The organism is Immundisolibacter sp. (genome assembly GCF_050250495.1).
Classification (GTDB): domain Bacteria; phylum Pseudomonadota; class Gammaproteobacteria; order Immundisolibacterales; family Immundisolibacteraceae; genus Immundisolibacter.
The window spans coordinates 55,437-109,723 of sequence record NZ_JBFWOM010000005.1; the positions used below are offsets into that span (position 1 = coordinate 55,437).

Below are 54,287 nucleotides of genomic sequence, written 5' to 3' on the forward strand. Positions count from 1 at the left end.
CATCAGCGACGAGGACTCCGTCAGCACGCTGCTGATGGGCTGAATCGGCTGCGCCGCCAAGCTGTAGTACCATTTCGCGTTTCGTTTTTTCCGCGCAGCCGTGGCCGGCCCCGCCCGCCACGCACGATCCGCGACTGCGCGGGTTTTACCGTCCCCCGGGAGTGTGTCGGCCATGGACAACCAGTTTCAGATCACCGCCGAGGCGCGCAGCGACCTTGGCACCGCCTTCTCGCGCCGCGTGCGTCGCGCCGGCCGCGTGCCGGCCGTCATCTACGGCGCCGGCCAGCCGAACGCCGACATCACGCTGGACCACAACGACACCATCCACCATCTGGAAAAGGAAGCCTTCCATTCCCACGTGCTGACGGTGGACGTGGGCGGCCGCAACGAGCAGGTGGTGCTGCGCGACGTGCAGATGCACCCCTACAAGCGGCAGGTGATGCACCTCGACTTCCTGCGCGTGAGCGCCGACCGCAAGCTGCGCATGGTGGTGCCGCTGCACTTCATCGGCGAGGCCGTGGCGCCGGGCGTGAAGCAGGGCGGCGGCATCGTGTCCCACCTGATGCCGGAAGTCGAAATCGAGTGCCTGGCCAAGGACTTGCCGGAGTTCATCGCGGTCGACATCAGCAAGCTGGAGATTGACCAGTCGGTGCATCTGTCCGGCCTCGTGCTGCCGGCTGGCGTGACCATTCCGGCGCTGGCGCTGGGGCATGACCACGACCTGTCGGTCGTGTCGATCCACGCCCCGCGCAAGGCCGAGTCCGACGCGCCGGAAGCCGGCGAAAAACCTGCCGGCTGATCCAGCCCCAACCGGGGGCGACGACGTGGTCGAACTCATCGTCGGCCTCGGCAACCCAGGCCCGCGTTATGCCGACACCCGGCACAACGCGGGCTTTTGGTTTGTGGAGCGCCTCGCGGCCGCCGAGCGCCTCACGCTGAAGGCCGAGACGCGCTTTCACGGCGAAGTGGCCACGTGGTCCCGGCCGACTGGCGACGTGCGCCTGCTGAAGCCGCTCACCTTCATGAACGAGAGCGGTCGCTCGGTGCAGGCACTGGCGGCGTACTACCGCATCCCGGTCGAGCACATTCTGGTGGTGCACGACGAGCTCGATCTTGCGCCCGGCGACGTGCGCCTGAAGTCCGGCGGCGGCCACGGCGGGCACAACGGCCTGCGCAGCACCATCGGTGCGCTGAACTCGCCGGCCTTTCTGCGTCTTCGGGTCGGCATCGGCCACCCCGGCGCGGCGCCGCTGGTCACGCCCTACGTGCTCGGCAAGCCGCCGGCCGATCAGGCACGGCTGATCGAAGACGCCCTCGACGGCGCGCTCGGGCTGCTGCCGCGCCTGCTGGCCGGCGAGACAGCGCCCGTGATGCAAGCCCTCAACACCCGTCCGGCGCGCTAGCGCCCGGTCACTCAACGCTCAGGAATCGCCATGGGTTTTCGCTGCGGCATCGTCGGCCTGCCAAACGTAGGCAAATCGACGCTCTTCAACGCCCTCACGCAGGCCGGCATCGCGGCCGAGAACTACCCGTTCTGCACCATCGACCCGCACGTCGGCATCGTCGCCATGCCGGACCCGCGCCTGGACCGGCTGGCCGAGATTGTCAAGCCGCAAAAGGTGGTGCCGACCAGCATGACCTTCGTCGACATCGCGGGTCTGGTGGCCGGCGCGTCGAAGGGCGAGGGCCTCGGCAACCAGTTCCTCGCCAACATCCGCGAGACCGAGGCCATCGCGCACGTGGTGCGCTGCTTCGAGAACGACGACGTGGTGCACGTGGCGGGCGGCGTGGACCCGCTGCGCGACATCGACGTCATCGACACCGAGCTCGCGCTGGCCGATCTTGAAACCGTCGAGCGCGCGCTGCAGCGCGTCGGCAAGCGCACCAAGACCGGCGACAAGGCGGCGCTGGCCGAACAGGCGCTGCTCGAAAAAGTGCGCGCGTGTCTGGATCAGGCCAAACCGGTACGCAGCCTGCGCCTAGCGTCCGATGAAGCCGCGCCACTCACCGAACTGCACCTGCTCACCGCAAAGCCCGTCGTCTACATCGCCAACGTGGCCGAGGACGGTTTCACCGACAACCCGCTACTGGCGGCCGTGCAGCAGCGCGCGGCCGAGGAAGGCGCCGAGGTGGTGGCGGTGAGCGCGGCCATCGAAGCGGAATTGGCCCAGCTCGACGCCGATGCACGCGCCGAATTCCTGGCCGAACTGGGTCTTGAAGAACCCGGCCTCGACCGCGTGATCCGCGCCGGCTACCGCCTGCTCGGGCTACAGACCTACTTCACCGCCGGCGAGAAGGAAGTCCGCGCCTGGACCATCGCCATCGGCGCCACCGCGCCGCAGGCGGCAGGCGTCATCCACACCGACTTCGAGCGCGGCTTCATCCGCGCCGAGGTCATCGCCTACGACGACTTCATCGCCCACAAGGGCGAGGCCGGCGCCCGCGAGGCCGGCAAGTGGCGCCTGGAAGGTAAGGAGTACACCGTCCACGACGGCGACGTGGTGCATTTCCGCTTCAACGTGTGACCGGCACAGTGCCCCTTGTCTTGGGCGCGGCCTGCCGCGCGAAAAAAAATCGCCCCGCCCTTCAGGTGGACGGGGAACTTGCCGATAAAGGCAGATGAACCGTCCTCCACCCAGCCTTCAAGGGAGGCTTCAAGGTGCCAGAAGCAGCATCCGGTGCCGTGCTTCCTTTGGTTGATGGGGTTCTGAAGTCGCTGCGCGGGGCCGTGGCCGACCTGGCTGGTTGGCACTTTGGAGCGAGCCGAAAGGGGGTGTCGGCACGTACTGTCTCGCCGCGTGCTGCCGAAGGGGCGGAAGGCTCACCGGCAAGGACGTCGGCGTCGGCATGCAACCGACGGTACCGAGTGCATGGAGGGAGGCATTAAACGTGCACGTTGCACTTAACGGAGCTGGCCTGCGGGCCATGCGCGCCAAGCGTTCGTTCGTCTGCAGGCACGTCGAGTTCGATCAGGTCGTCGACCTGTCGAAAGCCTTGTGGCCGAGCACCGGCGATGTCGTGCTCGCCGCCGTCAACGAACTCGGGCATCACGTTCGCCTCGAATCACCGGAAGGCCGGCGCGTGCAGCTGTATGTCGGCGACGAGGTGTTGGTCGCTTACGGCGCACGGTACGCGCCGGATCAATTCGAGTCGGTGGTTCCGTCGGATATGGGTGCCTGCGATCTTGTCGCCGCCGGCGGCATCGCCTCCCGCGTCATCGCGCGTCACGCCAATGTGAAGCGGCCGACCGTCATCACGCCGTTGGGCATCCTGACGGATGCCGCCGGATGTGCCATCAACCTGCGCCGCTTCGTGGACATGCCGTTGCGCAAACCGGCCGTGGCGCATCAGGTCGTGGCGGTGGTCGGCACGTCAATGAACGCCGGCAAGACCACGGCGGCGGCCAACCTCATTCGCGGGCTGAGCCAAGGCGGATTGCGCGTTGGCGCCTGCAAGCTGACGGGCACCGGTTCGGGTGGCGATCTTTGGGCGATGCGGGATGCAGGCGCTGTGCTGGCGCTCGACTTCACCGACGAGGGTTTCGCCACGACGGCGGGTGCGGATTTGGCGGAGCTCGAACAGGCGGCGCGACGGTTGCTGGACCGCGTGGAGTCGGCCGATCTGGACGTCGTGGTGGTCGAAATTGCCGACGGTTTGCTGCAGCGCGAAACGGCTGCGCTGCTGAATACGGCGTCCTTCGTGGATCGTCTTGATGCGGTCTTGCTGGCGGCCGCCGATTCGCTGGGGGCGCTGATGGGAGCAGCCTGGCTGCGCGAGCGCCATCTGCCGCTACGCGCTGTGACGGGCTTGCTGACCTCTTCGCCGCTTGCCGCCAGGGAGGCGCAGCAGCACCTCGATGTCGACGTCGTGCACACCGCGATGCTGCTCGATTCGACCTACGTCACACGGCTGTGTTTTCAAGGGGCGCGCCGTTCCCTCAGCGCGGTTCGATGATCAGTCTGTGGCGGGGGCGGCGCGTGTTGTTCGCAGGGCTTGTCGCGGCGAGCCTTGGGCTCGCCGGCCTGGCGGCAACGGTGGCGTATTGCGTGCAAGTGGGCGTCGATGCGCTGGTGCGAGGCAAGCCGCTGCCGGGCCAGGCGCTCGCTTTGGGCGCCGTGTTTCTGGGCATGGCCGGCCTCGGCGTGGTGCTGGAAATCTTCCGCACGCGCGCCGCGGAACGCATCGGCCTGGGCTATGTCGCGCAGCTGCGCGCAGCGCTATTCGAACGTGTCCTTCGTGCCTCGCCGGAGCTGCTTGCGCAGCGCGGGCAGGGCGGGCTGCTGCTGCCGTTCGTGGGTGATCTCACCGCCATCAAGAAATGGGTAAGCGATGGCTTGGTTCGCCTCATCTCGGCGGTCGTGAGCAGTGTGTTGCTGCTCGGTGTTCTGACGGGGAAATCCCCGCTCCTGGGCCTGGCTGCCGGCGCGGTGCTGTTGTGTGCGATGCTCGCCGTGCTGGCCTTGGCGGCACCGCTGAACAGCGCCATCCGGGAAACACGGCATAGGCGTGGCGCGATAGCCGCCTTCGTGTCGCGTTCGATTCGCGGGGCCGGAACGATAAGGGCGTTTCATCGGTTCGATCGGGAACGCAAACGCCTGGCGCGCCGCAATGCGGCCCTGATGACGGCCGGATTGCGCCTGGCCGGCATATCGGGTGCCATGACCGCGACCGTGCATGTGGCGGCCTTGATGCTGATGGCCGTGACCTTGCTGGTGGGCGCCGCGCAGGTGCGCACCGGCGCAGTGAGCATCGGCGTTGTCGCGGCAGCCCTGTCGATCAGCGGCCTGCTCGCGGGTGCGGTACGGGACTTGGGCGTCGCGTTCGAGTTGTGGCGCCGCGCCAAGGTGTCCCTGGGCAAGATCAAGAATGCGCTGGCCATCGAGGCGGCGGTGACGCCGGCACGTTCAAGGCGCGGGCCACTGGACGGGCATGCCGCGGCGGTTGCACTGCGTGGCGTCGCGATAGACGGGCTGATCGCGAATTTCAGCGCCGACCTCACGTGCGGCGACGTCATCAACGTGGCCGGCGCGAGCGGTGCGGGCAAGTCCGCGCTGCTTGCCAGCATTGCCCGTTTGCGGGATGCCGATCATGGCCGGGTGCGGATTGCCGGCCGCAATGTGCGGGACATGCACGAGAGGACCTTGCGCAGCCTGATCGGCTATGCCGGCCCCGCCGCGCCGCTGCTGCCAGGATCGATCGGCATGAATCTGCGGTACCGGGCGCCAGGCGCTGCCCAGGACGAGATCACACACGTCATGGCGTGTTGCAACATCGCCCCGATCCTTGCGCGCCTGCCGCGGGGGCTCGACACCCGGCTTCGCGAAGGCGCGCCCGAGCTGTCGAGCAATGAGCGCCAGCGGCTCGAAATTGCGCGCGCCATGCTCGGCAAGCCGCCGGTGTTGATCCTGGACGGTGTGGACACACACCTGGATGAGGACAGCGCGTCGCGACTTGCGGTGGCTCTGGCCGACTATGACGGCGTGGTTCTGCTGGCTGCCACCGCGCCGGTGTTGCAGCGGATCGCCACGATGACCTGGCGTATCGACAACGGCACCGTGCGGGCCACTGCCGGCCCCGGGCGGCGGCTCGAACTGGTGCGACATGAATCAATCGAGGGTTACCGGTGAAGCAGGACGCGACGCGGGTTAAGCGGCCATCGGGTCGGGGGGCGGTGCCGGCTCGCAAAGTGGCCTACTACGAGTTGGCGGGGCCCGTGAGCCGGCGATTTTTCTTTTATCGGGCAAACAACGAGACACCTGGCGCGCCGCTGTTGGTATCGGTGCACGGCATTGCCCGCAACGCCGCCGCACACGTCTACAAGCTGATCGACGAGGCGGAACGTCTTGGGCTCAGTATCGTCGCGCCGCTGTTCGAGAAGGATCTGTACGGGCAGTATCAGCAGCTTGTGGATACGCGCTCCAGCGTGCGCGCGGATCTGGCATTGGCGGACATTCTCGATGCCTGTGCGCGGCTGTCGGCCGCCAGCGTGGAGCGCGTGCTCCTGTTCGGCTTCTCGGGCGGCGCGCAATTTGCTCACCGATTCACGCTCGCTCATCCCGGCCGGGTGGCCAGTGCCGTTCTGGTCAGTGCCGGCTGGTATACCTTCCCGGACAAATCGCTTGCCTATCCCTTCGGTCTTGGCGATGAGGGGAAGATGGCGCCGCCGGGGCTGGACCTCGAACGGGCACTGCGCGTGCCGCAGCACGTGATGGTCGGAGAACTCGACATCGAGCGCGACAAGTCGTTACGGCAGGGCGATTGGCTCGATCATGTGCAAGGCGCCACGCGCCTGGAGCGCGCGCGCCGCTGGGTCGAGGCGATGAGCCGTGCGTCGACGCCATTGCCGGGAGCGGTGGCGCCGACGTTTGAGATTCTGCCGGGCGTCGCCCACAGTTTTGTCGATGCGGTGGAAACCGCTTTTTTACCCCGTCGGGTGTGCGATCGGTTTGCGGCCGACGCCGACCTGGCGATCATCTGAAACGGAGAGGCGAATGCCCAAGCCGATATCTACGTTGCTGAGTGCTACCGCTGTCGTGTGCGCCCTGGGGGGCGCGCCGGTTCACGCCCGGGAAGGTTTCTCGGCAGGGACCAATGGCCTGACCTACCGGACCGACGACGTCAAGGTCAATCTTGGCGGTCGCTTGCACTGGGATGCGGTGCAGATCGACGACGACGGGGTCGATTCGAGTGACCAGGACATTCGGCGTGCCCGTCTTGAGTTGAGCATGCGCTTTCTGGATGACTGGCGCCTGCGGGTGGATCGCGAGTTCACCAACGATGGCGCCTGGCGGAACGTCTGGCTCAGCTATGACGTCAACAGGCGCATCAGGCTCAAGGGCGGCAACTTCATCGCTCCGTTCAGCATGGAGGATCTGGGCGGCTCCAACGACTCGATGTTCATAGAGCGATCCCTGGCGCATGCGCTGGCGCCCGGTTACGGCAAGGGTGTCAGCGCCAGCTACGAGGGGCGACACTTCGGCGTCTCGGGCGGTTATTTCACCGACGCGATCGACGACGAGGACAGCATTCAGGCAGAGAAAGGGAACGGTGTGTCGATGCGTGCCACCTGGAACCCGATCGAGCGGCGCCGGCAGAAGGTGCACCTTGGCATCGGCTTCGATCGCCGCGTTTTCGACAACGACGAGTCGCGGCTGATCAGCTCGCGCCCGGAGGCCTATTTCGCGCCGACCGTGCTGACGACGGGCGCGCTGACCAATCTCGACAAATCGACCAGCTACAACCTCGAAGCGGCGTATTCACTGGGTCCGGTGCTCGTGCAAGGCCAGTACATCTCGACCGACTTGGATGGCTCCGGCGGCGGCGACCTGAAGCTCGACGGCTACTACGTGCAGGCGGGTTGGGTGCTGACGGGCGAACGGCATCTTTACAGTGATTCGGCGGGCACATTCGTCGGCATAAAGCCGCGTCATGAGTGGGGCGCCGTCGAACTGGCGGTGCGTCTGAGCGCGCTCGACCTGGGCGAGGCGGGTGCCTCGCGCAGCGGCGATGCCGACGACTGGTCCGCCGGCGTGAACTGGTACCTCGGGCGAAACTTCCGTCTGATGGCCAACCTGGTTCATGCCGATGTTGACGCGGTCAACCCGGCCCGGGATCGCGACATGGACATCCTGCAAACCCGGGCACAGCTGAATTTCTGAGTCGGCCTTCGCCACAGGGCCTTCGAGCCCTGTGGCGAAGGGGCGGGCGGGCTATCAATTGCCGGTACCGACAGGCCGGGCTGTTCACCCCCCGTAGAACACCTTCTCGCCGAGATCCTTCAGCCACAGCGTGGCGTCGTCTGCGCGCGCGGCGGGTTCCTGGCGTATCACCGCTTCGGTGACTTCACCCACGAACACGCTGTGATCGCCGCGTTCGACGGTGTCGATGAGCGTGCATTCGATGTACGCCGGCACGGCGTCCAGCACCGGTGCACCGTTGGCGCCGTCCCGGTAGGGCTGGCCGGACAGCAGACCCGGCGCGGCGTCGACGGGTTTGAAGAACGCAAAGGCAATGCCGCCCTGGTTCTTGCCGAGGATGTTCAGAGCGAACTTGCCGCTCGCCTTGATGACCGCGTGCGCGCCGGAGTCGGTCTTGACGCCTAGCGCCACCAGCGGCGGCGCGAATGACGCCTGCGTTACCCAGTTGACGGTGGCGGCGGCCACCTGGCCGTCCGGCGCCTTGCCGGTGAGCACGTACAGGCCGTACGGGATCATGCGCAGCGCGGTTTTCTTGTGTTTCTCGTCCATCCTCAGGGCTCCTTTTTTCTGACGGTCGGGTTTTGCAACTCCGTGCGCACCCAGTCGGCCATGCGCCGGGCCCGGGCAAGCCAGATGTCGGCGTCGTCCGGCGGCAGGTGATCGCGCAGCGTCGCCTCGAACAGGCGCAGCCACGGGTCCACCTGCTCGGGCCGCACGCCGAAGTGGCGGTGCACGGTGTGCGGATTGTAGGTGTCGCCCCGGTAGCGCTCGCCGCCGAGATCAAGCCACCAGAAATGCGCGATGCGCGCCTTGACCGCGTCCCAGTCGCGCACCTGCGCGAACGTGGGGCCAAGGTCGGGATCGCGCCGCGCGCGGCCGTAGAAGTCGGCGATCACAGCGGCGATGGTGTCGCGGCCCAGGCGCGCGGCCAGCGCGCGATGCGGATGCGCCGTGCTCACAGGCCGAGCGTGTCCCGGTACACCTGCCAGAAGGCGCGGATGTTGCCCTCCGACAGCAGGCTGCCGGTGGGCTCGACGCCGCGGCCTTCCATCTCGATGACTTCGGTGGCGCCGGCCTCGGCGGCCTCGGCCGCGCGCTGCACGAGCTCCGTGGCCTCGCCATCCTCCATCGAGATGAGGCCCGCCGGGCCGATCAGGTTGAACTGCTTGAGGCGAATCGCGGTGAGTTCCGCGTCGTCGTCGGCGTAGCCGAAGTGCGTCCACACGAGTTCGAAGTGCCCGACGCCCTTGGGCAGCACCTGGCGCACGGCGAGCGTGTTGGCGATCTGCTGGATCACGAGGTTCGGGAACAGCGTCTGGATCACCGCCGACTTGCCGTCGGCGAACTCCGGCCGGCCGGCCAGCAGCGTGGGGTCGGCCAGCGTGTAGGTTTCGTCGTAGGTGCGCAGCTTGTCGTCCACGTAACCGTCGCGACCGGATTCCGGCGCCTTGTTTTTCGACGTGAGCACGCTGTGCCGCAGCGTCGGGTCGAGCTCGATGCCGCCCTCCTGCGTCGATCGGTACAGGCCGAAGGTGCAGTGGAACAGGTGCAGCAGGCTCGCGTGATACGGATCGCGCAGGTTCTCGGCGTATACCTTCCAGTTGGCGTTCATGTACTGGCGGGTGGTGCCGAGCAGGCGCAGCGGGCGGTTGAAGATGCGCTGCACGTAGTGCGCGGCGGTGGCACCGATGTGCGCTTCCACCGCCGGCAGGCCGGCATCGAAGGTGCCGAACACGAGGCCGTGGTAGTCCTCGACGCGCAGCGTTTGCAAACCGTGATCGGCCAGCTCGAAGTCGGCCGGGTAGCCGCCCTTGCCACCCAAGCCCCGGCGAAACGGCACGCCGACCAGATTGCCGCCTGCGTCATACGCCCATTGGTGATAGACGCAGGTGTGCGTGCCGCTGGCGCCGACGTTGCCACGCAGCTCGCGACACACCAGCGCGCCGCGGTGGGCGCAGCGGTTCACCCAGGCGTGGATGGCGCCCTGCCCGTCCCGCGTCATCACTACCGGCGTGTCGCCGACGAAGGTGGCCTTGAAGTCGCCGGCGTTCGGGATCTCGGCGGCCAGTCCGAGGAAATTCCAGGCCGGGCCGCGGAAGATGCGTTCCTGCTCCAGCGCGTACAGGTCCGGGTCGGTGTACACCCGGTACGGCACGCGGGCGACGCCCTCGGCCGGCCAGTCCAGTTTCGGCGTGATGACAGGGGCGGCAGGCGCATTCATGGCCGTCTCCTCCGGCGGCGGGCTGGGGCGACAAATCTACGCCCGTGTGGCGCGCCGCGGGAAGCCGAGCGCCCGGCTCGGCAGACGCCCGGGGCCGGCTTTGAATGTGCGCCACAAGCGGCCATCATTGACGCTCGCCGCCCCCACCCGCCCGAGCACGCCATGACCGACCGCTTCACCGGCACCGACCGCTACGTCGCCACCGACGACCTGACGCTGGCGGTGAACGCCGCCATCACGCTGCAGCGCCCGCTGCTGATCAAGGGCGAGCCCGGCACCGGCAAGTCCATGCTGGCGGTGGAGGTGGCGCGCGCGCTCGGCAAGCCGCTGCTTGAGTGGCACGTGAAGTCCACCACCAAGGCGCAGCAGGGCCTGTACGAGTACGACGCCGTCGCGCGCTTGCGCGACTCGCAGCTCGGTGACGCGCGCGTGCACGACATCGGCAACTACATCATCCGCGGCAAGCTGTGGCAGGCCTTCGAGGCCGAAGAGGCGCCGGTGCTGCTGATCGACGAGATCGACAAGGCCGACATCGAGTTCCCGAACGACCTGCTGCTGGAGCTCGACCGCATGGAGTTCCACGTCTACGAGACGCGCGAAACCATCCGCGCCCGCCAGCGGCCGATCGTCATCATCACGTCCAACAACGAAAAGGACCTGCCGGACGCCTTCCTGCGGCGGTGCTTTTTCCACTACATCCGCTTCCCGGACGCGGACACCATGGCCCGCATCGTGGACACGCACTTCCCGGGGCTGAAGCGGGATCTGCTGGCCGCGGCGCTCGGCACGTTCTTTGAACTCCGCGACACGCCGGGCCTGACCAAGCGGCCGTCGACGTCCGAACTGCTCGACTGGATCAAGCTGCTGCTGGCAGAGGACATCCCGGCCGACGCGCTGCGCGCGGCCGACCTCAAGACCAGCCTGCCGCCGCTGTACGGCGCGCTGCTCAAGAACGAGCAGGACCTGCACCTGTTCGAGAAGCTGGTGTTCCTGCACCGGCGCGAGGGGCGCTGAGGCCGGGCCATGTTCGGCTCGTTTCTGGAACACCTGCGCGGCACCGGCATCCCGGTGAGCGTGCGCGAGTACCTCACGTTTCTGGAGGCGCTCGCCGCCGACGTGCCGCCGCACAGCGCGGACGGGCTCTACCACCTCGCCCGCTGCGCGCTGGTGAAGGACGAGAAGTTCTACGACCGCTTCGACACGGTGTTCGCGGCCTATTTTCGCGGCGCCGAACTGGCCTTCGGGGAGCTCGGCGGCGCGATTCCCGACGACTGGCTGCGCAAGGAAATCGAGAAGCTGCTGTCCGACGAGGACAAGGCCAAGCTCCAGTCGCTCGGCAGTCTCGACGCGCTATTGGAGACGCTGCGTCAGCGTCTTGCCGAGCAGCAGGGCCGCCACCAGGGCGGCAGCAAGTGGATCGGCACCGGCGGCACCTCGCCGTTTGGCCACGGCGGCTACCACCCGGAAGGCGTGCGCATCGGCGGCGAGGGCCGCCAGCGGCGCGCTGCCAAGGTGTGGGAGCAGCGGCAGTTTCGGGATCTCGACGACCAGGTCGAGCTCGGCACGCGCAACATCAAGGTGGCGCTGAAGGGCCTGCGGCGCCTGGCGCGCGAGGGTCTGCCCGAGGAACTCGACCTCGACGGCACCATCCGCGGCACGGCCCGGCGCGGGTATCTCGACCTTCACCTGCGCCCGGAGCTGAAAAACCGCGTCAAGGTGCTGCTGTTCCTGGACGTCGGCGGCTCCATGGACCCGCACGTGCGCCTGTGCGAGCGTCTGTTCTCGGCCGCGCGCGGCGAGTTCAGGCACCTCGAATATTTCTACTTCCACAACTGCGTCTACGAGCGCCTGTGGCGCAGCAACGCACGCCGGCACGCCGAGCGTTTCTCGACCTGGGACGTGCTGCGCAAGTACGGGCGTGACTGGAAGGTGATCTTCGTCGGCGACGCGTCGATGGCGCCGTACGAGATCACGCACGTCGGCGGCTCCGTCGAGCACCGCAACGACGAGGCCGGCGCCGTGTGGCTGCGCCGGCTGGTGGACGCCTGGCCGTCCGCGGCGTGGCTGAACCCCGAGCGCGAGGCGGACTGGGGCTATATTCCGTCGATCGGTCTGGTGCGCGAGCTGATGCAGGACCGCATGTACCCACTCACCGTGGGCGGGCTGGAGCGCGCCGTGCAGGCATTACGACGTTGACGCGGCGGACCATCACGCAGCCGCCGCGCGAGGGGAAAGCATGAAAAAACGCTTGATCGTCGGCGTCAGCGGCGCCACCGGGGCCGTGTACGCCTACGAGCTGCTGCGGCAGCTGCGCGCCATGGGCGGCATCGAAACGCACCTGGTGATGTCGTCCGCGGCGGTGCTCACAGCCCGCCAGGAGCTGCGCCGCGAGCGGGCCGATTTCGAGGCCGTCGCGGACGTGATCCACAACGTCAAGGACATCGGGGCCAGCATCGCGTCCGGCTCGTTCATCACCGAGGGCATGGTGATCGTGCCGTGCTCGATGAAGACGCTGGCCTCGGTGGCACACGGTTACTCGGACAACCTCATCTCGCGCGCCGCGGACGTGATCCTGAAGCAGCGCCGGCGCCTCGTGCTGGTCACGCGCGAGACGCCGCTGAACCTCGCCCACATCCGCAACATGGAGGCGGTGACGCTGATGGGCGGCATCATCTTCCCGCCGGTGCCGGCGTTCTACGCCGATCTCACCACGCTCGACGACATGGTCACGCACACCGTCGGGCGCATCCTGGATCTGTTCGGCATGGAGCACACGCTGGTCAACCGCTGGCGCGGGCTCGGTGACACGCTTAAGGATTGAGGGGCAGGGAGGCTGCGTTTCCCGTCCGGGACAGGGAGCCCCGGCGCGGATCAAGAACCTCAGTTCTTGATCCGCGGAGCGCGCCGCGGGCATGTACCGCGGCGCAGCGAGTAGAAAAATTCCACGGACGGAATTTTTCTACTTCAAATAGCGGTCCCGCCGCTCACCGGCAGCACGTAGCCGGTCAGATACGACGCCTCCGGCGACGCCAGAAAGCAGATCGCCGCCGCCTGTTCCTCGGGTTTGGCAAAGCGCTTGATGAAGGCGTCCTGCAGGGTCTGGTCCATCACGCCGCGCATCCATTGCTGGTCGCGCTCGGTGGGCGGCGTCGGCGTGCGCGGGATGGCGCGCTGGCCGACATCCGTGCCGCCGGGGGCGATGCAGTTCACACGCACGCCGAACTCGGCAAGCTCGTACGCCAGCGACACCGTGATGGCATGCACGCCGCCCTTGCAGGCGGTGTACGGCACCCGGTAGACGCCGCGCGTGGCGGTGGAGCCGACGTTGACGATGGCGCCGGCGCGCCGCTCCACCATGTGCGGAATCACCGCCCGGCAGGTCCACAGCGTCGGCCACAGCGAGCGCTGCACCTCTTTTTCGATTTCCTCGGGTGCGTATTCCCAGTACGGGCGCGCCCAGATGGTGCCGCCGACGTTGTTGACCAGCACGTCGATGCGGCCATACGCCGCCAGTGCCGCGGCCGTGATCTGCTGCGCGCCTGCCCAGGTTTCAAGATCGCCGAGCGCGATTTCCGCCTGCCCGCCGGCGGCGCGGATCTCGTCCCGCACCGCCTCCGCCTGCGGCGCGGCGCGATCGGCGACGATGACCTGCGCGCCCTCGGCAGCGAGCCGCAGCGCCGTGGCGCGGCCGATGCCCTGTGCGGCGCCGGTGACGACGGCGACGTGGTTGTCGAAGCGGCGGCAGTGGTAGGCGTTGTCGGTCATGAGGCTTGTCCTTCGGGTGTCAACGAGTGAGCGCCTTGTGCAGCTTGCCGACCACGCGCAGCGTCAGATCAGCATCCGCAAACGTGCGGCAGGCCAGCGCGTAACCCTGCTGTTCTTCCTCGGCCGTCACCTGGTCACGGCTCATCTTGCGCGTGTGGTACCGGCCGCTCAGCACCTGAATCTTGCACACGCCGCAGCCGCCGCCATAGCAGCCTTGCGGAATGCCCTTGCGGCCGAGGCGGCTCATGCCGTGCAACACGGACTGTTCCTCGGCGCAGGGAAAGCTCTCGCCGCTGTCGGTGATGAGGATGCTGTGCTGGGTCATGGGCGGGCGCGGTCGGGTTGGCAGGCTTGTCGCTTAAAATGGCCTTTTTCCGCAACAGGCAGGCGAGGCCATGGCTTACGACAAAATCATTGTACCGACCGACGGCACGCGCATTACCGCCAAGGCCGACAACTCGCTGAACGTGCCGGACCGGCCGATCATCCCGTTCATCGAGGGTGACGGCATCGGCATCGACGTGACGCCGCCGATGATCGAGGTGCTCGACGCCGCCGTCGCCAAGGCCTACGGCGGCAAGCGCTCGATCGCCTGGATGGAAATTTACGCCGGCGCCAAGGCGGCCGCGCTGTACGGCAACGACACCTACCTGCCGGCCGAGACGCTGACCGCGATGCGCGAGTTCCTGGTCGGCATCAAGGGCCCGCTGGAGACGCCGGTCGGCGGCGGCATCCGCTCGCTGAACGTGGCGCTGCGCCAGGAACTGGATCTGTACGTGTGCCTGCGCCCGGTGCGCTACTACACCGGCACGCCGAGCCCCATCAAGCGCCCGGAGGACACCGACATGGTGATCTTCCGCGAGAACTCCGAGGACATCTACGCCGGCATCGAGTGGGCGGCGAAAACCCCCGACGCGCGCAAGGTCATCGATTTCCTGATCAAGGAAATGGGCGTCAAGAAGATCCGCTTCCCGGAAAGCTCCGGCATCGGCATCAAGCCCGTGTCCGAGGAAGGCACCCAGCGCCTGGTGCGCAAGGCCATCCAGTACGCCATCGACAACGACCGCCCGTCGGTCACGCTGGTGCACAAGGGCAACATCATGAAGTTCACCGAGGGTGGCTTCCGCGACTGGGGCTACGCACTCGCCAAGGGCGAGTTCGGCGCGGTCGAGATCGACGGCGGCCCGTGGTGCAGCTTCAAGAACCCGCGCACCGGCAACGACATCGTGGTCAAGGACGCGATCGCGGACGCCTTCCTGCAGCAGATCCTGACCCGCCCGCGCGACTACAGCGTGATCGCCACGCTGAACCTCAACGGCGACTACATCTCGGACGCACTCGCCGCGCAGGTCGGCGGCATCGGCATCGCGCCCGGCGCCAACATGTCGGACACCGTGGCGCTGTTCGAGGCCACGCACGGCACCGCGCCCAAGTACGCCGGCAAGAACATGTCGAACCCGGGCTCGATCATCCTGTCCGGCGAGATGATGCTGCGGCACCTCGGCTGGACCGAAGCGGCGGACCTGGTGGTCAAGGGCATCTCGGGCGCCATCCAGGCCAAGACCGTGACCTACGACTTCGAGCGCCTGATGGACGGCGCCACCAAGCTCGGCAGCCGCGAGTTCGGGCGAGCGATCGTCGCCAACATGTGAGGTAAACACGCCCGGCGACGCTTGGTCGCCGGGCCGTTTTCGGGACACAAAAAAAGCGGGTGGACCATCAGGCCCACCCGCTTTTTTGTTGCGTTGAACGCCGGCGCGTCTGTTACAGCGCCTTGCTCACGCTGAACACGGCGCGACCGTCGCACCAGTCGCCGAACGGCTCGGCACCGCCGAAGCAGTCGCTGCCGCTGAGGTCGGTGTCGGTGTAGGCCAGCTTGAGGCCAATGCCCGCCACCGTGGTCGAGGCGTACAGCGACCAGTTGTTGTAGTCCGGCGCGCCGAACTTGAGGTTGCGCGAAATGTCCTGGTGGCCGAAGGTGGCACCCACGGTGAAGGAGCCGACCGGCGCGGACAGGCCGAGTTCGGAGTACAGGCCCTTGCCGGTCTCGTTGTAGAAGTTGGGGCTCCACATCACCATCAGGCTGGCGGTGGCCGGGCCGACCGGGTAGGTCAGCGTCGGGCCGAATTCCCAGTAGTCGTACTTGAGGCCGGAGTTGTCCGACACGCCGGGGTAGGCGTAGTAGATGCCGCCGAACTTCCAGCCCAGGTCACCGACCTTGCCGGTCATGCCCGCGTACAGGTCGACTTCAATGTGCGCCTCGTCGGTGGCGCCGAAGTCGCTCTCGCTGAAATCGACGTTCGAGGCCCACACGCCGGCGTATGCGCCGCTGCTGTGAGCGTAGTCCAGACCGCCCTGGATGGCCGGCTTCTCGTCGGTCTGGCTCAGGCCGCGGAACACGTAGTCGCTGGTCAGGCCGATGTTGCCGGTGATGTCGGCAGCGGCACCGACACTGGCCAGCAGGCCGACGCTGGCGAGCGAGCTCAGGAAAACGGTTTTCATGCTGTGCAGGTCTCCCATGCTTGCCCGGGCGCCGGAATGGCGGCGGGCGCCCGGAATCTATTGCAATGTTCGCGCCAGCTCATATCAGCCCGCTGCCCGCTGCGCGAGGCCACAGCCCTCGCTGACAATGCTCAGTAGCAGGGCACGTCATGGGCCGCGCGCGCCAAAATGGTGCTGTTGGTTGGGCGTGAACGTTGTTGCACTATACGGGCGCCGCAGTTGTGCGGCTGCGGCGCGTGTTGAGCGCGCCGTCAACAACGAAGAGGGGATACCCACCATGTCAATGATGAAAGAATTCCGAGATTTCGCGATGCGGGGCAGCGTGGTCGACTTGGCGGTCGGCGTGGTCATCGGCGCTGCCTTCGGCGCCATCGTCAAGTCCCTGGTGGACGACGTGCTGATGCCGCCAATCGGTCTGCTGCTCGGCAACGTCGACTTCTCTAACCTGTTCCTGGTATTGAAAGAGGGCGCCACGGCAGCGCCCTACCTGTCAGTTGCCGCCGCGAAAGCGGCCGGTGCCGTTACGCTGAACTACGGCTTGTTCATCAACGCCATCGTGAGTTTCCTGATCGTCGCGTTTGCGATCTTCATGGTGATCAAGAACCTGAACCGGCTCAAAAAACCCGAGCCGGCGGCGGCGCCGACCACCAAGGACTGCCCGCACTGCGCCACCGCCATTCCGCTGGCGGCCACGCGCTGCCCACATTGCACGTCGCAGCTGTGAGCTAAGGCGCGCAGGCGCTCCCAAAAAAAGCCCCGGGCGACCCAGTCGTCCGGGGCATTTTTTTTATGGCGTCCACTCGATACCCACGAACAGCTCGCGCGGTCGGCCGGGGAAGTAGCGGTAATTGCCGAAGGCCAAGTCCGCCCGCTCGGCGTAATTGCGGTTGGTGAGGTTGGTCAGGCGCGCGAACAGCGTGGCGTGGGGATTGGCGGTCCAGTCCACGCGCAGGTTCGCGAGCGTGTGGCCGGGGTAGCGGGCGCTGTTGGCGGCGTCGAGGTAGTAGCGGCCCATGCGGATGCCCTCCAACTCCACGGTCAGGTCGCGGCGGGGTTGATAGAGCCAGCGCAGGTTGGCCATGAACGGCGGCGCGGTGTCGATCTCGTTGCCGCGCTCGATGGTCTCGCCGCCGCTCGCGACGCGGTCGAAGGCGTAGCGGTGGCGGGCGAGGCTCGCGGCGAGGTTCAGCTCGTGCCGGGTTGCCGGGCGCCAGGTGGCCTCGGCTTCGAGCCCGTAGTGCCGCGTCTTGCCGTCGCTGACGTTGAAACCCTGCGCGTCGGCGAAGATGAAATGGCGCTTTTCCATGCCGAACGCGGTCAAGTCCACGCGCAGGTCGGACCAGGCGCGCCGGTAGCCGAGTTCCACTCCGTCGAGGCGCTCGCTGTCGAGATCGGCCGTGGTCTGGCCCCGTTGCAGGCGGTACAGCTCGGTGACCTGCGGCGGCCGAAAGCCGCTCGACAGCGCCGCGTGCCATTGACCGTCGGCCAGCTCCCCGTGACGCAGGCCAAGCCGGCCGGCGAGGTTGGTGAAGTCGTCCTTGCGGTCGGCCGGGCGGTTGTAGAGACAGCCTCCGAAGCCGCACGGCGTGCCATCGTCCCGCGTGTTGCCGTCGAGCGCCCGGTTGTCGTAGTCGTAGTCAAGGTACTCGCCGCGCAGGCTCGCCAGCACGTGCCAGCGGCCGGCGGCGTCGAGCGGCACATCGAGCGCCTGCCACAGCCCCGCCATGCGCGAACCGACCTCGAAGTCGTAATGCACGCCCGCCGGCCGGGTCGCCTGCTGGGCTGGCGTGCCGGTGGTGAGCGGCCGGGCCTGGAACTCCTGCAGGAAGCCGCGCGCGTACTCGACCACCGCGCCGCCCTGCCAGTCGATGCCACCCGGCAGCGGCTTGCGCAGATCGAGCAGCACGCCGGCGCTGCGCTGGCCGTTGGTCTCGGTGGGCTGGCCGAGCAGGAAGTGCTGCAGGAAATCCATGTACGACCAGCGCGCGTAGGGCGTGATCGACAGCGCCGCGTCATTGCCGAGCACGGTGCGCCAAGCGCTGGCCGCGCGTGCCGACGAGGCGTCGCGGTAGGCCTCCGGATTCACGTTGTCGCGCCTGAGACCGGCCTTGCGGTAGGCGTTCTTGCCGACGATGAAGCCGGCGGTTTCCTGGTTGAGGTTGCTCGCGGCAAGCCGCGAGGTGACCTGCCAGCGGCCGAGGTCGGTCGCGTGCGCGAGGCCGAGCTTTTGCTCGCCGACCGGCGCGGCGTCCCGAAAGCCGTTGCTGTCCATGCCCTGCGCGTCGAGCCGCCAGTGCCGCGAGCCGGCGGACACGCGGCCGGTGGCGGTGTCGTCGGGTCCGGCTTCCAGACCGACCGTCCACGGCTGCGGTCCCGGCCGGTGCGAGACGATGTTGATGGCGCCGTGCAGCGCGTTGGCGCCGTACTGGCTGCTGGCCGGGCCGCGGGCCACCTCCACCGCAGCAGCCTGCGCGAAATCAACCTCGAACAGCTCGTTCACGTTGCAGAAGCCGGCCGGCCGGATCGGGATGCCGTCCTCCAGAATCTGGAACGCGCCACAGGCGCCGGGGCCGGTGAGCACCGGCGAGCGGATGGCGATCAGGCTCTCCTGGCCGTCGCCGCGGCTCACCCACACGTCCGGCACGCGCGCGAACAGTTCGCTCGCGTGCGCGGGGCGCGTGCGGGCGATGTCGGCGGCGTCGATGCGGCTGCCGCTGCCGGCGGCGGTCCACTGCGCGATGTCGCGCGGTGCCTCGATGGTCACCACCAGCGGCGGGGTGTCATCGCTCCGGCCGTGGGCCGGAGCGAGGGCCGCACTGCCCAGCAGCACTACCGCGAGCCAGGGATGGCTCGCGCCCCGATCAAGCACGGTACGTGCTTGATCGGGGGAGCCTGTCGCGGGCATGTACCGCGACAGCGCGAGTTGAAAAAAGCATGGATGCTTTTTTCAACCTAAGCCGTTACCTGGATGAACCAGGCCACCAGCTTGGCCAGCACGCCGTAGGCCCAGTTCTTGACCGCGAGCCACCAGCCGCCGGCCTGCTCGCGCTGCGTCTGGTGGGCGCGCTCGATGAGATAGGCGTGGATGGCGTTCGCGTCGTCGGCGCTGAGGTATTTCGACCAGCCGACCATGCCGAGATCCTTGTACAGGCCGTCGAGCACGATCTTGTCGAACAGCGCGTGCGTGCCGGGCTGCATGTAGCGCAGGTCGGCGAGCGTGGGCGACTCGGCGTTCAGGCCGTGACACACCGAGCAGTAGGCGTGGTAGAGCGCGTCGCCTTTGCCGATGGTGTCGGCCGACGCCGTCTGTGCCGGGGGCTGCGGCAGCACCGGCGGCGGCGGCGCGGGCGGCAATTGCGCACTGCCGCCGAGCTTGAAGGCCAGCAGGCGGCCGCCGACCTGGTCGCCCTCGCGCGGCGCGATGCCGCCGGCCAGTCCCAGCGCCCCGCCCCAGCCGACCATGACCGCCACGTACTGCTCGCCATCGACGGCGTAGCTCACCGGCGGCGCCACGATGCCGGATTGCGTGGGCGCGCTCCACAGGCGCTGGCCGTTGTCGGCGCGGTAGGCCACCAGCTCGCCCTTGGCGTTGCCCTGGAACAGCAGGTTGCCGGCGGTGCTGAGCATGCCGCCGTTCCACGGGCCGTCGTGCTGCACGCGCCAGACTTCCTTCTGCGCTACCGGATCCCAGGCGCCGATGTGGCCCTTGGCGATGGCGCGCATCACGTTCCGCGTGAGCGCCGGGTCCTGGCCCGGCGGCGGCATGGCGGCGGCCATGTCGACCGCCATGTTCCACGGGTGGCGGCCGTACTCGAAGCCCTTCTCCTGCGCATACGTGAACGGCAGATCCTGCGCCGGGATGTACACCAGGCCGGTCAGCGGGCTGTAGGACATCGGCTGCCAGTTGTGGCCGCCGAACGGCGCCGGGAAGATCAGCTTCTTCTCGTCGCGGTACTGGTTGGGATCGGACTCCACCGGCCGGCCGGTGGCCGGGTCCACGTGCGTGGCCCAGGTGACGTGCACGTAGTTCTCGGCCGAGATGAACTGCCCGGTGGCGCGGTCCAGTACATAGAAGAAGCCGTTCTTGGGCGCCTGCATGATCACCTTGCGCAGCTGCCCGCCGAGCGTGATGTCGGCCAGGATCATGTGCTGCGTGGCGGTGTAGTCGAAGGTCTCGCTGGGCGTGGTCTGGTAGTGCCACACGTGGCGGCCGGTGTCCGGGTCGAGCGCCACGATGGACGACAGGAACAGGTTGTCGCCGTCGGCCTTGCTGCGCTCCCAGCGGTTCCACGGCGCGCCGTTGCCGACGCCGACGTACAGCAGATTCAGGTCCGGGTCGTAGGCCATGGAATCCCACACCGTGCCGCCGCCGCCACCCTTGTTCCACCACTCGCCGGCCGGGTTCCAGGTCTTGGCGGCCATCTCCATGTCGGGGGACTCGTAGCCCCTGGACGGGTCGCCCGGCACGGTCCAGAAGCGCCACACCATCTGGCCGGTGTTGGCGTCGTAGGCGGACACGTAGCCGCGCACGCCGTACTCGGCGCCGCCGTTGCCGATGATGACCTTGTCCTTGACGATGCGCGGCGCGCCGGTGATCGAGTACGGCTTGCTCGGGTCGATGGTGAGCGTTTCCCAGGCAAGCTGCCCGGTGGCGGCGTCTAGCGCAACAAGCCGCCCGTCGATGGTGCCGACGTAGACGCGGCCCTTCCACACCGCCGCACCGCGGTTCACCACGTCGCAGCAGGCATTCACGCCCCAGGCGCGCGGCACCTTGGGGTCGTAGGTCCACAGGGTCTTGCCGGTGGCGGCGTCGATGGCGTACACGCGGCTCCAGTCGCCGGTGGTGTAGATGACGCCGTCCACCACGATGGGCGTGGCTTCTAGCCCGCGCCGGGTGCCGAGGTCCGCGTACCAGGCCAGACCCAGCTTGCCGATGGTGTCGGCATTGATGCCGTCGAGCGGGCTGAAGCGCTGCTCGCCGTACGTGCGCCCGTGGGCGAGCCAGTTACCTGGTTCACCGTCGGCGCCGATGATGCGCGCCTCGTCCACCGCGCCCGGCGTGGCCTGCGCGCCGTGGATGCCCAGCACCAGCGCCGCAATGGCCAGCGCATGACGCACGTTCCGTGAACCCATTGGTTTCCCCTCCCGAAATCCTTTTCGAACGCCCGTTCAGCGCGGCGCCGGCATTATGGCAAAAAGCCCCGACGACCCGCCGCGGCCATCACGGCGCGGCGACCGCATCCGCCTGCGCCCACCGGTACGCCGGCAGCAGGGCCAGCGCCAGCAGCAGCGTGAAGCCGGCCCAGCACTGGATGGCCGCCGGCAGGCCGAGTTGCTGGGCGATCACGCCGATGAAAAACGGCCCCGTCAAATGCGACAGGCCCCAGCCCATGCCGCCGATGGCGAGTGCCGAGCCGCGCGCCTCGGGGGGTGCCGCGGCGGCGACGATGAGCTGGTAGTACAGCAGCAACATGCCGGAGGCGACGCCGATCAGCCCGATCAGCGCGCCGCTGGTCGGCAGCCAGGTGCCGAGTGGCGCGGCATACAGCAGCGCCGCTAGTGCGATGCCGGCCCCGACCGCCAGCGGCAGCCCAGCTCGCGAGCCGAGCGCCCGGGCGAGCAGCAGCGTCGCCGCCGCGGCGCCGAGCGGGCGCAGCGCCATCAGCGGGCCGATGGCGCCCTCGCCGAAACCGAGATCACGCAGCAGGATCGGAAAGAACGACTGCGCCAGCGACACCGGCTGCGCGCACAGAAACGAGGTCAGCAGCGCAAACCAGATGGCGCGGCGCCGAAACAGCGGCCCGAAATGCGCGCCGAGCGCGGCGCCATGACCTGCCGTGCGCGCAACTTTGGGCAAGCAGGCCGCCGCCAGCAGGGCGATGCCAGCGATGCCGGCAAACACCGCGAACGTGCCGCCGTACCCGAAGCCCAGCACCAGCACGCCGGCGAGCGCGGTGCCGGAAATCTGCCCGAGGCTCATCAGCGTGTTCAGCCGCCCGAGGTTGACCGCCCGCTCGCCCGGCAGGGCCGCCGCGATCGATTGCGAGGCCGGCCAGAACACGCCGCGCGAGTAGGTGAGGAACAACTGCGCCGCGAGCAGCGTCCAGAAGTCCCGGGCAAAGATGCACGCGACGCCGCCGAGCGCCAGCGTGAGCGCGGCCTGCATCAGGATGTTGCGTCCGCCCCAGTGGTCCGCCGCCGCGCCGCCGTACAGGCCGAGCAGCAGCTGCACCACCACCGGCGCCCCGAGCACGGTGCCGATGCGCAGCGGATCGAGCCCGATGTGGGCCGCGTACAGCGGCAGCACGATGTGCGTGAGGCCGAGCCCGAAGTTCCAGCCGACTGTGGCGATGCCGAGCGCGAGCGCCGGCCCGGACCAGGCGGACGGCGTCCGCTCAGCGTCCACGGGGTGCCGCCGGGGAGGTCGCGTCCGTCACGCGTCCGCAGGCCGCTGCCAGAGCACGTCAGGCACGCCGGCGGCGCGGTTCAGGCTGCGCGACAGCACGAACAGCAGGTCCGACAGGCGGTTCAGGTACTTGAGGCCCGTCTCGCCGCCCGGCTCGGTCGCCAGCAGCGTCACCACCCGCCGCTCGGCGCGCCGGCACACGGTGCGCGCCAGATGACACACCGCCGCCGCGGGGCTGCCGCCCGGCAGGATGAAGTCGGCGAGGGGTTCCAGGTCCGCGTTGAGCTGGTCGAGCCAGCCTTCGAGGCCGGTCACTTGCGCGTCGGTGAGGATGCTGTGGCCCGGGATGCACAGCTCGCCGCCCAGATCGAACAGCCGGTGCTGAATATCGGACAGCCAGCCGTCGATGTCGCCCGGCAGCGCGTGCGTGCGCAGCATGCCGATCACGCTGTTGAGTTCGTCGACCGTGCCGTAGGCCTCCACGCGGGCGGCGTCCTTGGCCACGCGCGAGCCGTCCCCAAGGCCCGTGGTGCCCTTGTCGCCGGTGCGGGTATAGATGCGGGTCAGGCGCTTGCCCATGCGGGCCTCCGGGTGTTGGCGGTCAGGGCAGATGCAGCGGCGGGCGGCCGGCGCGCTCGCGCATCAGCGTGATGGCGGCACGCACCTGCGGGCGCGACACCAGCCAGCGCTCCAGGTGGTACTTGCCGGGCAGGTTGAGCAACGCAAACGACCCCAGCACCGTGACGACCCCCGGGCCGGGGAGCACCATCATGGCCAGCCCCGCCACCAGCAGCACCAGGCCGACCAGGTTCTTGGCTACCAGCAGCGTGTAGCGCAGCAGCCAGTGGCCGGTGTGCGGCACCGGCGGGCGGTGCTCACGAAAGAAGTAATCCTGCGGCAAACGCGCCACCAGCACCGGTAGCAGCAGCAGGGTACCGAGCAGCGTGAGCAGGGACACCGGCGTCGCCCACGCCAGCCACCCCGGGTCGAAGCCGACCAGCGCCAACACGCGTGTTACCAGGTCGCGCACCGCGTCGATCACGCGGCCCCCTGCGCCCGCGCCAGGCGGTCCGGCGTGCCGACATCAAGCCACGCGCCGGCGTGGTGCTCGCCGGTCACCTGCCCGGCGTCGGCGGCCCGGCGCAGCAGCGGCGTGAGGCTGAAATTGTCCCCGGTCGCGCCGTCCAGCAGCCGCGGGTCGATCACGCTCACGCCGGCGAAGGTCAGCATGGTCTGTCCCTGGTTGGCCACCCGCCCGTGCGGCAGCAGCGCGAAATCGCCGGCCGCGTTGTGGTCCGGGTTGTCGACCAGCACCAGATGCGCCAGGCCGGCCAGCGGCCGACGCAGCGCGCTGAGCGGGTAGTCACACCGCACGTCGGCGTTGACCAGCACGAACGGCTGCGGCCCCAGCCGCGGCAGTGCGCGCTTGATGCCGCCGCCGGTACCGAGCGGCCCGTCCGGCTCCCGCGAGTAGTCGATGCGCGCCCCGAAGCGGCTGCCGTCGCCAAGCGCGGCCTCGATCTGCTCGCCAAGGTAAGCCACGTTCACCACCAGATCGGTAAAGCCCGCCGCCACCAGCGCCCGCACGCGGTGCGCGATCAGCGGCTCGCCGTCCACGGCCAGTAGCGGTTTGGGCAGATCACGCGTGAGCGCGCCCATGCGCGTGCCGAGCCCGGCGGCGAGGATCATCGCCTTCACCGCGCGACCCCATGCAGGTCGGCCAGCAGGCCGGCCAGCGGGGCGAGCGCCGACGTGCGCGCGGCAGCGGCCTCGATGTACGCCACGAAGCGCGGCGTTTCCGCCAGATACCGCGGCTTGCCGTCGCGGTAATTCAGGCGCGCGAAGATGCCAAGCACCTTCAGATGCCGCTGCGCGCCCATGATGTCGCAGTCGGCCTCGAACGCGTCGAAACGCCCCGGCACCGGCACGCCCGCCGCGCGCGCGCGCTGCCAGTAGTCGGCGAGCCAGCGCTGTTCGCGTTCGCGCGGCCAGGACACAAAGGCATCGCGCACCAGGGACGTCGGGTCGTAACTCACCGGCCCGTACACGGCGTCCTGAAAATCGAGGATGCCGGCGCCGCCCGGCGCGCCGTCGGCCGGCATAAGATTGCGTGGCATGTAGTCGCGGTGCACGTACACGCGCGGTTGCGCCAGCGCACGCTCGATCAGCAGGCCGCGCACAGCCTGCCAGGTGGCGGCCTGCGCGGGCGTGAATTCGCGTCCCAGATGGCGCGCCACGTACCAGTCCGGGAACAGATCGAGCTCCCGCCCGAGCAGGGCGTCGTCATACGGCGGCAGCACGCCCGGCCGGCTGGCGGCCTGCCAGCGCACCAGCGCGTCGATGGCATCGTCCATCAGCGCGTCCGCGTTCGCGTCGCCGATCACATCGAGGTAAGTGTGCCGGCCAAGATCGCTCAGCAGCAGGAAGCCCCGCCCAAGATCGGCGGCCAGCACCTGCGGCGCGTTCAAGCCCGCCTCGCGCAGCAGCCCCGCCACGTGGACGAACGGCCGGCAGTCCTCCTGCGGCGGCGGTGCGTCCATCGCGATCAGCGTGCCGCCGGCGTGACCGACGCGGAAATAGCGCCGGAAACTGGCGTCCGCCGAAGCCGGCTCCAGCGAAAAGTCAGCCAGGCGCTCCGCCACCCAGGCGTGCAGCGCGGCAAGACGTGGGTCGATCGTTTCGGCAGCAGGCACGGAGGCAACGCGTGGCGGGAAGCGGCCCGCATTCTAGCGACAAGCGTCCGCAGGCGCCGGTGGCCGCGGGCCTGCGGCTATAATTGCCGCCCCCGGCCCCCGCGGCCGGACGCGTCCCGCGCCGATGTAGCTCAGTCGGTAGAGCAGCTGATTCGTAATCAGCAGGTCGGAGGTTCGAGTCCTCTCATCGGCACCATAAAAACAACGAGTTGCGCGAATTTACTGGCGTGTCTGCGTTTCGCTGGTGCGTCTGAGGCGCGCGAAGTTGGCGCGCTCTGGGGCGCGGCAAGACGGCCGGAGGCGCCTAGAAAAATTCCACGGCGGCAGGTTTCGTTGGCGGGATTGCGGGACCGGCCGCTTGGCGGCGCATGTGGTCGATAGCCAGTCGGGAGCCGGTGAGGTCGAAACGGACAGCCTTGAACTGGCCGTTCTGCAGGGCCAGGGCGAAGCCGACACGCGTGTCGGTCTTGATGATGTGGTCGATGGCAGCGAAGTCTTCGAACGCGTAGCGGTGTTGGCCGTCGGCGTTTGGAGATAGACACAGCAGGCGCAGTTGGGCGGTGCCGCTGTCGGAGTTGGACAGGGCGGTGTAGCTCGCGCCCTCGGTACATGGCGAGCGAATGACCAGCAGCCAGACGCAGTCCTCACCATTCAGATCGCAGGATTGGCTTAGCACGTCGCGGCTATCGTTGATGGTGGCGGCGAACAGGGCGCCGTCGGTGGCGACGGAGGCAAGCCAGGCGCCGAATGATTGGGCGGCGCCGGCGGGCGCGGCGAGCGCGATGAGGAGCAGAGCGTGGAACAGGTGTTTCATGTCAGTCCTCGGGGTTGTCGGCGGGGAAGTCGGCCGGGGTGAGGGTGGGTTTGTCGAGCGCGCGGCGAGGCGGTCCAGCAGGGCGCGCGGCCCCCTCACGCGGCCTTGGTGAGCGCCCGCAAAACCGCCTGCGGCTCGCGCTGCACAACGTTGAGCAGCACCAGTGCCGGCCCTTGTGGCTTGCGGTCGCCGCGCTCCCAATGCCGCAGCGTGGCGACGGAAAAGCCAAGCCGCGCCGCGAATTGTTCTTGTGTGAAGCCGAGACTGCGCCGCAGCGCCTTGATGTCCGGTGGGGCGAGCGTGTGAATGCGCGCCGCAACGGGTTCGCCCTTGGCGTGGGCGATGGCTTCGGTCAGTCCTTGGCGGATGCTTTCGAATGCACGCTTGCTCATGGATTCCTCCGGTCCAGCCATGCCGCCCGCAGCAGGTCCACCAGGCGGGCAAGCTCATTGCGCTCGGCCTTGCTCAGGTTGGCGCGCTCGCTCTTGGCGAACAGCGTCAACAGGTACAGCGGCATGGCCTCGCTGTGAAAGTAGTAAATGACCCGCACGCCGCCGCTCTTGCCGCGGCCGTCGCGCCCCCAGCGCAGTTTGCGCACGCCGCCGGTGCCTTCGAGCAGGTCGCCGGCCTTGGGGTGCTGTGCGAGGTAGTCGATGACGTCCCGCCGCTCGGCATCCCTCAGCAGCTTGTCCGCGCGGCGGGTGTACTCGGGCAGCTCGCCGATGGTCAGCATGGCGCGGAATTGTAATCCTGCGGATTAGTCACGGCTACGGCGCAGCGGCACCACGTTCGCCGCGGCGGCCTCGGTCAGGTGCGTTTCCCAGGCCAGCAGCGCCGCGTGCTTCTCGGCGGCGTAGCTGTGGCGGTCGTAGTGCGCGGCGTCCGCCTCGCGCGGGTCGGTGCCTTGGTCGACCGGCGTTTGCAGGCGGCGCGCTTCCTTGCGGGCATCGTCCACCCCTTCCGCAAGCATCAGTCGCCGCTGGCCAGGCGCCGGCGTTCACGCCGACGTGAAGCGATGCGCGTCCAGTCGCCAGTCGGTGCTCGTCGCCTCAAGCACCAGGCAGCAGGCGCCACCGAAAGTGCGCGCACGGCCTGCCGCACCGGGGTTCAGTACCCACACCGGCGCGTCCCGATCCTGCACTGGCCGATGGCTGTGGCCGTAGAGCACGGCCCGTGCATCGGGGTAGGTCGCCCGCAGCCGCGCGTGGCGTTGCCGGGCCGCCTGTCGGTCGCCGTGAGTGACTACCAGACGCCCGCCGGGCAGCGGAATGTCCAGCACCTGCGGCAGCGCCGCAAGGTCGTCGAGGCTGCCGCGCCACTTGCCCGGCACGTCGTTGTTGCCGCGCACGGCGAGCACCCGCCCGGCGGCCGTGGTCAGCGCGTCGAGCACAGCGCTCGCGCCGACGTCGCCCGCGTGCACGGCGAGCGCGCAGTCCTGCGCGAGCTCGGCAACGCGCGGGTCGAGCACGCCGTGGGTGTCGGACAGCAGCAGCACGCGCATGGCGAGGCCGCTCAGGCGACGGCCGGCCAGTGCAGCGCGAGCCACACCGTGGGCAGCTCGGCCTGCGTGGCCTCCACGCGGTGGCGGCAGTGCGCCGGCAGTTCAAGGCTGTCGCCGCGGGCGAGGTGGACCGTGCGGGCGCCGTTGGGCGTTTCGACCGTCACGCGCGCCTCGCCCTGCAGCACCACCACCCACTCGTGCTGCGGCTGGTCGTACCAGAAACCGGGCGGGCTCGCCTGGCCGGTGGACACGATGCGCTCGATGCGCAGGCCCGGGCGGTCCAGCAGGGTGTCGATGCTCTCGGCGGCGAGCGGGGCGACCGGCAGGTCGCGAAACAGGTTGGTCATGGCCGGCGGAATGGGGGCGGGATTGCGGTTATAACTGACGCGCGCCCCTGCGCCACGAGGAGAACGAGCCGATGGCCACACCAACCGGGCGGGCCACGCACCCGCTGTTCGCTTCCGAGCACCGCATCAAGCTCGGCATCTTCGGCAGCAACGTCAGCAACGGCTGCACCATCAGCACGGCGGAATCGTCGTTCCGGCCCACATGGGAGCAGAACCTCGCGCTCGCGCGGCAGGCGGAGGCGCTCGGCTTCGACCTGCTGGTGCCGGTCGGCCGCTGGAAGGGCTTCGGCGGCGAAACCGACTTCAACGGCGATTGCCTGGAGGTCTACACCTGGGCCGCGGCGCTGGCGGCGGTGACCGAGCGCATCCACATCTTCGCCACCTCGCACGTGCCGACCGTGCACCCGATCCTCGCCGCCAAGCAGGCCGCGACCATCGACCGCATCAGCCACGGCCGCTTCGGCATCAACGTGGTGTGCGGCTGGTTCACGCCGGAGATGGAGATGTTCGGCGTCGAGCAACTGCCGCACGACGACCGCTACGCGCGCGCGACGGAGTGGATCACCGTCTGCAAGCGCCTGTGGCAGGAGCAGGATTTCGACTACACGGGCGAGTACTACCGCGTGCGCGGCGGGTATCTGTTGCCAAAGCCCGTGCAGCGGCCGTATCCGCTGCTGATCAACGCCGGCATCTCGCCGGCCGGCATCGACTACGCGGCGCGCGAGATGGACGTCAATTTCAGCATCGTGCAGACGCCCGACCAGGGCCGCGAGCTGATCGGCCACATCCGCGGCAAGGCCGCCGGCTACGGGCGCGACATCGGCATCATGACCTCGGCCGCCGTGGTGTGCCGCGACACCGAGGCCGAGGCGCGCGCCGTGTGGGACCACATCGTGGCGCGCGGCGATTACGGGGCGCTCGACAACCTGCTGACCACGTTCGGCGTGCAGAGCGGATCGATGACGCCCGAGGCGGCGCGCGCGCTGACCGAGCGCTTCATTGTCGGCTGGGGCGGTTATCCGCTGGTCGGCACGCCGGAACAGGTGGCGCGCGGCATCGGCGAACTGGCCGACATCGGCGTCGACATCCTGCTGCTGTCGTGGCTGGACTACCTGCCGGAGCTCGACGACTTCGGCGAAAAAGTCATGCCGCTGTTGCGCGAGATGGGATTGCGCGCCTGAGTTGCTTCAGCGCTGACAGACCGGGCACCAGAAGGTCGAGCGCTGCCCCATGCGCTGTTCGCGGACGGGCGCGGTGCACACGCGGCACGGCGCCCCGGCGCGGGCATAGACGTTGAGTTCCTGCGCGAAGTAGCCCGGCAGGCCGTCGCTGTTGGAAAAATCCCGCAGCGTGGTGCCGCCGGCGGCGATGGCCTCGCCGAGCACCGCCTGCACGGCGCCCGCCAGACGCACATATGCCGGGCGGCTCAGGCTGGCTGCCGGCTTGTCAGGCCGGATGCCGGCGCGAAACAGCGCCTCGCTCGCGTAGATGTTGCCGACGCCGACCACCACGCCCGCGTCCATCAGGAACAGCTTGACCGCCACGCGACGCGCACGCGAGGCGGCGTGCAGGTGCGCGCCAAGCGCAGCGGCGTCGAGCGCCAGCGGCTCCGGCCCGAGGTGCGCCAGCAGCGCGTGCTGCGCCGGATCGTCTCCCGCGTAGAGGATGCTGCCGAAGCGGCGCGGATCGTGCAGGCGAAGGCACTGGCCGTCGTCAAGCAGGATGTCGACGTGGTCGTGCTTTAACGCCGGCGTGCCGGCCGCCAGCACGCGCAGGCTGCCCGACATGCCAAGGTGCAGCAGCAGGTGGCCCTCGGCGGTGCCGAGCAGCAGGTACTTGGCGCGGCGGCCGACGGCGTCGATGCGCGCGCCGGGCAGGCGGGTGGTGAGTTCCGGCGCCACCGGCCAGCGCAGGGCGGCGTTACGCACCACGGCGCCCGTGACGCGGCGGCCGACCAGCAGCGGTTCGAGGCCGCGGCGGGTGGTCTCGACCTCCGGCAGTTCCGGCATTAATCGTTGCCGGCGTCGCCGGGCCCGGGCGCGTCAGACGTAACGTCGGAATCGGCGGGGGCGGCATTGCCCGCCGCCGGCGGCGCGGGTTCCTTGAGCTCCAGCAGGCGCTGGCCCTGGTTGTCGCTGAAGCGGTAGCGGATCGGTGCATCGCGGCGGTACAGCAGCCAGTCGTCACCGTCGCGGGCGAGCGCAAGATCGAGCGCGCCGCCGTCCCATTCAAGGCGCAGCGGTTTGGTATCGGCCGGCGCGTCGGCCGGCTCCACGTCCATGGCGTAGGCGCGCTGCCACTCGGCAACCAGTTCGGCGATCGCATCGGCGCCGATGCCGGGCTTCTGCGGGGTCGCCTGCCAGTGCACGCCGCCGCGGGCGAGCGTGAGGTCCGGCAACTGCACGCGCGTCAGCGTCACGCCGTCCGGCAGCAGGCGGCGATCGACCCAGTCGGTCCACCTGGACGCGGCGTGGTGGAAATACCGGTCGTCGATCAGGTGCACGGCCTCGCCCACGCGCACGTAGCGGCGCAGCCCCACCGGGTTGGTGAGGCCGAACGCGATCTCGGTGTTGTCGAACACCACGCGCGCCTGCGGCGGGTCGACGCCGAAGCTGTTGTCCTTGTTGTCGGCGAGCGCGAGCTGGGCGGCGCTCACCGCAGCCGGGAGTTCCAGAATGGTCTCGACCCGAAACGGCTGCGCGCGCAGGCGCGGCTGCTCGATGAGCCAGTCCTTGCCGTCGCGAGCGAGTACGAAACCCTCACCGCGCGGCGGGTGGAACGCGATGCGCCTGACCGACTGCGTGTCGAGCGTGGTGAGCTTGATTTCGGCCGGGGGCGGCGTCTTGCCGGGCTGCCGCCAAGCCACCAGGGCGAGCACGGCGAGTGCGATCGCGAGGCCGAGGTTCAGCCACAACCGGCCGCGCATCAGCGCCCCCGGCGGCGCAGCCAGACACCGAGCCCGGCCGCCGCAAAAGCCGCCGGCATCAGGAACAGAAAACCGAAACCGATCAGCAGGCTGTTGTCGCGCGACAGGGCAAGGTCGGTGTCGGCCGCGGTGCGCGGCGGGATGTTGACCAGACCCTCGTCCGCAGATAACCAGTTCACGAGGTTCAGGCCCAGGTTGAGATTGCCGCCGTTGCCGACGTAGGCGTTCGACAGGAAGTCGCCATCGCCCACCACCACCACGCGCTGTTCGCGCTCGCCCTGCGTGCGGGTAAAGGCGCTTGCGAGTACGAAGGGACCACGCCGGTCGTTCCCGTCATCGAAGCCGACCTTGGCCTCGATGGGGCCGGTCTCGGCCCAGCCTTCGGCGGCGATCTCGACCAGATCCGTGGCCGCCCAGGGCGCCTTCTCATCGTGCTCGATGCCCGCCGCCAGCGGGTACAGCGTGGTGAAGTCGAAGTTCGCCAGCGCCGGGTGGAAGCGGTAGTTGTCCGGCGTGGCGATGGCGAAATGCGCACTGCCGGCAATGGCCTGCCCGACCGGGTCGATGATCGTGCCCGGCACGAAGCGCAGGCCAAGCTCGGCGGCGATGGGTTCAAGCCCGTGCAGCGGCCCCGGATCGGCCAGCCACAGCAGGTTGCCGCCCGCCCCAAGAAAACGCTGCACCGCGGCCACCTCGTCCGCGGTGAGATCGACCGCCGGCGCGGTGATGACCAGCGTGGCGTCCGTGGGCAGGTCCTTGCCGCTCGCCGGGTCCGGGCGCGTGGCCTGCACGCCCTGCTCGCGCAGCGCGGCGGCGAAGCTCGAAAGATCATGGTTGGCCTGCCCGTCCGGGCTGCGTTCGCCGTGGCCGGTCAGAAAGATCAGCCTGCGCTCGCTGCTGCGCGACAGGCGCATGAGCGCACTCGTCAGCGCCTGCTCGTCGAGCTGTTCGAGCTTCTCACGCCGGCCGGCGAGTTCCAGCACCACCGTGCCGTCGGCGCGGATGCCGAGTTCCTTCACTCGCGCCGGGGCCTGGTCGGGATTGACGTAGCTGACCGTGAACTTGGGCGACGCGGCGGCGTAGCGTTGCAGCAGGTCGTCGATGTTGCTGCGAAGCTCAGGATTCGGGCGCACGAAGGCCGTCGCGGTCACCGCTTCAGGCAGCTTGGCCAGCACCTTCCGGCTCGCCTCGGACAGCGAATTGCGCCCGCTCGCGGTCCAGTCGAAGCGCTGGTCATAGCGGTGCGCGAGATAGCCCAGCAAGCCAACCACCGCCACGAACAGCAGCACCGCGATCACGCCCTGCAGGCGCAGTGCGAAGCGGCTGGACGGGTGAGCTGCCATGTGCGGCTAGCCCGCCAGGCGCTCGGCGTCCAGCCGGCGCACGCTGAGCCCCAGGAACAGCACGATGAACAGCACGAAGTACGCGACGTCGGCGGTCGAGAACACGCCCTTCAGCAGCGGCTGGTAGCGGTTCAGCATGGACAGCTCGCGCAGCAGCGTGCCGCCGCCCTCGCCCGCCGAGCCGCCGGCCCAGTCGAGAATCCACAGCAGCAGCAAGAGACCAAACGTGCTCACGGCCGCCGCCATCGGGTGCGAGGTGAGGGTCGAGATGAACAGCCCGAGCGCCGCGAAACTGCCGAGCAGCAGCCACAGCCCGAGCACGCCCGCAGCCAGCAGGCCAAGATCGAGCTTCGCACCGAGCAGCAAGCTCGTCGGCATCAGCGCCGTGAGCGCCGTCACCAGCGTGAGAAAGCCCATCAGCGCGAGGTACTTGCCGAGCACGATGCCGGTGACCGACACCGGCGCCGACAGCAGCAGCGGCAGGGTCTGGTTGCGCCGCTCCTCGGCAAAGCTGCGCATGGTGATGAGCGGCACCACCATCAGCAGCACAATGCCGGCGCTGCCGAACAGCGACGGGGCGACGATTTCGGTGAGGCCGGGCGGATCCGGCATGGCCATGAGCTGCGAACGCAACTGCACGAACATGTCGATCTGCGTCAGGAACAGATAGCCCAGGATCGCCTGCACCACGGCCAGCATGGCCCAGGCCGAGGGCGAGGCGAACAGCACGCGCAGCTCGCGCCCGGCAATCGCCAGCACGCTTCTCATGCCGCCTGCGCCTCATCGGCCGGCGCGTCACCGGCCAGCTCCAGGAACACCTCTTCCAGCGACAGGCGCGGGCGGGTGAGTTCGTGCAGGCCCCAGTCGCCGGCCACGGCGGCGCGTACGAGTGCATCGGTCGGCTCCGCACCGGCGTCGAAGCTGATCAGCCAGCGACCCTCACCGGCAGCGTGCGCGGCGGCGACGCCGGGAATTGTGGTGATCGCGGACGCGTCCGGCGGGCGGTGCAGGGCGATTTCGAGATGCGCGCCCGTGAGATGCGTCGCCAGCTCGTCGATGCCGGCCTTCAGCACCAGCTCGCCCTGGCGGATGATCTGCACGTGGCTGCAGATGGCCTGCACTTCGGACAGGATGTGCGTGGACAGGATGACGCTGTGCGCTTGTCCCAAATCGCGGATCAGGGCGCGGATTTCCTGAATCTGGATCGGGTCGAGACCCACCGTCGGCTCGTCCAGGATCACCACCGGCGGGTTGTGGATGATGGCCTGGGCGATGCCGACGCGCTGCTGGTAGCCCTTGGACACGTTGCCGATCAGGCGCCGGCCGACGTCTTCGAGGCCACAGCGCGCCTTGGCTTCTTCACGCGCGGCGCGCACCTGGCGGGCCGGCAGCCGGCGCAGGCGGGCGCAGAAATCGAGGTATTCGTCGACCGTGAGGTCGCGGTTCAGCGGCGGGGTTTCGGGCAGATAGCCCAGCTGCGCCTTGGCGCGCGTGGGCTCGTCCAGCATGTCGATACCGCCGACCCGCACCCGCCCGGCGCTGGGTGCCAGCGTGCCGGTGAGGATGCGCATGGTGGTGGTCTTGCCGGCGCCGTTCGGGCCGAGAAACCCCAGCACCTCACCCTTCACCACGCTGAAACTCACATCCCGCAGCACCGGCCGGTGGCCGAAGCTGCGCCAGACGTGATCGACTTCGACGAGGACTTCGGCGGGCATTGTCTGCTGCGTCAGACCACGCGCGGCTTACTTGATCTTCGCTTCCTTGTAGGTCACGTAGGCACGCGCCTTGGGATCGAACTTGCGCAGCTCGATCTTGTCCGGCGTATTGCGCTTGTTCTTCATGGTCGTATAGAAGTGCCCGGTGCCGGCGGTGGACACCAGCTTGATCTTCTCGCGCATGGGATGGCTCCTTAAACCTTGACGCCGCGGCCGCGCATCTCGGCCAGCACGGCCTCGATGCCCTTCTTATCGATGATGCGCATGCCATGGCGCGACAGGCGCAGCGTGACGTAGCGCTTTTCGGCGACCACCCAGAAGCGGTGGCGCTGCAGGTTGGGCAGGAAGCGCCGACGCGTCTTGTTGTTGGCGTGCGACACGTTGTTACCGGTCATCGGACCCTTGCCGGTGACCTCGCAAACCCTGGACATGGAATTCTCCGCGGACATTGCCGGTCAAGCCGCCGGCAAAAAGGGGCGCATTTATACCAGATGACGCCGGCCCTGAGTAGGCTGGCGTAGGCGGGCGGCGGCCGTCAGCCGCGTGGCTCCTTGAACCCGGACGTGATGGGGTAGCGCCGGTCGCGACCGAAGGCGCGCTGGCTGATGCGCACGCCGGGCGCCGCCTGGCGGCGCTTGTACTCGTTGCGCGTGACCATGCCGATGACCTCGCGGATGGTCTTGAGGCTGGCGCCGGTGGCGCGCGCGATGTCCTCGGCCGATCGGTCCTGCTCCACGTACAGCTCCAGGATCGCGTCCAGCACGTCGTACGGCGGCAGGCTGTCCTGGTCGGTCTGGTCGGGCCGCAGCTCCGCCGTCGGCGCGCGCGTCAGCACGCGTTCCGGGATCACGGGCGACAGGCTGTTGCGGTAGCGCGAGAGCTTGTACACGAGCAGCTTCGGCACGTCCTTGATCACGGCAAAGCCGCCCGCCATGTCGCCGTACAGCGTGGCGTAGCCGACCGCCATCTCGGTCTTGTTGCCGGTGGTGAGCACGAGCTTGCCGGTCTTGTTCGACAGCGCCATCAGCAGCACGCCGCGCACGCGAGCCTGGATGTTCTCCTCGGTGGTGTCGCGCGGGCTGTCCCGGAACTCGTCCGCCAGGGTGCGCTCGATGGCGGCCACCGTGTCGGCGATCGGCAGCGTGCTGTAGCGCACGCCGAGCGCCTGCGCTTCCTCGCGGGCGTCCTCCAAGCTCATGTCGGACGTGTAGGGCGAGGGCATCATCACCGCGTGCACGCGCTCGGGACCGAGTGCGTCGGCGGCGATGGCGACCGTGAGCGCCGAATCGACGCCGCCCGACAGGCCGACGATGGCGCCGGCGAAGCGGTTCTTGCCGATGTAGTCGCGCACGCCGGTGACCAGCGCCTGGTAGACGCTGGCGAGGCTGTCGACCTGCGCTACTTCGCCCGGCACGGGCTCGATGCCCGCGCGGCCCTGGCGAAAGCGCGCAAGGTACAGGCCCTCCTCGAAGGCCGGCGCGCGCTGGCTGATGCGGCCCTGCGCATCCATCACGAGCGAACCGCCGTCGAACACCAGCTCGTCCTGGCCGCCGACCATGTTCACGTACACCACCGGCACGGGACTGACGGCGATGCGCTCGCGGATCACCGCCTCGCGCTCGGCCTGCTTGTCGACGTGAAACGGCGAGGCGTTGATGTTGACCACCAGCTGCGCGCCGGCACGCACGGCCTGCGCCATCGGCGCCGGGCCCCAGATGTCCTCGCACACGGTGAGGCCGACCTGCACGCCGCCCAGTTCGAACACTGCCGGGCGCGTGCCGGCGTTGAAGTAGCGCTTCTCGTCGAACACGCTGTAATTCGGCAGCAGGTGCTTGTGGTAGAGCGCCAGCGTTTCGCCGTCGCGCAGCACGATGGCGGCGTTGTACAGCTCGCCCTTGCTCGGGTGCGGGTAGCCCACCACCACGGCGATGCCGCCGACACCGCGGCGGATGCGCTCGATGCCGGCCTCGGCCCGTTCGATGAACTCGGGGCGCAGCAACAGGTCTTCGGGCGGGTAGCCGGTGATCGCGAGCTCCGGGAACACCACCAGATCCGCGCCGTGTTCGCGGCGGGCGCTGGCGGCGAGTTCGATGATCTTGTCGACGTTGCCGGTGATGTCGCCCACCAGACAGTTCATCTGGGCGAGGGCGATGGTCAGTTCGCGGGGCATGGCTCGGCGGGGATGGCGGCCGTCACGGTCCGGTTTGGATGGCGCGCACTGTACCACCGCGACCGGCCGCGGGCCGGCCACCGGGACAAGGTGGCCGGCCGTTCTGGCCGCTCAGATGAACGTGAGGCCGCCGTCCACCTGCAGGCTCTGCCCGGTGATGAAGCTCGCATCGTCCGAGCACAGGAACATCACGCCGTGGGCGAGGTCGTCGGTGTGCGTCAAGCGCTTGATGGACTGCATCTGCGTCATGCGATCGAACACCTCGGCCGGCACCGACGGGCGCTCGATCTCGGTCTTGGTCACGCCCGGCCAGAAGGTGTTGACGGTGATGTCCCAGGAGCCGAGTTCGCGCGCCATCGAGCGCGTCATGCCGACCATGGCGGATTTCGACGTGATGTAGTGCAGGTAGTTCTCGCGGCCCATGATCATGGTGGCCGACGAGACGTTGATGATGCGACCGAAGCGCCGCGCCTGCAGGGTCGGCACCACGGCGCGTGCGCACAGGAAGGAGCCGGTGATGTTGACGTCCATGGCGCGCCGCCACTCGTCCACCGGCAGTTCCCAGAACGGCGCCATGGTGATGCGCGAGAACACGGCAGCGTTGTTGATGAGGCAGTCGATGCGGCCGAAGCTGTCGAGCGCCGCCTGCGCCATGGCCTTGGTCGACGCCTCGTCAGCGACGTCGGTCTTCACGAACAGCGCCCGGCCGCCGGCGGCCTTGACCTCCGCCTCCACGCTCTGGCCGGCCTCGGCGTTGAACTCGGCGATCACCGGGATCGCGCCCTGGGCGGCGAAATGCTTGGCGTAGGCCCGGCCGATGCCCTGCCCGGCGCCGGTGATGATGACCACGCGATCCCTGAGACCGGGGTAGGTGTTGCTGCTCATGCTGGGTTCTCCTCGTCGTTATGGTGGGCCGCCCGGAAGCGGCCAGCCGATGGTATTACGGCAGCAGGACTTTCGAGCCCGGAAAGCACAAAACCCGCGGCAAGCCGCGGGTTTTGTGGGTCCGACGGCCGGGCACGTGGCCCGGCCGTGCGTCGCTTCAGCGCGTCTCGGTGATGCGCAGTTCGACGCGGCGGTTCTGCGCCCGGCCGGCGGCGGTGGCGTTGTCCGCCACCGGCTGGCTTTCGCCGTAGCCGACCGCCGACATGCTGCCGGCGTTCACGCCCTGCTGCACCAGGTAGGAACGCACGTTGCCGGCGCGGCGCTGCGACAGGTCGAGGTTGTACGCCTCGCTGGCGTTCGCGTCGGTGTGGCCCGCCACCTCGAAGGTCGCGTTCGGGTGGTGCTTGATGATCGCCATGGCGTCCGCGTCCAGAATGGCCTTGGCTTCGGGCGACAGGTGGTCGCAGTCGTTGCAGAAATTGACGCCCTTGAGCACCACCGTCTCGGTGACCGGTGCGGGCGCCGGGGGCGTCGGCGCGGGTTCGGCCACGGCCGCCGCGACCGGCGCAGGCGCCTCGGCCCGCTTGCCGAGCGGAATGGTCACGCCGACCATCATCACCCAGTCGTTGAAGGTCTTGTCGCCGCCGGGCACATCGATGTCGGCGAAGTCCCAGCGATGGCGCACCTCGGCGCGCAGCGTGTCGCCGGCGTCGTTGATGGTGTGCATGAAGCCCAGGCCGGCCTCGGCGATCGGGCTGTTGTCGTCGTAGCCGTCGATGTCGGAGTGCATCATGCCGCCGCCGACCACGGCGTAAGGCGCGAACTTCGGGTTCCGGTTGAAGAAGAACAGGCCGTCCAGCGTGGCGCCGTACTGGTTCCACTTGCCGTTGCCGCTGCCCAGATCAAACCGGTTCCACTTGGCGTTCAGTTCCAGGTTCAGCCAGTCGTTGATGGCCTTGCCGATACCGGCGAACGCCGCCGGGCCGTCGTCCACATCCAGGCCCGGGATCGACAGGTCGCGATCGCTGTCGGCGAACACGTAGCCGATACCGCCCGACAGGTACCAGCGGTCGTCCAGTTCGGTGGCCAGGGCGCTGGCGCTGCTCGCGGCGAGACCGGCGGCAAGCAAGAGTGATGTCTTCGAGTTCATGACGTTCCCTCGTTAAGGTTGTGGCGAGCCGGTCGTCGACCAGCGCGCCGTTGGCAGGGCTAATTGTTGGTTGATGTGCCCGATGCACGGCCCCGCGCGGCCGGCAGTATGCCGGCCTGGGTGTTTTCGATCCAGTCTTGTGCATCCTTTAACACCTCGGATGCATCACGACCGGCCGTCTTGATGGGCTCGCCAATCGCAACGGTGATCGTTCCGGCGTGCTTCAGGAACTGTTTTTTTCCCCACAGCTCGCCGGCGTTGTGCGCCACCGGCAGCACCGGCACGCCGGCGTGCACGGCCAGCAGGGCGCCGCCCGGCCGGTAGCGGCCACGCTCGCCGGGGCGCATGCGCGTGCCCTCGGGGAAGATAACCACCCACAGGCCGTCGTCGAGGCGCTGCTTGCCCTGGCTCAGCATCTGCTCCATGGCGCGCCGGCCGGCGCCGCGGTCGATGGCGATCGGCCGGCCCATGGCGAGGCCCCAGCCGAAGAATGGCAGCCACAGCAGTTCCCGCTTCATCACCCACACCAGCGGCGGGAACAGTTCCTGGAACACCAGCGTTTCCCAGGTGGACTGGTGCTTGGAGAGCACCACGACGGGGTGGTCCGGCAGGTTCTCGCGGCCGATCACGCGGTAGTGCACGCCGCAGGTGAGTTCGAGCCAGCGCAAATTCAGGCGCGCCCAGTGGCGGGTGAAGGCGTAGCGGCGCTCAAACGGCAACACGGCCACCAGCGGCACCAGCGCGCCGTAGATGATGACGGTGACCAGCATGCCGGCCGAGAACAGCAGCGAGCGCAGGAAGATCAGCATGGCCAGTGGCCCTCCAGCAGCCAGTCGGCGGCGGCGGCGAGACTCGCGAAGCCCGGCACGCCGAAGGTGCCGGCGAGCGCCTCGGCGAGATCGCCGACGGCGATGGCGCCCGTGCCCGCCGCCTGGGCGGCTTCGATGTCACGCGCGGCGTCGCCGATCATGACGGCGTCCCTGGCCGCGAAGCCGCACTCTGCCTTGAGGCGCAGCAGCAGGCCGGGCTTGGGTTTGCGGCAGGCGCAGTGCGCGTCCGGCGTGTGCGGACAGTAGGCGAGCGCGTCGATGCTCCCACCGGCGTCTGCGACGGCGGCGTGCATCTTGGCGTGGATGGCATCCAGCGTTGGCAGGTCGAAATAGCCGCGCGCGACGCCAGACTGGTTGGTCGCCACGGCGAGTCCGAACCCGGCGCGGTGCAGGCGCGCGATGGCGGCGAGCGCGCCGTCGATGGCGTGCCAGTCGGCCGGGCTGCGGATGTAGGCGGCGCTGTCGTGGTTGATCACGCCGTCGCGGTCCAGGATCAGCCAGCGGCGCCGACCGTGCGCCGACAAAGCCGCGCCTCCCACCCTAGGCATCACCCTTGCAGGCGTGAGAGGTCCGCCACCGCCAGGAACAGCCGGTGCAGGCGCGCCAGCAGCGCCAGGCGATTACGCCGCACGGCGGCATCGTCGGCCATCACCATCACGGCGTCGAAGTAGGCGTCCACTGGCTCGCGCAGCGTGGCGAGTTGCTCGCACAGGGCGACGAAATCGCCGCGCTGCACGCAGCCTGCGGCGTGTGCTTCGGCAGTGCCGAGCGCGTCCGCGAGCGCGCCCTCGGCGGGCGATTCGAACCGCGCGGCATCTACCGCTGCCGCGTGCGCCTCGTCGCCGGCCTTGGCGAGGATGTTGGCGATGCGCTTGTTGGCGGCGATGAGACTTGCCGCCGCCGGCAGACGCCGAAAGCCCGCCACGGCGCGCAGGCGGCGGTCGAGGTCGAGCAACAGGCCGGGCTTCTGACTCAGCACAGCGTCGATCTCGTCGGGCCGCAAGCCCTGCGCGTCGTAATAGGCCGGCAGGCGGTCCAGCACGAAGTCGAACACCTGCGCCGGCAGGTCGGGCTTGTTGAAAGGCTCCGCCGCGGCGTCGAGCAACGCCGGCAGATCGAGCGGCAATTCCGCCTCGATGATCATGCGCGCCACGGCGAGCGCCGCCCGGCGCAAACCGAACGGATCGCGGTCGCCGCCCGGCGTGCCGGCGACGCCGATGATGCCGGCGAGCGTGTCGAGCCGGTCCGCGAGCGCCAGCGCCAGACCCTCGCGCGTCTGCGCCAGCCCATCACCCGCGTGGCGCGGCAGGTAGTGCTCGCGGATGCCAGTGCACACGGGCGCGGGCTCGCCGTCGTGCGCCGCGTAGTAGGCGCCCATCACGCCTTGCAGCTCCGGGAACTCGCCGACCATGTGCGTGAGCAAATCGGCCTTCGCCAGACGCGCCGCGCGCACCGTGTGCGCGGCATCAGCGCCTAGCTCGCCGGCCAGCAGGCCCGCCAGGCGCTCGACGCGCAGCGTCTTGTCGGCGAGCGTGCCCAGGCGCTGCTCGTACACCACGCCGTCCAGCGCCGCGGCGCGGTCGATCAGCGGGCGCTGGCGGTCGGTGTCCCAGAAATAGCGGGCATCGGCCAGACGCGCGCGCAGCACGCGCTCGTTGCCGGCGCGCACGCGCTGCGGCTCCGGGCTGTCGAGGTTGGCGACGGTGATGAAGTGCGCCAGCAGCCTGCCGTCCGCATCCAGCACGTGAAAGTACTTCTGGTGATCGCGCATGGCGGCGATCAGCACCGGCGCCGGCACTTCGAGAAAGCCGGCGTCAAACGCGCCCGCAATCGCCACCGGCCACTCCACCAGCGCCGTCACCTCGTCCAGCAGCGCCTCGTCCACCACCGCCTGCCCGCCGAGCGCGGCGGCGGCCTGCTCGACGCACTGCGCCACGCGGGCGCGGCGCTCGGCAAAGCCGGCGACGACGTGCGCGGCGGCGAGACGCGTTTCGTATTGACCCGCGTCGTCGATCGCGACCGGCTGCGGGTGATGGAACCGATGCCCGCGGCTCGCGCTGCCAGCCGTGAGGCCAAAGCGCGTCAGCTCCATCATCCGAGCGCCGTGCAGCGCGACCAGCCAGTGCACGGGGCGCACGAACTCGCCGTGCTCGCCGTCGCCCCAGCGCATGCGCCGGTCGATGGGCAGCGCCTTAAGCGCCGCGTCGAACAGGCGCGGCAGGGCCGCCGCCAGCGTGTCGCCAGCCTGCACGGCGCGGTGCACCAGCCAGGCGCCCTTGCCCGTTTCGACAGTTTCGATGGTTTCCAGCGCCGCCACGTCCACGCCGCAGGATTGCGCGAAGCCGAGCAGCGCCCGCGTCGGCTGGCCATTGGCGTCGAATGCTGCCTTCAGCGCCGGGCCGCGGCGCTCCACCTCACGCGCCGGCGCCGCCGCGCGCACGTCGGCCACGCGCACGGCAAGACGCCGCGGGCTCGCGAACAGATCGCAGTTGACGCCCGCGTCGGCGAGGCCGGTTTCCACCAGACCCTTGAGCAGGTTTTCGCCAAACGCCGCCGACAGCGCGGCGAGCGAGCGCGGCGGCAGCTCCTCGGTGCCGATCTCGATCAGCAGCGCGCTCATCACGCGGCCTCCGTGGCCGGTGCCACGTAGGCTTCCGCCACCGCCCGCGCCAGCGTGCGCACCCGCAGGATGTAGCGCGCGCGCTCGGTGACGCCGATGGCGCGGCGCGCGTCGAGCAGGTTGAAGCTGTGCGAGGCATTCAGAACCTGCTCATACGCCGGCAGAGGCAGGCCGGCCGCCACGAGTGCCTGGCAGGTCGCCTCGGCGGCATCGAAGGTCGCCAGCAGCGCCGGCACCGGCGCGTGGTCGAAGTTGTAGTGCGACTGCTCCACCTCGTTGCGGTGGTACACGTCGCGGTAGGTGATGCGCCCCTGTGGCCCATCCACCCAGGTGAGGTCGTACACGCTGTCGACGCCCTGCAAATACATCGCGATGCGTTCGAGCCCGTAGGTGATCTCGCCCGTCACCGGCCGGCACTCGATGCCGCCCACCTGCTGGAAGTAGGTGAACTGCGTCACCTCCATGCCGTTCAGCCACACCTCCCAGCCGAGCCCCCAGGCGCCGAGCGTGGGCGATTCCCAGTTGTCCTCGACGAAGCGGATGTCGTTCACCGTGGGGTCGATGCCAAGCTCGCGCAGCGAGTCGAGATACAGGTCCTGGATGTTCAGCGGCGAGGGCTTGATCACCACCTGGAACTGAAAGTAATGCTGCAGGCGGTTCGGGTTGTCACCGTAGCGGCCGTCGGTCGGCCGGCGCGAGGGCTGCACATACGCCGCCGCCCACGGCTGCGGACCGAGCGCGCGCAGGAACGTGGCCGGGTGGAAGGTGCCGGCGCCGACTTCCATGTCGAGCGGCTGCATCAGCGCACAGCCCTGGCGCGCCCAGTACGTTTGCAGGCGAAGGATGAGGTCCTGGAAGGTCACCGGCGGTCTCGCGTGGCGGGGTCGGCAACTGGCTGCGCAGGCCGCCAGCGGGCGGCGATTATAGCGATCGGGTGCTTCGCGCCTGTCGCCCGCTATGGCGAGCCAGCGCCCCGAATGCGGCCAAGCAATCCGGTCGTCGAGCGCTGATGACGAAACGCGATCGAATGCACCTGCCCGCCGTAGCTGCGCACGAAGTCGGCGCCGACGATGGCGTCGGCCGGCCAGTCGCCGCCCTTGACCAGGTGCTCCGGCCGCACGGCGTGGATGAGCGCGAGCGGCGTTTCGTCGTCGAACGGCACGACAAGGCTCACCGCTTCGAGCGCGGCCAGCACGGCCATGCGGTCCGGCAGCGGGTTGATCGGCCGATCCGCGCCCTTGCCCTGGCGGCGTACCGAGGCGTCGGAATTCACGCCCACCACCAGGCTCGCGCCGAGCGCGGCGGCCTGGTCGAGGTAGTCGACGTGCCCCGTGTGCAGGATGTCGAAGCAGCCGTTGGTGAACACCAGCGGGCGCGGCAGCGCGGCCAGGCGCGCCGGCAAATCGGCGGCGTCGGTCACCAGCTTGCGGGCAAAGCGCGGCGGGGCGTCGGTCATGGCGGCGCGTCGATCAGCTCGCACAGACAGTGCAGGGCAAGGATGTGGACTTCCTGGATGCGCGCGGTGACGGTGGCCGGCACGCGGATTTCGACGTCGGTCGCGCCCAGCCGCAGGGCGAGCACGCCGCCGTCGCGGCCGGTCAGCGCCACCACGGCGAGTCCGGCCCGCTGCGCGGCTTCGACTGCGCGCAGGATGCCTGGCGAGTTGCCGCTGGTACTGATGGCGACCAGCGCGTCGCCCGGCCGGCCGAGCGCCAAAACCTGGCGCGCGAACACCTGCTCGAAGCCGTAGTCGTTGCTGACTGCCGTCAGGGTAGAGGTGTCCGCGTGCAGCGCAATGGCCGGCAGGCCGTCGCGCTCGCGCTCGTAGCGGCCGAGGAGCTCCGCCGTGAAATGCTGGGCATCGGCCGCCGAGCCGCCGTTGCCGCACACCAGCAGCTTGCCGCCGCCGCGCAGGCAGTCGCCGAGCAGATCGCCCGCCCGGGCGATGGCCGGCGCCAGCGCAGCGACGCTCGCAAGCTTCAGTTCGGCGCTTTCCCGAAAGCGCGTCGCGACGAGGGCGGTCGGGTCCATGTGGGATCGATCAATCGTTGCTGAAGGCGTCGCGCAGCCATTCAAGGTGCTGCGCGTCGAGCGTGCCGGTGATGCTGATGACGTCGAAGCGGCACGGCGGCGGCGTGCGCTGGCCGAGGGTCGCCAGATAGTGCTGCGCGGCCAGCAGCAGGCGGCGGCGCTTGGACGGCGTCACCGACTCGGCGGCGCTGCCGAAGGCGGCACTGCGCCGGCTGCGCACCTCGACGAACACCAGCTCCGCGCCGTGGCGGGCGATCAGGTCGATCTCGCCGCCGGCCACGCGGTAATTGCGGGCGAGGATGTGCAGGCCCTGGCCGGCGAGGTGCGCCGCGGCCAGATCTTCGGCCGCGCGCCCGCGCAGCAGGTGTGGCGCGGCGGCAGTCACGGCGGCGGCAGGAGCGTGGGCACACCGCCGCTGAACCGGGCGCACCCGAGACCGTAGCGGTGGAAGGCGCCGTCGGCGTCGAGGTTCAGCATCCCGGTGGCGCCGTCCGGCAGCGAGTCCACGGTATGCCCCAGGCGCAGCTGCGCGGCGAGACGGTAGGCATCGGCGCCGAGCGCCAGCAGGCGTGGCGGCTGGCGGTCGAGCTGCGGGGCCACGCCGCGCGCCGCCGAGAGTGGACCGCCGTCGCCGGTGGCGGTGGTGCGCCCGAGTGACCACGGGCTGTCGCAGAACACGAGGCCGTCCAGATCGGCATCGGCGCGCGCGCCCGGGTTGCCGCTCCATACCTGCGAGGTGGTGATCAACGGCAGCTCGCGCAGCCCGACGTAGGCCACCGCGAGCGCAATCTGACGCGCATCCGCTGCGTTCGCGATCACGACCAGCGCCTGCGGCCCAGGACTTGCCAGTTGCGACGGCGGCACCTGACCGTCCACCGGCGGGATGGCGGCCAGCGCCAGGCGATCGGCGAACAGCGCCCGCAGGCTTTGCGCAAAATCGGTGGCGCCCGCCTGGAACGGAACGGCCGCGCGCAAACTGCCGCCCTGCGCCGCCAGCGCGGCGTTGTACAGATCGCGCTGACGCTCGCCCCAGGCGTCGTCCACGTACAGCATGGCGACCTCACGATGTCCGGCGCTCACCAGCCAGCGGACGCTCGCCAGCGCCTCGTCGGCCGGGTCCAGTGACAGTCGGAACAGGTTGACCTGCCCGATTGGCGGCTCGGGGCTGTTCAGGGCCAGCGTCGGGCGCGGCAGGGGTTTGGCCGCCAGCGCCGCGACCTCCGCCTTTTGCAGCGGACCGATCACCCCGGCCGCGCCATCGGCGATGACCTTCCCGTACGTGGCGACGGCATCCGGGCCGGAATCGTAAAACCGCAGCTCCGGGCCCGCGGCATCGTGCATCCGCGCGGCGACGATGCCGGCCGTGATGGCCTGCGCGATGTCGTCGAGCGGGCCGCCGTAGGGCAGCAGCACGGCCAGAAAATCGCCCCCTCCCGGCTGCCCTCCACCGTGCGGTGTGCCGGCCGGCAACTGCGCCTGCAGGGCATCGCGCTCGGCGGCCAGCGCCGCCGGCAGCGCGAGCGCGTGGGTCGGCGCCAGCGCCGCGGCAGCCGCGCCCGCATCGCCACGCCCGAGCGCCAGGCGCGCCAGCAGAATCTGCTTGCGCGCGATCAGCTCGTCCGTCAGCGGCGCGACGTCGATCTGGCCGAGCAGCGCAAGGCTGCTGGTGGCGTCGCCCGCAGCCAGCCACGCGGCGGCGGCGTTCAGTTGATATGCTTCGCGGGCCGGCGTGGCGCTGGCCGCGGCCAGCGCCTGCCAGGCGCGCGCCGCGGCGCCGTAATCGCCCACCGCCTCGGCATCGCGGGCCGGTTTTTCCGGATGGGTCTGCACTGCGGCGGGCACCGGAGCCGGCGCCACCGGCGGCGTGGCACAGCCGGCCAGCACGATCACCACGGCGGCAGCCGCGACCTTAAGCCATGTCATGTTCAAGGGCGGTCCGCCCGGCGCGCGGGCACTAGCAATGCAAAGCAAGACAGGTGGCGGCCGATTGTACGTGGTGGCCACACCGCTCGGAAATCTCGGCGACCTGTCCCCGCGGGCCGCACAGACACTCGCATCGGTGGCCGTGATCGCCGCCGAGGACACCCGCCACAGCCGCCCGCTGCTCGACCATTACGGCATCCGCACGCCGCTGCTGGCGCTGCACGAGCACAACGAGGCCGGCCAGGCGGCGCGCCTCGTGGAGCGCCTGCAACACGGTGAGGACGTGGCCCTGATCAGCGACGCCGGCACGCCGGCCATCAGCGACCCGGGCCAGCGCCTGGTCGCCGCGGCGCATGCGGCGGGCATCTCGGTGGTGCCCCTGCCGGGCCCCTGCGCGGCCGTCGCGGCGCTGTCGGCGAGCGGCTTGCCGTCGGCGCGCTTCGCCTTCGAGGGCTTCTTGCCGGCCAAGGCCGCCGCGCGCCGGGAAGCCCTGTCAGCGCTCAAGGACGAACCCCGCACGCTGATTTTTTACGAGGCCCCGCACCGGCTGCTGGCGCTGCTGGACGACGTGGCCGACATCTTCGGCGACCGGCCGCTGGCGCTTGCCAAGGAATTGACCAAGCTGCATGAGGCCGTGATCCGCGGCGACGCGGTGGGCGTCAAGGCGTGGCTACGCGCCGAAGCCGGCCGCGAACGCGGCGAGTTCGCGCTGGTGGTGCAGGGCGCACCGGCGCCCGTCGCGCCCGCCGACGACATCGACGCCCTGCTCGGCCGCCTGCTGGCGGTGCTGCCGCTCAAGCAGGCCGTGACGGCGGCGGTGGCCGTCAGCGGCGCGCCGCGCAACCGCGTGTACCGGGCCGCGCTCGCCTTGCAACCCGCCGCCGACGCCCCCACACTGGCAGACGCGGGGAGCCGGACAGGCAATCGCGCCCGCAAGGGCGAGGAAAGTCCGGGCTCCACAGGACGGGGTGCCAGGTAACGCCTGGGGGGCGCAAGCCCACGGAAAGTGCCACAGAAAACACACCGCCGATGGCGCCGGGTTTCCCGGCGCACAGGCAAGGTTGAAAAGGTGCGGTAAGAGCGCACCGCGCGCCTGGCAACAGGCGTGGCAGGGTAAACCCCACCCGGAGCAAGACCAAATAGGGGGACGGCTGGTCGCAAGGCCACGACGCGTGGTCCGCGCGGTCCCCGGGTAGGTCGCTACAGGCGTCCGGTGACGGGCGTCGCAGACGAATGATTGCCCTCGACAGAACCCGGCTTATCGGCCGGCTCCCCGCACCTGATTTGTCCGTCGAAAAGGGCATCCTTGCCCTTTCTCGACTCGCCGCGTCGCGGTACACGCCCGCGACGGGCTCCGCCAATCAAGCACTGATCGTGCTTGATTGGCGCGCAAGCCATCCCCCCGGTTTCGCTCCCCTCTCCCGCTTGCGGGAGAGGGGCTGGGGAGAGGGTCACGCGGCGCGCCACCCCGGCGTACCCTCTCCCGGCCTGACGGCCACCCTCTCCCGTACGCGGGAGAGGGGAAGCTGCGCCAAGAGCGGCGTTTTTTCAGAGTTTTTTCAGAAACCCTGGAACCGCAGGCGCAGGTCGGTCACGTTGGTGGCGTTGGCGAGCGCGGTGTCCTGCAGGATGTGGCCCGCCTCGGCGAGATCGAACAGGTAGTCGTCAAACGAAATCATGGCGTGCTGACGGCCGTTCTTGATCACCTCGATGATGTCCGACTGGCGCTGCGGGTCCTCGATCATGTCGGCGATCGTCGGCGTGACCACCATCACCTCGAACGCCGCCACCCGGCCGCTGCCATCGGCGCGCGGCAGCAGACGCTGGCTGATGACCCCGCGCAGGTTGGCGGCGATGGCCTTGCGCTGCGTGTCCTGTTCCTCCGGCGGGAAATACGACACCAGGCGGCTGATGGCGTCATAGCAATTCGGCGCGTGCAGGGTGGAGATCACCAGATGCCCGGTTTCGCTTGCGCGCACAGCGGTGGTGATGGTCTCCGCGTCGCGTAGCTCGCCGATGAAGATCACATCCGGGTCCTGGCGCAGCGCGGCGCGCATGGCGCTGCCGAAGTCCGGCGTGTCGATGCCGACCTCGCGCTGATTGATGACCGACAATTTGTCCCGGAACAGGTACTCGATCGGGTCCTCGATGGTGACGATGTGGCGCCGGTCGCGGGCGTTGATCATCTCGATCAGCACCGCCAGCGTGGTCGACTTGCCCGAGCCGGTGGCACCGGTCACGAGCACCATGCCGCGCTTGGTGTTGCTGAACAGCTCGATGGCCGGCGGCAGGCTGAGATCCTGCGCCGTCGGTAGTTCCGTCGCGATCACGCGCAGCGCCATGGCGATGCTGCCGCGCTGGCGGTAGATGTTGACGCGCACCCGGCCGATGCCGGACAGGCCGTAGGCGAGATCGACGTGGTGGCGCTCGGCGAACACCGCCGCCTGCTGCGGACTGGTCAGCTCGCGGACCAGACTTTCCAGGTCTTCCTGCAACAGCACGGCCTGGTCAGGCATCTGTTCGAGCTCGCCGAGCAGCCGCCAATAAGCGGGCGCGCCCATCTTGAAGTGCAGGTCCGACACCCGCCGCGCCACGGCCCGGCCGACCACTTCCCGCAGGTAGGCCTGCGCGCCGCCCGCCGCAGCCGTTGCGCCCTGATTCACTGGACTCTCAAGGTGGCCGCCGGCCGATCCGTGCACTGTCACTGTGTGCTCCCCGCGAAACGTTGTTCTTGCAATCAACAGGCTGCGCCCGACCGCGTCGATCGCGGCTCGAAAATCTTACGGCAAGGCCGTCGTCCCGCCCCTTATCGGCTGCCCACGGGTTTGCCTTGACATGGCAACTGGCCCGTTCCTATAGTGGCCCCTTAGTGGGGCGTAGTGGGTTATTGGGGCCAGAAAGTGGGGGAGTCGCCCACCGGTCGAGGACGGCATGTTTCGCGGTATCACGGCGCTCAGTCTCGACGCAAAGGGGCGGATGGCTATTCCGAGCCGTTACCGCGAGCGCTTGCAAGCCGATGCCAGCGGCCAGCTCGTCCTGACGCTCGACCACCGCGGCAAGTGTTTGCTGCTGTACCCGCTGCCGGTGTGGGAAGCCATCGAGCGTGAGCTGATCGCGGCGCCCAACCTGCTTGAGGTGGTGGATCAGCTCAAGCACACGCTGATCGGCCACGCCACCGAATGCGAGCTCGATGGCCAGGGACGCATCCTGCTGCCCGGCATGCTGCGCGAGCTGGTCGGCATCGACCGCCAGGTGGCGCTGGTGGGGCTCGGCAACAAGTTCGAACTGTGGGACGAGGCGGCCTGGGCGGAGCGGCGCAAGGACTGGCTGCGCGCAGCCCAGGACGGCGCGGTCCAATTGCCGGAGCAACTGTCGCGGCTGGCGTTTTGATGAACCCGACTCACGCCGGCAGCCACCGGCCGGTCATGCTGGACGAGGTAATGCAGGGCCTGGCGATTCACAGCAGCGGCTGCTATGTCGACGGCACCTACGGTGGCGGCGGGCATACCCGCGCGCTGCTGGCGGCGCTGGGGCCGGACGGTCGCCTGCTGGCCATCGACAAGGATCCGGCCGCCGTCGCCCGGGCGCAGGCCGAGTGCGGCGCCGATTCGCGTGTGGCGGTGCGCCACGGGAGCTTTTCGAGGATCGGCGAGTTCGTGGATGAACTCGGCCTGCGCGGGCGCGTCGCGGGCGTGCTGCTGGACCTTGGCATGTCGTCCATCCAGCTCGACGATGCGGCGCGCGGCTTCAGCTTCATGCGCGCGGGCCCGCTCGACATGCGCATGGACACCAGCCGAGGCCCGACCGCCGCCGAGTGGTTGCAGGACGCGAGCGAATCGCGCATCGCGGACGTGCTGTACGAGTTCGGCGAGGAGCGCTACGCCCGGCGCATCGCCGCCGCCATCGTGGCGCGCCGCGCGCAGGCGCCGATCGCCACCACCGATGCGTTAGTCGATGTGGTGCGCGGCGCCATGCCGCGGCGCGAGCAGCACAAGCACTTCGCCACGCGCACCTTCCAGGCGCTGCGCATGGCGGTGAATCAAGAACTCGATGATCTCGCCGCCGGGCTCGAACAGGCGCTGTCCGTGCTGGCCCCCGGCGGGCGCCTGGTGGTGCTGAGCTTTCACTCGCTGGAGGACCGTCCGGTCAAGCAGTTCATGCGCCACCACGCCGGGCGCTACGAGGGCTCTACTGGCCGGCCGACGCTGCGCCTGGTGCGCGCGCCCAAGAAGGCCGGCGACGCCGAGCTTGCCGTGAATCCGCGCGCGCGCAGCGCCATCCTGCGCGTGGCGGAGCGCTTGCCCGATGCCGAGCCGGCCGATGCTTGATTCGGTCATCGAACGCGCCGGATACCTGCTGCTGGCGGGGCTGCTGCTGGTGTGTTTCGCGTCGGCACTGGCGGTGGTGCACGTCAAGCACCGCGAGCGGCGGCTGGTGGCGGAACTGAGCGACCTGCGCGAGGCGCGTGATCGGCTCGACGGCGAGTGGAGCCGTCTGTTGCTCGAAGAGGCGACGCTGACCACGCACGCGCGTGTCGAAGGCAAGGCGCGCGACGAACTCGGCATGGTCCTGCCGCAGGCGCAGGAAATCGCGCAGGTGCGTCCGTGAAGTCGGTCTTCTCGCGCCCGCGGCACGCGTTCACGCTCGGCGTGCTGCTGCTGGCCGGGGTGGGCCTGATGGTGCAGGCGGTATACCTGCACACGCTGCGCACGCAGTTCCTGCGCGGCGAGGGCGACGCGCGCGCGCTGCGCACGGTGTCGGTGAGCGCGCACCGCGGCATGCTGCTGGACCGCAACGGCGAACCACTCGCCATCAGCGCGCCGGTCGATTCGGTGTGGGTCGTGCCGGGCGACTTCGCGCAGGCGCGCGCCCGCTGGCCCGAGCTCGGGCGCGTGCTCGGCATGAGCACGGCGCAGTTCGCGACCGTCATCAAAGGCCGCGAAGGCAAGCGCTTTGCGTACCTCAAGCGCGCGGTACCGCCGGAGCTGGCCGACGCCGCGCTGGCGCTGAAACTGCCGGGCGTGCATCGGCAGCGCGGCTATCGCCGCTACTACCCGCTGGCGGAGGCCGCCGGCCACGTGCTCGGCTTCACCGACATCGACGACCGCGGCCAGGCCGGTCTCGAACAGGCCTACGACAAGCACCTGCGCGGCGTGCCGGGCAGCGAGCGGATCGTGCTCGACGCCCGCCGTGAGCGGGTGGCGCTGCTGGAGACCATCGCCGCCCCGCAGCCCGGCCGGGACCTGAAACTTGCCATCGACCGGCGCATCCAATACCTCGCCTACCGCGAGCTGAAAGCCGCCGTGCTGCGTCACCGGGCCGCCTCCGGCATGGCCGTGATGGTGGATGTGGACAGCGGCGAGGTGCTGGCGATGGTCAACCAGCCGACCTTCAACCCGAACGACCGCAACGACCAGACCCCCGACCGGCGGCGCAACCGCGCCGTGACGGACCCCTTCGAGCCCGGCTCCACGATCAAGCCGTTCACGGTAGCTGCGGCGCTGGCGCACCGCAGCTTCGACCCGCGCCGCATCATCGACACCACCCCCGGCACCATGCGCGTCGCTCGCCACACGGTGCGCGACGTGCACAACTACGGCCCGCTCGACATGGCCGGCGTGATCCGCAAGTCGAGCAACGTCGGCGCGGTGCAGATTGGTCTGTCGATGACGCCGCAGCAGATGTGGGAGAGCTTCGCGGCGTTCGGGTTCGGTGTGCCGACCAGCACCGGCTTTCCCGGCGAGGCAAGCGGCCTGCTGCGCGCCGCGCGCAGCTGGCGGCAGGTGGAGCAGGTCACCATGGCCTTCGGCTACGGCGTGTCCACGACCGGCCTGCAGCTCACGCGCGCCTACGCCACGCTCGCGAGCGGCGGTGTGCTGCGGCCGGTCAGCTTTCTCGCTGGCCCGGCGCGTGAGTTGCCGTCCGGGGAGCGGGCGCTGCCGGCCGCCGTGGCGGCCGAGGTGAACGCCATGCTGGAAGGCGTGGTCGGTCCGGGCGGCACGGCCACCAAGGCGGCCATCGCGGGCTATCGCGTGGCGGGCAAGACCGGCACCACGCACATTGCGGACGCCGGCAGCTACGACCGCCGTCGCTACCTGTCCACCTTCGCCGGCTTTGCGCCGGCGAGCGCGCCGCGTCTGGCGCTGCTGGTGAGCCTGCGCGACGCGCAGGGCGCCTACTACGGCGGCGAGGTGGCGGCGCCGGTGTTCCAGAGCGTGATGGCGGGCGCGCTGCGCATGCTGGGCGTGGCGCCGGATGCCGTGCCCGAGGCGCCACTGCTGCCACCGGCGCCCGGCGGCACGCCAAACCTGCTGCAGGCGGCGGAGCGCCGCTTGTGATGCCGGCCCGCGCCCGCGCCCGGCCGACCGTATCGCTCGCAAGCCTGCTCGGTAGTTGGCAGGCCGGCGTGCCGGGCGCGGACGCGCTCGCGAATCTCGCCGTCAGCGGCCTCAGCAACGACAGCCGGCGGGTCCAGCCGGGCGATCTGTTCCTGGCCGTGGCCGGCCAGCGCACGTCCGGCGCCCAGCACCTCGCGCAGGCCATGGCCGCCGGCGCGGCGGCGGTGCTCATCGACGCCGGCCTGCCGCTGCCTGAGGGTCTGCCGGTGCCGGTGCTGGCGTTGTCGGATCTTGCCGCCCGGCAGGGCGTGATCGCCGCGCGCTTTCACGGCGAGCCGTCCCACGCGCTCAAGGTCATCGGCATTACCGGCACCAACGGCAAGACCTCGGTCAGCCACTTCCTGGCCGGATGTCTGCCGCAGTGCGCCATCCTCGGCACCGAAGGCAACGGCTTTCCGGGGCGTCTTGAGCCCGCCACACACACCACGCCCGATGGGTTGGCGCTACACGCCTGGCTGGCGCGCTTTCGCGACGCGCGCGCCCGCTACGTGGCCATGGAGGCGTCCTCGCACGCCCTGCACCAGCAGCGCACGGCGGGCATGCGCTTCGATACCGCCGTGTTCACCAACCTCGGCCACGACCACCTCGACTACCACCGCGACCTCGATGACTACGCTGCCGCCAAGGCCGGCCTGTTCGCCGCTCCCGGCCTGCGCGCCGCGGTGCTGAACGCCGACGACGCCTACTGTGGGCGCATGGCCGCCGCGCTCGCGCCCGGCGTGCGCGCGCTGCGCTACGGCGTGCACGCAGGCGAGCTGCGCGGGCGCGCGCAGGCGCGTCCCGGTGGTCTCCTGATCGACATCGACGGCGAGTTCGGGCAGGCGAGCTTCGCCTCGCCGCTGCTTGGCGAGTTCAACCTCTACAACCTGCTGGCGGCGCTCGGCGTGCTGCTGCTGGCCGACGTGCCGTTCGAGGAGGCGATCGAGAAACTGCGCGACCTGCCGGCGGTGCCGGGGCGCATGCAGGCGCTGCGCCGGCCGGGCGCGCCGCTGGTGGTGATCGACTACGCCCACAACCCGCCGGCGCTGGAATCCGTGCTCACCGCGCTGCGCGCCCACGTGCCGGCCGGCGGGCGGCTGTGGTGCGTGTTCGGCTGCGGCGGCGAGCGCGACGCCGCCAAGCGGCCGGTGATGGGCGAGATGGCCGCGCGCCTGGCCGACCGCGTGATCGTGACCGACGACAACCCGCGCGGCGAGGCGGCGGCCGACATCGCGGCGGCCATCCTCGGCGGCGTCGCCGATCCCACCGGCGTCGAGCTGATCCACGACCGCGCCGCCGCCATCGCGCACGCGGTGCAATCGGCCGACGTGCGCGACCTGGTGCTGGTGGCCGGCAAGGGCGCCGAGGCGTATCAGATTGTCGGCGCCGAGCGGCGGCCGTTTTCCGATCTCGCCTGCGCCACGCAGGCCCAGAAGGGGCGCGCATGATGGCGCTCGCCGAAGCCGCCGCCATCGTCGGTGCGGCCCTGCGGCCAACCGGCCGCTTCAGCGGCGTCGGCACCGACAGCCGCACGCTCAAGGCCGGCGAGCTGTTCGTGGCGCTGGAAGGCCCGCGCTTCGACGGTCACGCCTACCTGCCCGCGGTCGCCGCGGCCGGCGCGGCCGGTGCCCTGGTGCGCCGCGCGCACCCGGCGCTGCCGTGCATCGAAGTGGCCGATCCGCTCGCCGCGCTGGCGCAACTCGCCGCTGCCTGGCGCATGCGCTTCGAGCTGCCGCTGGTCGCCGTCACCGGCAGCAGCGGCAAGACCACCATCAAGGAGCTGCTGGCCGCAGCGCTGGCGGGTCTCGGCCCGGTGCTCGCCACGCGCGGCAACCGCAACAACCACATCGGCGTGCCGCTGACGCTGCTCGAACTGCGCGACACGCACCGCGCGGCGGTCATCGAGATGGGCATGAACCACGCCGGCGAGATCGCGCACCTGGCCGACCTCGCGCGCCCGACGGTGGGCGTGATCGGCAACGCCGGCGCGGCGCATCTGGAAGGCCTCGGCTCCCTGGCTGCGGTGGCCCGCGCCAAGGGCGAGCTCGTCGAGTACCTGCCGCCGAATGCCGTCGCCGTGCTGAACGCCGACGATGCGCACCTGCCGCTGTGGCGGGAGCTCGCCGGGGCGCGGCGCGTCGTCACCTTTGGCCTCGATCACGCGGCCGAGGTCACGGCCGATTACACGCTCGCCGCCGACGGCAGCGCGCTCGAACTGCGCACGCCGGCCGGCACGGCCACCGCGCGGCTTGGACTGCTTGGCCGGCACAACGTGCTGAACGCGCTGGCCGCTGCCGCCGCCGCGCTCGCCACGGGTGCCGACCTCGCGGACATAGCAGCGGGTCTCGCCACGGTCCGGCCGGTGCCGGGG

Annotated in this window: 58 protein-coding genes, 1 tRNA gene, 1 other RNA gene and 1 pseudogene (2 of these 61 cut by a window edge); 23 read left to right on the forward strand and 38 right to left on the reverse strand. The window is 69.6% G+C overall.

Going from position 1 to position 54,287, the window contains the following annotated elements:
• The 8 genes from AB7F93_RS05445 to AB7F93_RS05480 form a co-directional block, all read left to right on the forward strand.
• On the forward strand, positions 1–43 hold the end of the coding sequence (locus AB7F93_RS05445; protein ID WP_428301873.1) for a ribose-phosphate pyrophosphokinase. It extends 911 nt beyond the left edge of the window; only the last 43 of its 954 coding nucleotides appear in the window; the start codon falls outside the window, past its left edge; it ends in the stop codon at positions 41–43.
• A gap of 129 nt (positions 44–172) precedes the next feature.
• On the forward strand, positions 173–799 hold the full coding sequence (locus AB7F93_RS05450; RefSeq protein WP_428301874.1) for a 50S ribosomal protein L25/general stress protein Ctc: 627 nt from the start codon (positions 173–175) through the stop codon (positions 797–799).
• Positions 789–1,403 carry an aminoacyl-tRNA hydrolase gene (gene pth, locus AB7F93_RS05455; RefSeq protein WP_428301989.1) on the forward strand — a complete coding sequence of 205 codons (615 nt, stop codon included), beginning with the start codon at positions 789–791 and terminating at the stop codon, positions 1,401–1,403. The genes AB7F93_RS05450 and pth overlap by 11 nt, the downstream gene beginning before the upstream one ends.
• Positions 1,404–1,433: 30 nt before the next feature.
• Positions 1,434–2,525, forward strand: a complete 1,092-nt coding sequence (gene ychF / locus AB7F93_RS05460) for a redox-regulated ATPase YchF (RefSeq protein WP_428301875.1) — start codon at positions 1,434–1,436, stop codon at positions 2,523–2,525.
• 400 nt (positions 2,526–2,925) lie between these two features.
• Complete coding sequence (locus tag AB7F93_RS05465) at positions 2,926–3,954, forward strand: molybdopterin-guanine dinucleotide biosynthesis protein MobB (RefSeq protein WP_428301876.1); 1,029 nt, start codon at positions 2,926–2,928, stop codon at positions 3,952–3,954.
• Positions 3,951–5,627: an ABC transporter transmembrane domain-containing protein gene (locus AB7F93_RS05470; protein WP_428301877.1), complete on the forward strand. Its 1,677-nt coding sequence runs from the start codon at positions 3,951–3,953 to the stop codon at positions 5,625–5,627. The genes AB7F93_RS05465 and AB7F93_RS05470 overlap by 4 nt, the downstream gene beginning before the upstream one ends.
• 59 nt (positions 5,628–5,686) lie before the next feature.
• Complete coding sequence (locus AB7F93_RS05475) at positions 5,687–6,478, forward strand: hypothetical protein (RefSeq protein ID WP_428301878.1); 792 nt, start codon at positions 5,687–5,689, stop codon at positions 6,476–6,478.
• A 13-nt stretch (positions 6,479–6,491) separates the two neighbouring features.
• Entirely contained in the window at positions 6,492–7,658 is a 1,167-nt protein-coding gene (locus AB7F93_RS05480) for an OprO/OprP family phosphate-selective porin (protein WP_428301879.1), read from the forward strand.
• Between the two features lie 84 nt (positions 7,659–7,742).
• On the opposite strand, the gene AB7F93_RS05485 is transcribed toward AB7F93_RS05480, so the two are convergent.
• From AB7F93_RS05485 to AB7F93_RS05495, 3 genes are read right to left on the reverse strand one after another with little or no spacing between them, the layout of a single operon-like run.
• Positions 7,743–8,246 carry a flavin reductase family protein gene (locus AB7F93_RS05485; protein ID WP_428301880.1) on the reverse strand — a complete coding sequence of 168 codons (504 nt, stop codon included), beginning with the start codon at positions 8,244–8,246 and terminating at the stop codon, positions 7,743–7,745.
• A 2-nt stretch (positions 8,247–8,248) separates the two neighbouring features.
• The gene (locus tag AB7F93_RS05490; protein WP_428301881.1) at positions 8,249–8,656 is read right to left on the reverse strand and encodes a group III truncated hemoglobin; all 408 of its coding nucleotides are present in this window, start codon (positions 8,654–8,656) and stop codon (positions 8,249–8,251) included.
• A complete protein-coding gene (locus AB7F93_RS05495; protein ID WP_428301882.1) occupies positions 8,653–9,918 on the reverse strand; it encodes an SRPBCC family protein in 1,266 nt (421 codons plus the stop codon). Before AB7F93_RS05495 ends, AB7F93_RS05490 begins: the two co-directional genes overlap by 4 nt.
• A gap of 162 nt (positions 9,919–10,080) precedes the next feature.
• Here AB7F93_RS05495 and AB7F93_RS05500 point away from each other — a divergent pair, with 162 nt between their 5' ends.
• From AB7F93_RS05500 to AB7F93_RS05510, 3 genes are read left to right on the forward strand one after another with little or no spacing between them, the layout of a single operon-like run.
• The gene (locus AB7F93_RS05500; protein WP_428301883.1) at positions 10,081–10,932 is read left to right on the forward strand and encodes an AAA family ATPase; all 852 of its coding nucleotides are present in this window, start codon (positions 10,081–10,083) and stop codon (positions 10,930–10,932) included.
• 9 nt (positions 10,933–10,941) lie between these two features.
• Entirely contained in the window at positions 10,942–12,114 is a 1,173-nt protein-coding gene (locus tag AB7F93_RS05505; RefSeq protein ID WP_428301884.1) for a vWA domain-containing protein, read from the forward strand.
• A gap of 40 nt (positions 12,115–12,154) precedes the next feature.
• Positions 12,155–12,739 (forward strand): UbiX family flavin prenyltransferase, encoded by a 585-nt coding sequence (locus AB7F93_RS05510; RefSeq protein WP_428301885.1) that lies wholly within the window; start codon positions 12,155–12,157, stop codon positions 12,737–12,739.
• A 143-nt stretch (positions 12,740–12,882) separates the two neighbouring features.
• On the opposite strand, the gene AB7F93_RS05515 is transcribed toward AB7F93_RS05510, so the two are convergent.
• Together AB7F93_RS05515 and AB7F93_RS05520 are read right to left on the reverse strand one after the other, a co-directional pair.
• Positions 12,883–13,683 (reverse strand): 1,6-dihydroxycyclohexa-2,4-diene-1-carboxylate dehydrogenase, encoded by an 801-nt coding sequence (locus tag AB7F93_RS05515; protein WP_428301886.1) that lies wholly within the window; start codon positions 13,681–13,683, stop codon positions 12,883–12,885.
• 19 nt (positions 13,684–13,702) lie between these two features.
• Entirely contained in the window at positions 13,703–14,008 is a 306-nt protein-coding gene (locus AB7F93_RS05520) for a 2Fe-2S iron-sulfur cluster binding domain-containing protein (protein ID WP_428301887.1), read from the reverse strand.
• Between the two features lie 70 nt (positions 14,009–14,078).
• On the opposite strand from AB7F93_RS05520, the gene icd reads away from it, so the two are divergent.
• On the forward strand, positions 14,079–15,335 hold the full coding sequence (gene icd, locus AB7F93_RS05525) for an NADP-dependent isocitrate dehydrogenase (protein WP_428301888.1): 1,257 nt from the start codon (positions 14,079–14,081) through the stop codon (positions 15,333–15,335).
• A 112-nt stretch (positions 15,336–15,447) separates the two neighbouring features.
• On the opposite strand, the gene AB7F93_RS05530 is transcribed toward icd, so the two are convergent.
• Positions 15,448–16,185, reverse strand: a complete 738-nt coding sequence (locus AB7F93_RS05530) for a TorF family putative porin (RefSeq protein WP_428301889.1) — start codon at positions 16,183–16,185, stop codon at positions 15,448–15,450.
• A 283-nt stretch (positions 16,186–16,468) separates the two neighbouring features.
• On the opposite strand from AB7F93_RS05530, the gene mscL reads away from it, so the two are divergent.
• Positions 16,469–16,909 carry a large-conductance mechanosensitive channel protein MscL gene (mscL, locus tag AB7F93_RS05535; protein WP_428301990.1) on the forward strand — a complete coding sequence of 147 codons (441 nt, stop codon included), beginning with the start codon at positions 16,469–16,471 and terminating at the stop codon, positions 16,907–16,909.
• 63 nt (positions 16,910–16,972) lie between these two features.
• On the opposite strand, the gene AB7F93_RS05540 is transcribed toward mscL, so the two are convergent.
• The 7 genes from AB7F93_RS05540 to AB7F93_RS05570 all read right to left on the reverse strand — a co-directional run bounded on the left by AB7F93_RS05540 (position 16,973) and on the right by AB7F93_RS05570 (position 25,284).
• A complete protein-coding gene (locus AB7F93_RS05540; protein ID WP_428301890.1) occupies positions 16,973–19,054 on the reverse strand; it encodes a TonB-dependent receptor in 2,082 nt (693 codons plus the stop codon).
• Between the two features lie 83 nt (positions 19,055–19,137).
• Positions 19,138–21,318: a PQQ-dependent dehydrogenase, methanol/ethanol family gene (locus tag AB7F93_RS05545; protein WP_428301891.1), complete on the reverse strand. Its 2,181-nt coding sequence runs from the start codon at positions 21,316–21,318 to the stop codon at positions 19,138–19,140.
• An 88-nt stretch (positions 21,319–21,406) separates the two neighbouring features.
• Positions 21,407–22,591 carry an MFS transporter gene (locus AB7F93_RS05550; RefSeq protein ID WP_428301892.1) on the reverse strand — a complete coding sequence of 395 codons (1,185 nt, stop codon included), beginning with the start codon at positions 22,589–22,591 and terminating at the stop codon, positions 21,407–21,409.
• 27 nt (positions 22,592–22,618) lie between these two features.
• On the reverse strand, positions 22,619–23,170 hold the full coding sequence (locus AB7F93_RS05555) for a cob(I)yrinic acid a,c-diamide adenosyltransferase (protein ID WP_428301893.1): 552 nt from the start codon (positions 23,168–23,170) through the stop codon (positions 22,619–22,621).
• 22 nt (positions 23,171–23,192) lie between these two features.
• Complete coding sequence (locus AB7F93_RS05560; RefSeq protein WP_428301894.1) at positions 23,193–23,633, reverse strand: PGPGW domain-containing protein; 441 nt, start codon at positions 23,631–23,633, stop codon at positions 23,193–23,195.
• Positions 23,630–24,289 (reverse strand): N-acetylmuramate alpha-1-phosphate uridylyltransferase MurU, encoded by a 660-nt coding sequence (gene murU / locus AB7F93_RS05565; RefSeq protein WP_428301895.1) that lies wholly within the window; start codon positions 24,287–24,289, stop codon positions 23,630–23,632. Before murU ends, AB7F93_RS05560 begins: the two co-directional genes overlap by 4 nt.
• A complete protein-coding gene (locus AB7F93_RS05570) occupies positions 24,286–25,284 on the reverse strand; it encodes an aminoglycoside phosphotransferase family protein (protein WP_428301896.1) in 999 nt (332 codons plus the stop codon). The genes murU and AB7F93_RS05570 overlap by 4 nt, the downstream gene beginning before the upstream one ends.
• A 120-nt stretch (positions 25,285–25,404) precedes the next feature.
• On the opposite strand from AB7F93_RS05570, the gene AB7F93_RS05575 reads away from it, so the two are divergent.
• A tRNA-Thr gene (locus tag AB7F93_RS05575) sits at positions 25,405–25,480 on the forward strand.
• 108 nt (positions 25,481–25,588) lie between these two features.
• Here the strand turns inward: AB7F93_RS05575 and AB7F93_RS05580 are convergent.
• From AB7F93_RS05580 to AB7F93_RS05605, 6 genes are all read right to left on the reverse strand, one after another.
• A complete protein-coding gene (locus AB7F93_RS05580; RefSeq protein WP_428301897.1) occupies positions 25,589–26,098 on the reverse strand; it encodes a hypothetical protein in 510 nt (169 codons plus the stop codon).
• A 95-nt stretch (positions 26,099–26,193) separates the two neighbouring features.
• Entirely contained in the window at positions 26,194–26,490 is a 297-nt protein-coding gene (locus AB7F93_RS05585; protein WP_428301898.1) for a helix-turn-helix domain-containing protein, read from the reverse strand.
• Positions 26,487–26,831 carry a type II toxin-antitoxin system RelE/ParE family toxin gene (locus AB7F93_RS05590; protein ID WP_428301899.1) on the reverse strand — a complete coding sequence of 115 codons (345 nt, stop codon included), beginning with the start codon at positions 26,829–26,831 and terminating at the stop codon, positions 26,487–26,489. Before AB7F93_RS05590 ends, AB7F93_RS05585 begins: the two co-directional genes overlap by 4 nt.
• A gap of 24 nt (positions 26,832–26,855) precedes the next feature.
• Positions 26,856–27,068, reverse strand: a complete 213-nt coding sequence (locus AB7F93_RS05595; RefSeq protein WP_428301900.1) for a hypothetical protein — start codon at positions 27,066–27,068, stop codon at positions 26,856–26,858.
• Between the two features lie 27 nt (positions 27,069–27,095).
• The gene (locus AB7F93_RS05600) at positions 27,096–27,599 is read right to left on the reverse strand and encodes a metallophosphoesterase family protein (protein WP_428301901.1); all 504 of its coding nucleotides are present in this window, start codon (positions 27,597–27,599) and stop codon (positions 27,096–27,098) included.
• 11 nt (positions 27,600–27,610) lie between these two features.
• Entirely contained in the window at positions 27,611–27,946 is a 336-nt protein-coding gene (locus AB7F93_RS05605; protein WP_428301902.1) for a cupin domain-containing protein, read from the reverse strand.
• A 71-nt stretch (positions 27,947–28,017) separates the two neighbouring features.
• Here AB7F93_RS05605 and AB7F93_RS05610 point away from each other — a divergent pair, with 71 nt between their 5' ends.
• On the forward strand, positions 28,018–29,127 hold the full coding sequence (locus tag AB7F93_RS05610) for an LLM class flavin-dependent oxidoreductase (protein WP_428301903.1): 1,110 nt from the start codon (positions 28,018–28,020) through the stop codon (positions 29,125–29,127).
• 6 nt (positions 29,128–29,133) lie between these two features.
• Here the strand turns inward: AB7F93_RS05610 and mutM are convergent, their stop codons facing one another.
• From mutM to AB7F93_RS05700, 18 genes are all read right to left on the reverse strand, one after another.
• Positions 29,134–29,955 (reverse strand): bifunctional DNA-formamidopyrimidine glycosylase/DNA-(apurinic or apyrimidinic site) lyase, encoded by an 822-nt coding sequence (gene mutM, locus AB7F93_RS05615; protein WP_428301904.1) that lies wholly within the window; start codon positions 29,953–29,955, stop codon positions 29,134–29,136.
• On the reverse strand, positions 29,955–30,872 hold the full coding sequence (locus tag AB7F93_RS05620; protein ID WP_428301905.1) for a DUF4340 domain-containing protein: 918 nt from the start codon (positions 30,870–30,872) through the stop codon (positions 29,955–29,957). Before AB7F93_RS05620 ends, mutM begins: the two co-directional genes overlap by 1 nt.
• Entirely contained in the window at positions 30,872–32,215 is a 1,344-nt protein-coding gene (locus tag AB7F93_RS05625) for a GldG family protein (RefSeq protein ID WP_428301906.1), read from the reverse strand. The genes AB7F93_RS05620 and AB7F93_RS05625 overlap by 1 nt, the downstream gene beginning before the upstream one ends.
• Before the next feature lie 6 nt (positions 32,216–32,221).
• Entirely contained in the window at positions 32,222–32,983 is a 762-nt protein-coding gene (locus AB7F93_RS05630) for an ABC transporter permease (RefSeq protein WP_428301907.1), read from the reverse strand.
• The gene (locus tag AB7F93_RS05635) at positions 32,980–33,930 is read right to left on the reverse strand and encodes an ABC transporter ATP-binding protein (RefSeq protein ID WP_428301908.1); all 951 of its coding nucleotides are present in this window, start codon (positions 33,928–33,930) and stop codon (positions 32,980–32,982) included. Before AB7F93_RS05635 ends, AB7F93_RS05630 begins: the two co-directional genes overlap by 4 nt.
• Before the next feature lie 27 nt (positions 33,931–33,957).
• Positions 33,958–34,113: a 50S ribosomal protein L33 gene (gene rpmG / locus AB7F93_RS05640; protein ID WP_428301909.1), complete on the reverse strand. Its 156-nt coding sequence runs from the start codon at positions 34,111–34,113 to the stop codon at positions 33,958–33,960.
• Positions 34,114–34,124: 11 nt separating this feature from the next.
• Positions 34,125–34,361, reverse strand: a complete 237-nt coding sequence (gene rpmB, locus AB7F93_RS05645; RefSeq protein ID WP_428301910.1) for a 50S ribosomal protein L28 — start codon at positions 34,359–34,361, stop codon at positions 34,125–34,127.
• Positions 34,362–34,465: 104 nt separating this feature from the next.
• Positions 34,466–36,100, reverse strand: coding sequence for an NAD+ synthase (locus tag AB7F93_RS05650; protein ID WP_428301911.1), 1,635 nt, complete (start codon positions 36,098–36,100; stop codon positions 34,466–34,468).
• Positions 36,101–36,211: 111 nt separating this feature from the next.
• A complete protein-coding gene (locus AB7F93_RS05655) occupies positions 36,212–36,985 on the reverse strand; it encodes an SDR family NAD(P)-dependent oxidoreductase (RefSeq protein WP_428301912.1) in 774 nt (257 codons plus the stop codon).
• A gap of 157 nt (positions 36,986–37,142) precedes the next feature.
• Positions 37,143–38,135, reverse strand: a complete 993-nt coding sequence (locus tag AB7F93_RS05660; protein ID WP_428301913.1) for an OmpA family protein — start codon at positions 38,133–38,135, stop codon at positions 37,143–37,145.
• 59 nt (positions 38,136–38,194) lie between these two features.
• Positions 38,195–38,941 carry a lysophospholipid acyltransferase family protein gene (locus AB7F93_RS05665; protein WP_428301991.1) on the reverse strand — a complete coding sequence of 249 codons (747 nt, stop codon included), beginning with the start codon at positions 38,939–38,941 and terminating at the stop codon, positions 38,195–38,197.
• The gene (gene gmhB / locus AB7F93_RS05670) at positions 38,938–39,489 is read right to left on the reverse strand and encodes a D-glycero-beta-D-manno-heptose 1,7-bisphosphate 7-phosphatase (RefSeq protein WP_428301914.1); all 552 of its coding nucleotides are present in this window, start codon (positions 39,487–39,489) and stop codon (positions 38,938–38,940) included. Before gmhB ends, AB7F93_RS05665 begins: the two co-directional genes overlap by 4 nt.
• 23 nt (positions 39,490–39,512) lie before the next feature.
• Positions 39,513–41,585: a glycine--tRNA ligase subunit beta gene (gene glyS / locus AB7F93_RS05675; RefSeq protein ID WP_428301915.1), complete on the reverse strand. Its 2,073-nt coding sequence runs from the start codon at positions 41,583–41,585 to the stop codon at positions 39,513–39,515.
• Positions 41,585–42,448, reverse strand: coding sequence for a glycine--tRNA ligase subunit alpha (gene glyQ / locus AB7F93_RS05680; RefSeq protein WP_428301916.1), 864 nt, complete (start codon positions 42,446–42,448; stop codon positions 41,585–41,587). Before glyQ ends, glyS begins: the two co-directional genes overlap by 1 nt.
• A gap of 92 nt (positions 42,449–42,540) precedes the next feature.
• Complete coding sequence (gene rfaE2 / locus AB7F93_RS05685; protein WP_428301917.1) at positions 42,541–43,041, reverse strand: D-glycero-beta-D-manno-heptose 1-phosphate adenylyltransferase; 501 nt, start codon at positions 43,039–43,041, stop codon at positions 42,541–42,543.
• Positions 43,038–43,616, reverse strand: coding sequence for a D-sedoheptulose-7-phosphate isomerase (locus tag AB7F93_RS05690; RefSeq protein WP_428301918.1), 579 nt, complete (start codon positions 43,614–43,616; stop codon positions 43,038–43,040). Before AB7F93_RS05690 ends, rfaE2 begins: the two co-directional genes overlap by 4 nt.
• A gap of 10 nt (positions 43,617–43,626) precedes the next feature.
• Entirely contained in the window at positions 43,627–44,001 is a 375-nt protein-coding gene (locus tag AB7F93_RS05695; RefSeq protein WP_428301919.1) for a YraN family protein, read from the reverse strand.
• A complete protein-coding gene (locus AB7F93_RS05700) occupies positions 43,998–45,539 on the reverse strand; it encodes a penicillin-binding protein activator (protein ID WP_428301920.1) in 1,542 nt (513 codons plus the stop codon). The genes AB7F93_RS05695 and AB7F93_RS05700 overlap by 4 nt, the downstream gene beginning before the upstream one ends.
• Positions 45,540–45,576: 37 nt before the next feature.
• On the opposite strand from AB7F93_RS05700, the pseudogene rsmI reads away from it, so the two are divergent.
• Together rsmI and rnpB are read left to right on the forward strand one after the other, a co-directional pair.
• Positions 45,577–46,404 (forward strand): annotated as a pseudogene (gene rsmI, locus AB7F93_RS05705) (16S rRNA (cytidine(1402)-2'-O)-methyltransferase); the annotation flags it as partial.
• A gap of 43 nt (positions 46,405–46,447) precedes the next feature.
• Positions 46,448–46,816: RNase P RNA component class A (rnpB, locus tag AB7F93_RS05710), an RNA gene on the forward strand.
• Positions 46,817–47,098: 282 nt separating this feature from the next.
• Here the strand turns inward: rnpB and AB7F93_RS05715 are convergent.
• Positions 47,099–48,202 carry a type IV pilus twitching motility protein PilT gene (locus AB7F93_RS05715; protein WP_428301921.1) on the reverse strand — a complete coding sequence of 368 codons (1,104 nt, stop codon included), beginning with the start codon at positions 48,200–48,202 and terminating at the stop codon, positions 47,099–47,101.
• 268 nt (positions 48,203–48,470) lie between these two features.
• On the opposite strand from AB7F93_RS05715, the gene mraZ reads away from it, so the two are divergent.
• The 6 genes in view from mraZ to AB7F93_RS05745 are tightly spaced (each overlapping or abutting the next) and all read left to right on the forward strand, a layout consistent with a single transcriptional unit that may run on beyond the window.
• Positions 48,471–48,929, forward strand: a complete 459-nt coding sequence (mraZ, locus tag AB7F93_RS05720; protein ID WP_428301922.1) for a division/cell wall cluster transcriptional repressor MraZ — start codon at positions 48,471–48,473, stop codon at positions 48,927–48,929.
• Positions 48,929–49,867: a 16S rRNA (cytosine(1402)-N(4))-methyltransferase RsmH gene (rsmH, locus tag AB7F93_RS05725; protein WP_428301923.1), complete on the forward strand. Its 939-nt coding sequence runs from the start codon at positions 48,929–48,931 to the stop codon at positions 49,865–49,867. Before mraZ ends, rsmH begins: the two co-directional genes overlap by 1 nt.
• Positions 49,860–50,147: a cell division protein FtsL gene (gene ftsL, locus AB7F93_RS05730; RefSeq protein ID WP_428301924.1), complete on the forward strand. Its 288-nt coding sequence runs from the start codon at positions 49,860–49,862 to the stop codon at positions 50,145–50,147. The genes rsmH and ftsL overlap by 8 nt, the downstream gene beginning before the upstream one ends.
• The gene (locus tag AB7F93_RS05735) at positions 50,144–51,877 is read left to right on the forward strand and encodes a peptidoglycan D,D-transpeptidase FtsI family protein (protein WP_428301925.1); all 1,734 of its coding nucleotides are present in this window, start codon (positions 50,144–50,146) and stop codon (positions 51,875–51,877) included. Before ftsL ends, AB7F93_RS05735 begins: the two co-directional genes overlap by 4 nt.
• Positions 51,877–53,364, forward strand: a complete 1,488-nt coding sequence (locus AB7F93_RS05740; protein ID WP_428301926.1) for a UDP-N-acetylmuramoyl-L-alanyl-D-glutamate--2,6-diaminopimelate ligase — start codon at positions 51,877–51,879, stop codon at positions 53,362–53,364. The genes AB7F93_RS05735 and AB7F93_RS05740 overlap by 1 nt, the downstream gene beginning before the upstream one ends.
• Positions 53,361–54,287, forward strand: the 5' portion of a protein-coding gene (locus AB7F93_RS05745) for a UDP-N-acetylmuramoyl-tripeptide--D-alanyl-D-alanine ligase (RefSeq protein ID WP_428301927.1). 423 nt of this gene lie beyond the right edge of the window; 927 of the gene's 1,350 nt are visible here — the first part of the coding sequence; the start codon lies at positions 53,361–53,363; its stop codon lies off the right edge, out of view. Before AB7F93_RS05740 ends, AB7F93_RS05745 begins: the two co-directional genes overlap by 4 nt.

Bases quoted from the DNA above. Each gene is read 5' to 3' on its own strand.
- AB7F93_RS05515 (WP_428301886.1), bottom strand. From the start codon at position 13,683: ATGACCGACAACGCCTACCACTGCCGCCGCTTCGACAACCACGTCGCC.
- ftsL (WP_428301924.1), top strand. From the start codon at position 49,860: ATGCTTGATTCGGTCATCGAACGCGCCGGATACCTGCTGCTGGCGGGG.
- AB7F93_RS05480 (WP_428301879.1), top strand. From the start codon at position 6,492: ATGCCCAAGCCGATATCTACGTTGCTGAGTGCTACCGCTGTCGTGTGC.
- AB7F93_RS05465 (WP_428301876.1), top strand. From the start codon at position 2,926: ATGCGCGCCAAGCGTTCGTTCGTCTGCAGGCACGTCGAGTTCGATCAG.
- mscL (WP_428301990.1), top strand. From the start codon at position 16,469: ATGATGAAAGAATTCCGAGATTTCGCGATGCGGGGCAGCGTGGTCGAC.
- AB7F93_RS05500 (WP_428301883.1), top strand. From the start codon at position 10,081: ATGACCGACCGCTTCACCGGCACCGACCGCTACGTCGCCACCGACGAC.
- AB7F93_RS05610 (WP_428301903.1), top strand. From the start codon at position 28,018: ATGGCCACACCAACCGGGCGGGCCACGCACCCGCTGTTCGCTTCCGAG.
- AB7F93_RS05530 (WP_428301889.1), bottom strand. From the start codon at position 16,185: ATGAAAACCGTTTTCCTGAGCTCGCTCGCCAGCGTCGGCCTGCTGGCC.
- AB7F93_RS05600 (WP_428301901.1), bottom strand. From the start codon at position 27,599: ATGCGCGTGCTGCTGCTGTCCGACACCCACGGCGTGCTCGACCCGCGC.
- rpmB (WP_428301910.1), bottom strand. From the start codon at position 34,361: ATGTCCAGGGTTTGCGAGGTCACCGGCAAGGGTCCGATGACCGGTAAC.
- AB7F93_RS05635 (WP_428301908.1), bottom strand. From the start codon at position 33,930: ATGCCCGCCGAAGTCCTCGTCGAAGTCGATCACGTCTGGCGCAGCTTC.
- mraZ (WP_428301922.1), top strand. From the start codon at position 48,471: ATGTTTCGCGGTATCACGGCGCTCAGTCTCGACGCAAAGGGGCGGATG.
- AB7F93_RS05585 (WP_428301898.1), bottom strand. From the start codon at position 26,490: ATGAGCAAGCGTGCATTCGAAAGCATCCGCCAAGGACTGACCGAAGCC.
- AB7F93_RS05700 (WP_428301920.1), bottom strand. From the start codon at position 45,539: ATGACATGGCTTAAGGTCGCGGCTGCCGCCGTGGTGATCGTGCTGGCC.
- AB7F93_RS05660 (WP_428301913.1), bottom strand. From the start codon at position 38,135: ATGAACTCGAAGACATCACTCTTGCTTGCCGCCGGTCTCGCCGCGAGC.
- AB7F93_RS05630 (WP_428301907.1), bottom strand. From the start codon at position 32,983: ATGAGAAGCGTGCTGGCGATTGCCGGGCGCGAGCTGCGCGTGCTGTTC.
- rfaE2 (WP_428301917.1), bottom strand. From the start codon at position 43,041: ATGACCGACGCCCCGCCGCGCTTTGCCCGCAAGCTGGTGACCGACGCC.
- AB7F93_RS05590 (WP_428301899.1), bottom strand. From the start codon at position 26,831: ATGCTGACCATCGGCGAGCTGCCCGAGTACACCCGCCGCGCGGACAAG.
- AB7F93_RS05505 (WP_428301884.1), top strand. From the start codon at position 10,942: ATGTTCGGCTCGTTTCTGGAACACCTGCGCGGCACCGGCATCCCGGTG.
- AB7F93_RS05580 (WP_428301897.1), bottom strand. From the start codon at position 26,098: ATGAAACACCTGTTCCACGCTCTGCTCCTCATCGCGCTCGCCGCGCCC.
- AB7F93_RS05555 (WP_428301893.1), bottom strand. From the start codon at position 23,170: ATGGGCAAGCGCCTGACCCGCATCTATACCCGCACCGGCGACAAGGGC.
- ychF (WP_428301875.1), top strand. From the start codon at position 1,434: ATGGGTTTTCGCTGCGGCATCGTCGGCCTGCCAAACGTAGGCAAATCG.
- AB7F93_RS05485 (WP_428301880.1), bottom strand. From the start codon at position 8,246: ATGGACGAGAAACACAAGAAAACCGCGCTGCGCATGATCCCGTACGGC.
- AB7F93_RS05450 (WP_428301874.1), top strand. From the start codon at position 173: ATGGACAACCAGTTTCAGATCACCGCCGAGGCGCGCAGCGACCTTGGC.
- AB7F93_RS05520 (WP_428301887.1), bottom strand. From the start codon at position 14,008: ATGACCCAGCACAGCATCCTCATCACCGACAGCGGCGAGAGCTTTCCC.
- AB7F93_RS05605 (WP_428301902.1), bottom strand. From the start codon at position 27,946: ATGACCAACCTGTTTCGCGACCTGCCGGTCGCCCCGCTCGCCGCCGAG.
- AB7F93_RS05690 (WP_428301918.1), bottom strand. From the start codon at position 43,616: ATGGACCCGACCGCCCTCGTCGCGACGCGCTTTCGGGAAAGCGCCGAA.
- rsmH (WP_428301923.1), top strand. From the start codon at position 48,929: ATGAACCCGACTCACGCCGGCAGCCACCGGCCGGTCATGCTGGACGAG.
- AB7F93_RS05595 (WP_428301900.1), bottom strand. From the start codon at position 27,068: ATGCTTGCGGAAGGGGTGGACGATGCCCGCAAGGAAGCGCGCCGCCTG.
- icd (WP_428301888.1), top strand. From the start codon at position 14,079: ATGGCTTACGACAAAATCATTGTACCGACCGACGGCACGCGCATTACC.
- AB7F93_RS05510 (WP_428301885.1), top strand. From the start codon at position 12,155: ATGAAAAAACGCTTGATCGTCGGCGTCAGCGGCGCCACCGGGGCCGTG.
- AB7F93_RS05625 (WP_428301906.1), bottom strand. From the start codon at position 32,215: ATGGCAGCTCACCCGTCCAGCCGCTTCGCACTGCGCCTGCAGGGCGTG.
- mutM (WP_428301904.1), bottom strand. From the start codon at position 29,955: ATGCCGGAACTGCCGGAGGTCGAGACCACCCGCCGCGGCCTCGAACCG.
- AB7F93_RS05655 (WP_428301912.1), bottom strand. From the start codon at position 36,985: ATGAGCAGCAACACCTACCCCGGTCTCAGGGATCGCGTGGTCATCATC.
- AB7F93_RS05495 (WP_428301882.1), bottom strand. From the start codon at position 9,918: ATGAATGCGCCTGCCGCCCCTGTCATCACGCCGAAACTGGACTGGCCG.
- AB7F93_RS05620 (WP_428301905.1), bottom strand. From the start codon at position 30,872: ATGCGCGGCCGGTTGTGGCTGAACCTCGGCCTCGCGATCGCACTCGCC.
- AB7F93_RS05740 (WP_428301926.1), top strand. From the start codon at position 51,877: ATGCCGGCCCGCGCCCGCGCCCGGCCGACCGTATCGCTCGCAAGCCTG.
- AB7F93_RS05650 (WP_428301911.1), bottom strand. From the start codon at position 36,100: ATGCCCCGCGAACTGACCATCGCCCTCGCCCAGATGAACTGTCTGGTG.
- glyS (WP_428301915.1), bottom strand. From the start codon at position 41,585: ATGAGCGCGCTGCTGATCGAGATCGGCACCGAGGAGCTGCCGCCGCGC.
- rpmG (WP_428301909.1), bottom strand. From the start codon at position 34,113: ATGCGCGAGAAGATCAAGCTGGTGTCCACCGCCGGCACCGGGCACTTC.
- AB7F93_RS05545 (WP_428301891.1), bottom strand. From the start codon at position 21,318: ATGGGTTCACGGAACGTGCGTCATGCGCTGGCCATTGCGGCGCTGGTG.
- AB7F93_RS05470 (WP_428301877.1), top strand. From the start codon at position 3,951: ATGATCAGTCTGTGGCGGGGGCGGCGCGTGTTGTTCGCAGGGCTTGTC.